This window comes from Streptococcus sp. HMSC076C09, from assembly GCF_001837905.1.
GTDB lineage: Bacteria > Bacillota > Bacilli > Lactobacillales > Streptococcaceae > Streptococcus > Streptococcus parasanguinis_I.
The window spans coordinates 142131-199801 of record NZ_KV834606.1 but is presented as its reverse complement, the minus strand read 5'-3'; the positions used below and the strand labels follow the sequence as shown (position 1 = coordinate 199801).

Sequence of the window (57671 nt, the reverse complement as noted above, 5' to 3'; positions counted from 1 at the left end):
ATGTAGTTAACATCGATACTGCTAACCGTGCAAACCCTGTTGATGGCAAGATCATCATGAGTAACTTGTGTTCAGAGATCCTCCAGGTTCAAGAGCCAAGCTTGATCAACGATGCTCAAGAATTCATTAAAATGGGGACAGACGTCTCCTGTAACCTTGGTTCAACCAACGTAGTTAACATGATGACTTCACCTGATTTTGGTCGTTCGATTCGTGCCATGGTTCGTGCTTTGACCTTCGTCACAGATAGCTCCCACATTGTAGCTGTTCCTACAATCGACCACGGAAACAGCCAAGCGCATACCTTTGGTCTTGGAGCCATGGGACTTCACAGCTACCTTGCCCAACAATTGATCGAATACGGATCACCTGAGTCTGTCGAGTTCACCAGCATCTACTTCATGCTCATGAACTACTGGACCCTCGTAGAATCAAATAACATTGCGCGTGAACGTGGTGTTACCTTCCACAACTTCGAAAAATCAGACTATGCCAACGGTACTTACTTTGATAAGTACACGACCGGAGAATTTGTACCAAAATCTGATCGCGTCAAAGAACTCTTTAAAGATATCTTTATCCCAAGTGCAGAGGATTGGGCAGAACTGCGTGCTAAAGTTCAAGCAGATGGTCTTTACCACCAAAACCGCCTAGCTGTCGCACCAAATGGATCTATCAGCTACATCAATGACGTATCTGCTTCTATCCACCCAATTACACAACGGATTGAAGAACGTCAAGAGAAGAAAATCGGTAAGATCTACTACCCTGCAGCAGGATTGTCAACGGAAACGATTCCTTACTACACTTCTGCCTACGACATGGATATGCGAAAAGTCATCGATGTCTATGCTGCCGCAACTGAACACGTAGACCAAGGTCTTTCACTGACTCTCTTTATGCGTAGCGATATTCCAAAGGGTCTTTACGAATGGAAAACTGAAAACAAACAAACCACTCGTGACTTGTCTATCCTTCGGAACTACGCCTTTAACAAGGGTATCAAGTCTATCTACTACGTCCGTACCTTTACAGATGATGGTGGAGAAGTTGGCGCCAACCAATGTGAAAGCTGTGTCATCTAATCCGCTATCCTAGATAGCTATCAAAAGTCGGTTCGCCGACTTTTTGTGCGGTATTCTATCAATTTATGGTAGAATAGTAACGATTGAATGAATAGAAAAAGAAAGTGATGCAAATGGAAACATACTACAAAGCCATTAACTGGAATGCGATCGAAGATGTCATCGATAAATCGACCTGGGAAAAACTGACAGAGCAATTCTGGTTGGATACACGTATCCCTTTGTCAAACGACTTGGATGACTGGAGAAAGTTATCTAATAAAGAAAAAGACCTAGTTGGTAAAGTCTTTGGGGGATTAACCCTTCTAGATACCATGCAATCTGAAACAGGTGTTCAGGCTCTTCGTGCGGATATTCGTACTCCCCATGAAGAAGCTGTCTTTAACAACATCCAATTTATGGAATCTGTCCATGCTAAGTCTTACTCTTCTATCTTTTCTACTTTGAATACTAAGTCAGAAATCGAAGAGATTTTCGAATGGACCAACACCAATCCTTTCCTTCAAAAGAAGGCAGAAATCATCAACGAAATCTATCTCAATGGGACCCCTCTTGAAAAGAAAGTCGCCAGCGTTTTCCTTGAAACCTTCCTCTTCTACTCTGGTTTCTTCACACCTCTCTACTATCTTGGAAACAACAAATTAGCCAACGTAGCTGAGATCATCAAGTTGATCATTCGGGACGAATCAGTTCACGGAACCTATATCGGCTACAAGTTCCAACTTGGATTTAACGAATTACCAGAAGACGAACAAGAGAAACTCAAAGAATGGATGTATGATCTTCTCTACACCCTCTATGAGAATGAAGAAGGCTACACAGAGAGCCTCTATGATGGTGTTGGCTGGACTGAGGAAGTCAAGACCTTCCTTCGCTACAACGCTAATAAAGCCCTCATGAACTTGGGACAAGATCCGCTCTTCCCAGACTCAGCAGATGACGTTAACCCAATCGTCATGAACGGAATCTCAACCGGTACCTCTAACCACGACTTCTTCTCTCAAGTCGGAAATGGTTACCTTCTCGGTGAAGTAGAAGCCATGCAGGATGACGATTACAACTACGGCCTATAAGACAAAAACCTTTCCATCTGGAAAGGTTTTTAAATATAGACAACCTATTGTTTTACATAAAACAGATAGATGATTTTCAAAAAGTGACTTTTATTTTTTGAAGATTAAAAACTTTCCGCCGTGAGAAAAGTGCTAGAAACACTATTGTTTCTAGCACTCGGGAGTTTTGGAACCTTAGGTCCAAAACTAAGTCATGGAACTTCTTTGATGTTCGCTGACGTCCGTACTCACCTAAGGAAAGTTTTTTAGAAGACTTTATCTTCAATCTGAAACCTTTCCAGACGGAAAGGTTTTTTTGCTGCAATCTTTTTCTAATTGGATCTGCTTCTTTTTTAAAAAAGAGGTTGGACAAACATCCAACCTTTCCATTATTACAATTTACCTGATACGGCATCCAACAATTCTTGGATTTTCGCTTGGTTGCTTCCTCCTGCCATGGCCATGTCTGGTTTACCACCACCACGTCCATCGACGATTGGAGCCAATTCTTTAATCACATTACCTGCATGTACCTCTTTTATCTTGCTGGCTACAAGGACATTCACCCTGCCACCGATTGCTGCGACAAGAACAAGGACATCAGAGTAGTATTTTTGTTTCCAGTTATCCGCAAAGGTACGAAGAGCAGTTGCATCTGAAACTGAAACTTGGCTAGCAATGTAACGGTGACCGTTTGCTTCTTGAACATTCTTGAAGACATCACCTGCTACAGCTGCTGCTGCTTTTTCCTTCAATTCTGCATTTTCTTTTTGCAATTGACGGAGTTGTTCTTGAAGTCCTTCAACCTTATGAGGTACTTCTTTGAGTTGAGGAGCTTTCAAGGTTGCTGCTACTGCTTTCAGAGCGTCTTCTTGTTCACGATAAGCTTCAAAGGCTTCCTTACCGGTCACTGCCAAGATACGACGAGTTCCTGATCCGATCCCTTCTTCTTTGACAATCTTGAAGAGACCAATTTCAGAAGTATTGCCTACGTGGGTACCACCACAGAGTTCAACGGAGTAGTCACCGATCGTGACAACGCGGACTTCCTTTCCGTATTTCTCACCAAAGAGGGCCATGGCTCCCATTTTTTTAGCAGTATCGATATCTGTTTCAATTGTTTCTACTGCGATTGCTTCCCAGATCTTTTCATTGACTTGTTGCTCAATAGCGCGTAATTCTTCAGGAGTTACGGCTTGGAAGTGGGTAAAGTCAAAACGAAGGAATTCTACTTCATTGAGAGATCCAGCTTGGGTTGCGTGGTTACCAAGAATATTGTGAAGAGCCGCATGGAGCAAGTGAGTTGCTGTGTGGTTCTTCATAACACGGTGACGACGATTGGTGTCAATGGCCAAGGTGTATTCTTGGTTCAAGGCAAGAGGAGCAAGAACTTCAACCGTATGGAGTGCTTGTCCATTTGGTGCTTTTTGAACGTCTGTCACAGTCGCTACGACATTTCCTTGAGCATCCAAGATTTGACCATGGTCCGCAACTTGTCCACCCATTTCAGCGTAGAATGGAGTTTCTGCAAAAATCAGTGATGCAGTTCCTTCTGAAACAGCTTCTACTTCAGCATTGTCTGCTACGATAGCCACCAACTTAGAAGGCAATTGACTAGCATTGTAGTTAAAGACACTTTCAACTGTGATGTTTTGAAGGGTTTCATTTTGCATACCCATAGATCCGCCTTTGACAGCTGATGCACGCGCACGCTCTTGTTGTTCCTTCATGGCTGCTTCAAAGCCTTCACGATCGACCGTCATGCCAGCTTCTTCAGCGATTTCTTCCGTCAATTCTACTGGGAATCCGTATGTATCATAGAGTTTAAAGACATCTTGACCAGCAATCACTGTTTGGCCTTTGGCTTTCAAGTCTTCTACGATGGTTTCTGCAAAGTGTTGACCTGAGTTCAAGGTACGAGCAAATGATTCTTCTTCACTCTTGATAATTTTTTCGATAAAGTCTTGTTTTTCAAGTACTTCTGGGTAGTAGCTTTCCATGATCTTCCCAACGGTTGGAACCAATTTATACAAGAAGGTTCCTTCAATCCCCAATTTTTGACCATGCATAGAGGCACGACGGAGGAGACGACGAAGAACGTAACCGCGTCCTTCATTACCAGGAAGAGCCCCATCTCCAATCGCAAATGAAAGCGAACGAATGTGGTCAGCAATCACCTTGAAGCTCATGTTGTCGCCATCTGGATCATAGGTTTTACCAGACATCTTTTCAACTTCACGAATGATTGGCATGAAGAGGTCTGTTTCAAAGTTTGTCTTCGCCCCTTGGATAACCGCCACCAAACGCTCCAAACCTGCACCCGTATCAATGTTTTTGTGTGGCAATTCCTTGTATTCGCTACGAGGAACAGCTGGGTCCGCGTTAAATTGTGACAAGACAATGTTCCAGATTTCGATGTAACGGTCATTTTCTATATCTTCTGCAAGAAGACGAAGACCGATATTTTCAGGGTCAAAGGCTTCTCCACGGTCAAAGAAGATTTCTGTATCTGGTCCAGAAGGCCCTGCACCGATTTCCCAGAAGTTGTCTTCGATTGGGATCAAGTGACTTGGATCTACCCCAACAGCGATCCAACGGTTGTATGAATCCTTGTCGTCAGGATAATAGGTCATGTAAAGTTTGTCTTTGGGGAAGTCAAACCATTCCGGACTTGTCAAAAGTTCATAAGCCCAGGTAATGGCTTCATCTCGGAAGTAATCTCCGATAGAGAAGTTCCCCAACATTTCAAACATGGTATGGTGGCGAGCAGTTTTCCCTACGTTTTCGATATCGTTGGTACGGATGGCTTTTTGAGCATTGGTAATCCGTGGATTTTCAGGTTTGATGGTTCCATCGAAGTATTTCTTAAGAGTGGCAACCCCTGAGTTAATCCATAAAAGTGTAGGGTCGTTTACAGGAACCAAGCTAACAGATGGTTCTACAGAGTGACCTTTGCTTGCCCAGAAATCAAGCCACATTTGACGGACTTGTGCACTAGATAATTGTTTCATATTTGTCTCCTAATTTTTTAAGATTAATTTGCGCCAGCTTCTAACATTTCGACATAATCGATGGCGACACAAAGTGAGATGACTAAATCAGCGTATTCATCCTCATACACCGATACTTGGTAGGTAGAGGTTAGATGAAAGAGTTCCTTGCTAATCTCAGCGACGATTTGATCCCGATCATCAAACAATTTGAATTCTAGGTCCCAGATATTTCCTTGTACCCTCAGTCCCAAATCTTCGATATCGTATTTGTCTCTAAAGAGCGTCAGTTTTTTATGGATAAAAAAGCGGTCCCCATCCTTCAACTCAACCACAAATTTGGGAAGAAAGCTGATTGTTTTTTTAGTAATGTGGCTCACTTCTTGTCCATTCTTATCATAGATGGTAAAAGTCTTGGGAATCTTAAGAAAAGATCCCTCAACCTGGTATTCAACATTTCCCAACTCATCTTTGATATCGAACCGCTCGCCACCCAATCGAAATTTTTGTTTCACTTGATAGGTTCGCATCTTTTGATCTCCTTTAAAAAGCTCCAGACAACTGCCCATAAACAAAAGACAAGCCACTAAACGAAGGGCGAAAAACCGCGGTACCACCTTCATTCAATGAACTTGTCATTCTTCATTTTATATGCAATTGTCTCAGCCGAGTAGCAAAATCATTTCCCTTCCATGGCTCGCACCCCCGCCACTTCTCTGATTCCGAGTAACAATGATTTATTCTCAACTATTTCATTATACAAGTTCCAAAAGGAACCGTCAACTATTTTTTAGATGATGAGCTGCTATCGCTCGTTTGAACACCGATATTTTGCAAATATTGGTTAAATGTTGATTTGAAGGCATCATCTTTGACCTTGATATTGGCATTGGTCATCGCTTTTGCAATAATGCTACGGATGTAGTTGGTATCTTGCTTACGACCATCAACAATGATCTCTTTCAAACGTTTTTCGTATTTCTTCCAGTCAGAGCCTTTTTCTGTCTTCTTATTCAATTTGACAATATAGTAGCTAGCAGAATAGTTTTGACCTGCTGAAACTGTGATCACATCTGAAATCCCATTTTCATCCAACTTAAAGGCAGCTTCTTTGACTTGAGATGGAATATCTGCTGTTCCTGAATCAAACTTGACTTCGCCACCTTTGTCTTTTGTAGCAGTATCTGTTGAATTGTCTTTGGCGATTTGGGCAAAGTCTGCACCTTCCGCTTTAGCTGCTTCCAACACTTCTTTTGCTTTATCTTCTGAATCTAACTTGATAATTTGTGCTGTTACTTCTGGTGTGTAAGATTCAAAAGCCGCCTTGTAGTCAGACTCTTTGATATCTTTCTTAGCAGCTTGGTTGACTGCATATTCCAACAACATATTGCTACGGATTTGTTTCTTCGCTGTTTCTTCCGTCAAGCCTTGTTGCGCCAAGTAAGCATCGAATTGCTTGCCTAATTGTTTCTTTTGTTTAGCCAATTCTTTATCGACTTCTTTATCAGAAACTTTTGATCCATATTCTTTTTCAAAGACTTTATTGATGGTCATTTGGAAAAGAACTTGTTGAGCACCTTGGTTGTTTTTGATTTCATTATAGAAATCAGAAACTGTAATCGTGTCCCCTTTCATGGTCACGATATCTTTGTTTGTGCCATTGGCACACGCTGCTAGTGTTACGACTGATAGCAAGGTCACAGCACCTGCTACAAGTTTTTTCTTCATGAAAATTATTCTCCGTTCCTTTTTAAACTTCTTCTATTTTACCACAAATTAGAGAGAATACCTTAAATTTACCTAAAAAGAGCTAGGATCTGGCAAGGTTACAGTCTCTGTATTTTTCCGAATCATCAAAATACCATCTCCAAGTGGCACCAAACTAGCGGTCAAATCTGGATGATTGAGAGTCGCATGAAAGAGGTTCTGAAGCCCCCGGTAAATGGTTCGTTGCCCACGACGCACTTCCATGATGTCCTTGGCAACATCTCCTCCTTGGAAAATATCATCCAATACCACGACTCCCCCAACCTCTAAGAGTTCGAGAATTCGTGGCAAAAAGACGATGTACTTAGACTTAGCAGAGTCCATAAAGACAAAGTCATAGGTCTCTGTTAAATCCTGCAAGACATCTACTGCATCTCCTTCAAGCAAGGTGATTTGTTTTCTCTGATCGTATTTAGCCAGATTTTCCTTGGCAAAGCCAATCATCTCTTCATTCCGATCAATAGTGGTAATTTGTGCATCGGGAGCATTTTCAGCCATTAAGAGCGCTGAAAATCCAATTGCTGTCCCAATTTCCAGGATTTTCTTTGGTTGTAGGGCTTGCAGGAGTAGTCTAAAGTAAGCTACCGTTTCATGCGGAATAATCGGAATATTTTCCTTGCGGGCGAATGCTTCTAACTCCTCCAAGGCACCTGCTACCGGTTTTTGACGCGTGCGCATAAAGTCAACGATCTCGTCTTTAACCACTGGCCGGCGCATATTGTGGTTGGCATTTTTACTATAAGACTCTACCATCTTATGCGAGTCCTAATTTTTCTACTAGGGCTTCAAATTCATTCAACCGACGTTCAAAGACCGCAAAGGCTGCGTCCAAGTAGTCTTCTTTTTCCATATCCACACCTGCTTTGCGGATGACATTGAGTGGATAATCAGAATTTCCAGCTTTCAAGTAGTCGATATATTTATCACGATCTTCTTGTGTTCCATGAACAATCTTTTCAGCTAAGGCTGAAGCTGCTGCAAAACCTGTTGAATATTGGAAGACATAGTAGTTATAGTAGAAGTGAGGAATCCGAGCCCATTCATATTGGATCTCAGGGTTGTCATCTTTTGAAAGACCGTAGTATTTCTCATTGAGTTCTGCATAGAGGTTATTCAAGAACTCACTAGTCAATACCGTACCTTCTTGGTCTGCTTTATGAATAGCATGCTCAAATTCGGCAAACTGGGTTTGACGGAAGACGGTTCCACGGAAACCATCCAAGAAGTGATTCAAAATAGCAAAACGAGTTGCATCGTCTTCTACTTCTTCTAACAGACGTTCGGTCAGGATATTTTCATTGGTTGTAGAGGCGATTTCGGCAAGGAAGATGGAATAGTCCCCATAGACATAAGGCTGGGTTTCACGGGTATAGCTAGAATGCATACTGTGACCAGTTTCATGCACCAAGGTGAAGAGATTATCCAATGTATCTTGCCAGTTCAACAACATGAAGGCATTGGTATCATAAGAACCACCTGAATAAGCACCTGAGCGTTTTCCTTGGTTGACATGCACATCAATCCACCGTTCGCTGAAGGCACGTTTTACACGAGAAAGGTAGTCCTCACCCAAAACAGCCAAGACTTCTTCTGCTTTGGCCAATGATTCTTCATAGGTAAACTTGTAGTCTGTATCAGATAATGGGGTATACATATCGTACATCTTCAAGTCTGAGATTCCAAGAATTTTTGAGCGCAATTGCACATAGCGTTGCAAGAGTGGCAAATGTTTGTTCACCGCTGCTACCAAGCTATCATAAACACTTTCTGGTACAAAGTTTTCAGAAAGGGCCGCTTCACGAGCAGATGAGAATTTGCGAACTTTGGCATTAAAGTTATGAACTTTCACATTGGTTTGCAAGGTTTTAGCATAGGTATGTTGGTACTGTTCATAGACCTTGTAGAGACCTTCGTAAGCTTCTTTACGAACGGCACGATCTTTTGATTCTACCAAAGAAATATAGTTCCCATGGGTTAATTGAACTTCTTCGCCCTTGTCATCATGTACAGTTGGGAAAACAATATCTGCATTGTCCAAGATTTCAAAAGTTTCTCCACCAGCCGCAAAGATCTCACCAGCTCCTGCAAGTAATTCCTCTTCTTTTTGAGACAAGACATGTTCTTTTTTCTCAAGCAAACGATCAAAATAATGACCATATTGCTCCAAGTCTGGAACCTCACTCACAAAGGCCTTGTATTGCTCATCCGTAATGGCCATGAATTCAGGCTCATAGAAGGCAAAGGTTTCGCCTAACAAGCTATAAAGAGACATCCCTTTTGATTGGTACTCTTGGTATTTAGCTACTCGTGTATCTTGGTCATTTTTCATATGGGCATAGACGTAGACCTTTTCTAAGCGACGGCTCAATTCCAAATATGCATTGGTTGTATCCAAAAGTGTTTGCGCTGAATCCAACAAATGACCAGCATAGTGGCTTGCTGCTTTAATATCTGCAGCTAAGCTTGCTGCTTCTTCTTCCCAAGCTTGATCTGTCGCAAAAATTGTCGACAAATCCCATTGGTATTTTTCATCAATTTCATTACGTTGTTTTACCATTTCGATTAATCCTCCAATGTTACTATTTTAGCATAAAAATGAACATTTCGGGAGGATTTCTATCTTAGAAAGTTAGCTTTTCTGCTGATCATAAAAACGTGGGGGATAGAGGATCTGAACAGGTTGGATCCCTTGCGACTGATAATAGGTCATAAATTGCTGGTAGTAACCTTCTACATCCTCTTCAATTTGAAGCAAGTTCTGTGAAAGGATCGGACGACAAAGAGGATAAAAGAAATCCAGCCCCAGTTCCATCAGATGGTGTCCCTGCAAATAGAGTTCTTCCTGAAGCTTCAGCCACCTTGGGTGACGATAAAAGAGCTGCTGCTGTATATACGTTAAAAATGTACGATCGAGCTCGACTGCCATTTGCTGCATGGGTTGCGAAAGATAAGGGGTTCGTAAGACTTCTAGTAAGGACCTTTGACCAAAAGGGAAAATTTCTGTTTGATAATGCAATCGCCCTCGTAAATCCTCATGGATGAGGTATTGCAGACGTAACTCTTTCTTTGTCAGATCCAATTCCCAAAAATGGAACCCGTGATTCTGACTAAAATAAAGAAAGCCAGCCTGCAGCTTTGTTAGTCTTTTCTTGAGCCACAACTTTTTACCAAGTAACCAATAGACCTGGTAACCATGGGATCGATAAGCATCGCTTCTCTCCTTCAAGCGTTCTAAAGATAGGGAGCTACACTGCACTTCCAAAGCTAAATTCTTGTCTACTACCAAAAGATCGGCAATTTGTTGAAAATCTGCTAAATAACTTTCTACTTCTGTATGAGACTCCTTAGAGGCCCAATCATAAAGACTGGCTTTCAATTCCAGATGTTCAAAACTCTCAGCTTCGTGATGGTAGGGACAATGCTGTAATTTTACATGAGCAAAATGAGCCCGTAGAACCGAGCCATTTTTTAGACGCACTGGACTATGACAAGCTAAGCAATAGAAGGGACCTTCTGTCACAGCTGGGATCTCTTCCATACAGTTCCACCGCTTTTGATTGTTATCCATAGCAATAAACATAGCCCCACCTCCTCATCTATATCATTCGAAAAAAATAAGAAAAAGGCTGGAAATTTCCAACCTTTTTTTGCTATTATTCGTCAGAATCTGAGTCTGAATCGTCACTAGAATCATCAGCAACAGGAGATTTACTCAATTCTTTCTGCATATCTTTCATTTCTTTACGAGTACTTTCCAACTCTTCACGAGCATCTTTCAAGATTTCGATCAAAGCTTCACGGTCTTCTTTAGGAACGACTGTGCTATCTGAACCGATGCTTTCCAAGCCTTCATTAAAGATATCTTTTTGGTTTTCTAATCCTTGCTTTAAGGTACTAATCATTGCATCGTATTGTTCTTTTGCAGAACCTGTCACAGAAGTACCTGCTTCTTCAGTAATAGAAACAGATTGATCCATTAATTTTGCAAACAACTTTTTAAAGTCTCCAACTGTTTTAGCCTTGCTGATTTCAGCGTCTGTTAAGAGGCTAGAAGATGAAGTCTCTTCTGAATCTGTTGAAGTATCCTTGCTTTTTGAAGTGTTGGCAGATTTGCTCGTCACTTTAGTAGTTGATTGACTATTTGAAGTTTCCTTCTTTGTGTCTTGTTTATTTGAACAAGCAGCAAGGGAAACAATCGTCAAAAGAGCAGCTGTCGATAAGATCATTTTTTTCATAAAATGGTCTCCTTTATATTTATTTTACCTCATTCTACCATCGAATACTTTGACTGTCAAATTAATCACTAGTTCTTAATAATAGCAAAAAAGTTGGACAAAACACTGTGAAATCAGTGTTTCTGTCCAACTCCTCGATGATTAGTCATACAATTTTAACAATTTCATTAGTCTACTTTGCCACCAAAAAGTCCGTGAGCTTTCCCTTGGGGCATTTTTAAGGCAAAGCTCAGCAAAAAGACGATCCCTACAACCCCTGCTAAAAAGAAACTCATGACTTGGTAACCACCTCTTTCAATACAGAGGGCTGCGAGGGGTTGTAAAAGAATGGTTCCTAAATAACGGGCTCCTTGGACAATGGCCATGGCAAGAACCAAGTCTTTGCCATTCACCTGTTGGGCAATAAACCGTAAGGAGACCATAATCAAAACCATCCCTGTTGTATGCTTGGCTAAGAGAGTCATTATCACTTTTAAGAAGACAGGACTTGGAAAAGCATAGACAGCATATTGAGCGAAAATAATTCCAATTGGAAGAGCGATCAAAACCCGTAAAGGCCAGTGGTCCATGAATCGATCAGAGAAAAAGATCAAGGGGGCTTCCACTACGACGGAGATAGCCACAACTGTTGAGGCAATATGAACTGGTAGACCACTATCCATGAGTAGCTCAGGAATATAGGTATGACCAATATTTCCAACCCCTGAAGCCAAGCCAATCAACACAATAAAGAAGAGATAAGGTCCATTGTGAAGAAGAGGACGAATAGAGACAGGGTGTTTTTCCTTTTCTACGACTGTCTCTTTTTTCTTCATTCGAACCGCACTTAGACAGAAAATGCTGAGTAAAATGGTGATCAAAACCGTATAATAAACAGCTTGGGGGCTAAACTGATGATAGACCCAGCCGGCTATTTGGACACCGACCGAGTAGCCAATGGTTCCCCAAACGCGAATCTTCCCAAAAGCGTATGGACTTTGCGTTGCAAATACTTCCATCATGGGAGCTGTCCCATTCAAACAGACTAGAACAATTCCGTAAAAAACGGTCAGCCAAAAGAGATTGGGGGCCCAAAGAAAACCGAAGACACCACCAATGATCACACTCAGACTGAGGGTCGTCATTTTTACGATTCCAAATCGCTCATTGATATAACCAAAGAAGGGTTGGGCTACCATGGATAAGAAAAAAGCAACCGATACCAAGGTCGACACTTGGGTTGCACTATAGTGCTTTCCCATCAAATAGACGGAAATGAGGGTCGTAAAGAGAGATGTGGACATAAAATAAAAACTATAGAGCAACATATAAGCCGCATAAGAATTTCGGAATTTTTTCATATGAATCCTTTCTAAAAATATCGGAATGAGACAATGACAAAACCCAACTGACAATCAGTTAGGTTTTATTTTACTCTTTATTATAGCGCTTTTGAGCCTCTTTTTTGCGTCTCTCACGACTTTGTTTTTCAATCGAGAGAATGATGACAAGAATGAGAATTGGAATCAAGATCAGGAAGTGATCCAGCGAAAGCCATTTACTGTGCTTAGCCGTTGTCTTTTTCCCACTTGCTGTTTCTTTGACAAGCTCTGGCTTGGCCCCTTCTTCTACCTTCATATCATCTCGGATACCTTCAGACAAGGTGTAGAGATCATTATCTACTGTCAGATAGCCATTTTTTACCGCAAGGGTCGGTTCTTTAGCACCTTTTTTGACCGTTGCATAGAAGGGTTTTTCAAGTGTATAGGTCTTGCCGTCAATCTTCTGGACACCTGCATCTAGCAATTTTTTATAGCCAAAATCTTTATAGGCTTTTTCGATCAAGGCATTGCCAAACGGGTGACGGTAATATTCCCCATCTTGGTCTGCCCAATCTCCTACGCCCATAATGACAGCAATTAAGCGCTGATTGCCCCGTTTGATGGTCGCGATATAGTTGAAAGCTCCACGAGGGCTTGAACCAGTTTTCAAACCATCCACACCTTTCAAGGCATACTTGGCTCCTGGCAATGAATAATTGTAGGTATCAAAGGTTTCCTCATATGGAGTCCCTTTTTTGACCGTGACTTGTGCTTGATTGGTATAGTTTAAAATATCTGGGTATTGATTGATAAAATGATAGACCAAAATCCCTAAATCACGCGCAGTTGTCTGGTTGGCCGCATCGTTTGGATAATTGTTGACCTGATAGTAGCCTTGCAAGGTGGAGATGGCCGCCCCACTCGGGTTATTCCAGACCGTGTTGGTCATCCCTAATTCCTTAGCCTTGGCATTCATGCGCTCGATAAAGGCATCTGGATCATTGTTGGACATAAGATTGGCCAACATGAGGGTCGATACCTTTGAGGATGGAACCACTGTCATGGTAATCAACTCAGGAATTGTGTAGTCTACTCCAGCAACAATATTATTATTTGAGATTTCATAGATCTTTCCGATCGCTTGGTCTGAAGCGGTCGCCTTGATCACTGTATCCTTACTGATCTTGCCATTTGCCATATCTTCAAACAAGAGATAGAGCGTCATGAGCTTACTCATGCTGGCAGGATCTCTGACTTCATCGATATTGTCTTTCCAAAGAACATTGCCCGTATTTCCGTCAATAACAAGCGAAGAATGTGGACGGTTAATGGCTTGGACATTGTCATTTGGATACATCTTTTGCGCCATATCCACCAATTCATCCGCACTCGCTAGAATTGGCTGGCATAAGAGACTCAGAAGGAGGCAAATATGGATCAAATATTTTTTTATCATAAACTTTTCCTTTATAACAGACTAATCAGCTGGAGGCTAAAATAAGCTTCTAGCCCTCATGCCCTTTCCTCTTGTCTCCCAGTAGATGAAAAGAGCTAATCCCAGCAGATAATTACTTGTATTGTACCATATTTTGAAGCAGAAAAAAACCTATCTGGCCCGAATAAATCGGCGATAGGTCCTGTTTTTTATCGATTTAACAAGCTCAAGGCTTCCTTATCCGCAATAATGGTCACATTTGGATGTCCTTGAAGGGCACTAGCTGGCACTTTTTCTGTCCTTTCACCCTCTACTGTACCTTTGATTGCTTGGGCTTTTGATTCCCCATAAGCAAACAAGACAATTGATTTCGCAGCTAAGATATTGGCAATCCCCATCGAAATGGCTTGGGTTGGTACATCTTCGATCTTATCAAAGAAACGAGAATTAGCTTCAATGGTAGAGGCATCCAACTGAACTAAGTGGGTCTGACTATCAAAGGATGTCCCTGGCTCATTAAAACCGATATGCCCATTGCGTCCGATTCCCAAGATTTGAAGGTCCACTGGATGCTCTTCGAGTATTTTGTTATAACGGATCACTTCTTGATCGGCAGATTCTTCTACACCCGATGGGAGATAGCTTTCTTTGAATGGTTTGGCATCAAAGAGATTTTTCTCCATGAAATACCGATAAGATTGAGGATCATCTCCCGTCAACCCTACGTATTCATCTAAGTTCACACTGATTAGATTAGACAGATCCAAATCACTTTCACGAATTTGTTTATAAAACTCAAGGGGACTGCTTCCAGTCGCAAGACCTAAGGTTTGAGCACCTTCCTTTAAGGTTTCTTTTAATATATCAAAGGCAACTTTTCCACCTTCAATTTGGTCCTTTACTTCAATAATTTTCATTGGATAGACCTCCTATTTCTCTATGCTTTTATTATATGGTATAGACCAATTTTTGTCAAGTGAAACCGCTATCTTTTTCTGGCATTTTTTTCATTTTCAAGTCGATTCGTGATATAATGAAAGGTATGATTGTATCACTATTATTCATCATTTTTTTGATCGGACTCCTTGTCTTTCTCTTATCTTTCTTGATTCATCAAAGAAAGATTCTCAAGGTCCTGATCTTTTTGATGGGAATCAGCCTGATGCTCTTAGCTGTCGGGACTACCATCTATCTACTCACAAATTTATTATAAAAGGAGCGCAAATGAATACTAACGACTTTGACTTTGATTTGCCTGAAGAACTGATTGCCCAAACCCCTCTTGAAAAACGAGATGCCTCTAAACTCCTGATCCTCGATCGAAAAACAGGGCAATTCCAAGACCGTCATTTTGATGCAATTTTGGATGAATTGGAGCCAGGAGATGCTCTTGTCATGAACAATACGCGCGTTCTACCTGCCCGTCTTCATGGGGTCAAACCAGAAACAGGTGGTCACGTCGAATTCCTTCTCCTTAAAAATACGCAAGATGACTGTTGGGAAGTCTTGGCAAAACCCGCAAAACGCTTAAAGGTAGGGGCTACAGTCAGCTTTGGAGATGGTCGTTTGACCGCAACCGTCGAGGAAGAATTGGAACATGGAGGGCGCATCGTTCGCTTCCACTACCAAGGGATCTTTTTAGAAGTCTTGGAAAGCCTTGGTGAAATGCCACTTCCTCCCTATATTCACGAAAAGCTTGCTGATCGCGAACGCTACCAAACCGTTTACGCCAAAGAAAATGGTTCTGCTGCAGCTCCGACGGCAGGTCTTCATTTCACCCAAGAATTGCTCCAGAAAATTGAAGCAAAAGGGGTTCACCTGGTCTATTTGACCCTTCATGTGGGCCTGGGAACCTTCCGTCCAGTATCTGTGGACAATCTTGAAGACCATGAGATGCACTCTGAATTCTACCAACTTTCTGAAGAAGCTGCTGCGACCCTTCGTCAGGTAAAAGCTGCAGGAAAACGCATCGTGGCCGTCGGAACGACTTCTATTCGAACCCTTGAAACGATTGGCAATAAATTTGATGGAGATATCCAAGCCGATTCAGGTTGGACCAATATCTTTATCAAACCAGGTTATGAATGGAAAGTCGTCGATGCCTTTTCAACCAACTTCCACCTTCCAAAATCAACTCTGGTCATGTTGGTTTCTGCCTTTGCTGGCCGTGAATTAACCCTCGAAGCATACCACCATGCTATTCAAGAACGCTACCGTTTCTTCAGCTTTGGGGATGCCATGTTCATCAAGTAAAGGAGTCTCTCATGAATAAAATTGAAAGTCGCCACCGCTTGATCCGCTCGATCATTTCTGAGCGTAGGATTCATACCCAACAAGAACTCCAAGAAGCCTTAGAAGCCAATGGCGTTCTCGTTACCCAGTCCACCCTTTCACGGGATGTCAAATCCTTGAATTTGGTAAAAATTAACGAGGGGGATAGTTCCTACTATGCCATGAACACCATCGCTCCTTCCCGTTGGGAAAAGCGCCTGCGGATGTATATGGAAGATGCCTTAGTCATGTTACGGCCCGTTCAAAACCAGGTCGTTGTAAAAACTCTTCCAGGTCTTGCCCAATCCTTTGGAGCTATCTTAGATGCATTGGAACTCCAAGAAATTGTAGCCACCATCTGTGGAGATGATGTCTGTTTGGTTATCTGCGAAGACAACCAAGGAGCTTTGGATTGCTTTGAAAAATTAAAAGAATTCACCCCACCCTTCTTCTTTAGTAAATAAAAAGTTTGGAAACCAAGTTTCCAAACTTTTTATGTTGTAGCTAAGCGTTGAATGGCTTCTCGATAGATTTCCATCGCAGCATAGAGATCGTCAATTTTTGCTCGTTCATTGGCTTGGTGCTCGGTCTGTTCTGCACCTGGGAAAAGAGCCCCAAAAGCGACACAATTTCCCATTGTCCGCGCAAATGTCGCACCACCAGAAGACATAGCTGGTGTCTTATCACCAGTTTCTTCCTGATAGACGGCCATCAAAGAGCTGACTAAAGGACTATCCAAAGGAACATATAAAGGAGCCAGATAATCAAACTCTTCATATTCCAACTGATAGCTAGCTGCAATTTCTTGCAAACGAGCTACCAAGGCATCCTTATCTGCTAAGACGGGGATCCGGATATCAATCCCGATTTCCGATTGTTCTTGATCGATCACAAGGGTCGCAAGATTAAAGGAAAGATCGCCACTTGGTTCATCTGAAATAGGGCCAAATAGAGCCTCACCAGTTGCATCCTCACCAACTGCATCTGCGATAAAGAGCAAAGCTGGATGGGGTTGGATGAGGGATAAACTTTCCGCTAAACCGACAATAGCATTCACTCCTTCAGCTGCATCTTTAGAGTGCTTAGAAACACCCAAAACCGTTACAGAATCTTCTGTTTGGCTATACTGAACCTCACTTTGATCCAAAACAGGAAGCAACTCTTCCAAACGATGACCAGCATAGGTCGCCTTGTCTGGAACAACATTGAGGGCTTGACCAGCCTGCAAGGGAAGATCCTCCCAACCTGGACCATGCAATTTCACTTGTAATAAGCCTTTTTCAGCATAGGTTAATGGGAAAGAAGAATCCGGTGCAAATCCAAGATCTGCTTGCTCTTCGATTTGGTTGTAGCGGTTCATACAGCGCCACAAGGTTTCTTCATCCGTCCCAAAAATAAAGCGGATTCGTTTGGTAAACTGGATGCCATCATCCAGCAAACTCTTAACTGCATAGAGGGCAGCGAGTGACGGCCCCTTATCATCCTGCACACCACGACCTACTAGATAGTCACCGACAATGGTCGCTTCAAAAGGTGGCGTTTGCCAATCTTTTAGATCACCGGCTGGAACAACATCCAAGTGACAAAGAACGGCCAGGAGTTCTTCCCCCTGACCGATCTCTGCATATCCATAGTATCCTTCAGGATCTATATATGTTTGAAAACCTAATTCTCGAGCAAGCTCTAAGGTTTTTTCTAGGACATCTTGGATAGCTTGTCCAAACGGTGTTCCATTTTCCCCTTCGTTTAATACTGAGGGGTAAGAAATGATGGTTTGAAGCGAGTTTAAATACTGCTCTTTTACATCGTTCTTTATTCTATTTTTCATGAAACACCTACTTTATTCTATTGCAAGAATGGAACCACAGTTCCTAGTAGAAGAAGGGCAATGGTGATCACAACAATCGCTACGACCAATTTACCCATGAATTTCCACCATGCACTCAAGTCAACACGTCCAAGAGCAAGAGCTCCCATTACGATACCTGAAGTTGGTGCGATCAAGTTCAAGACACCAGATGCAGATTGGTAAGCTGTGACAATCAAGCTACCTGGTACATTGACGAATTTACCAAGAGGTGCCATGATACCCATTGTTGCACTGGCAAGACCAGATGATGATGGGATCAAGAATGACATTGGCAAGTAGAAAATGTAAGTCAAGACAATGAACAATTGAGATGAAAGACCTTTCAGTCCTTCTTCACCCCAGTGAAGAATTGTCGCAGTGATCATACCGTCGTTCATGATGACTTGGATACCACGTGCTACTGCTACGATAAGAGCAACACTCAAGAGGTCAGCTGCACCATTCATGAAGGATGAAATGATTTTATCTTCTTTCAAGCCATAAATGATACCAACGAGGATTCCCATGAAGGCAAAGAGCATAGCTGTTTGTGGGAAATACCATGTACCAAGAGCATCTGTGTTACCGATCAATTGACCAAGTACTGGAATTTTATGGAGAGATTCGTTAAAGTTGTTAAAGAATGTAATACCCAAATCTTTGAATGGGATAAATCCAGCAACCATGATAACGAATGTTGAGATGAAGACGACCAAGACACGTTTTTGTTTCTTGTTCATTTGTGAAGGAATTTCTTCGCCACTATCAACATTGAAGTGTTTCAAATCTTCTTCACGAGTTGCATAGGTGAGAGATTTGGTTGGGTCTTTTTGAACCTTATCTGCATAACGGTATACATAGTATGTGCTAAGTCCTGTCAATACGATCCAGAAGATCACACGAAGTAAGAGACCTGAAGCACTTGAGATACCTGCAGTATCAGATGCGATAACTGTCGCAAATGGGTTCAATGTTGACGCCAAACATCCGATTTGGGATCCTAAAAGGATAATGGCTACCCCTGTCAAGCTGTCAAAACCAACGGACATCATAACAGGTACAAGAAGTGGATAGAAGGCCATGGTTTCTTCACCCATACCATAAGTGGTACCACCAAGGGCAAACAATGGCATCAAGATCAAAATCAACATTTTTTCGCGGCCTTTGTATTTACGAACGATAGAAGCAATCCCTACATCAAGGGTACCTGTTTCGTTCACAACTCCAAGGAAACCACCGACCATCAAGATAAAGAAGGCTACGTCAATCGCTGCACTAGTTGGTGCTTTACCAAGCATGGCATTGATTGGGGCCATCAAAACATCCCAAATTCCTTGAGGATGTGCTTTTACAGATTCATAACTACCTGCAATGATAGCACCTGCATCGTCAACCTTGTATTGACCAGCTGGAATAATCCAAGTTAACACTGCCATAATAGCAATGATAATTAACAATACGGAAAAAGATGAAGGCATCTTAAATCCTTTTTTCGTTTTTTCACTCATTTGTCTTCCTCCTAACGCAACAAAGTGTGAGTGATGTTTTACAAGAGCATCTTGTAAAACGCTTACCTATAGATTTATTCTATCACAATAAGCTTTAAAATACTAGTTTTTTCCTAATTTTTCATTAGTCTTTTTGGATGATTGTTCCACTTTCAGACTCAATCAAAGCTCCAAGGTTTTCAAGTGATGTAATAACTGCTTTTCCTTCTGGGCGACCATTTACAAAGGCAATCGCAGCTTCCACTTTAGGAAGCATGCTTCCTGGTGCAAATTGGTCTTGTTTGATATATTCTTCCAATTGAGCCACATTAACATGTTCCAATTTTGCTTGGTCTGGTTTGTTGTAGTTCACAAAGACATAATCGACACCAGTCAAGACGATGAAGAGGTCTGCTTCTACTAATTCAGCCAAACGTTGAGAGGCAAAGTCTTTATCGATAACAGCTTCAACACCAGATAAGCTACCATCTGCTTCTTTCACAACTGGGATACCGCCACCACCAGCAGCTACAACAACTTGACCGTCGTTCAACAAAGTACGAATGGTATTGATTTCTTTGATATCCACTGGTTTTGGTGAAGCCACAACTTTACGCCAGCCACGACCAGCATCTTCTTTGAAAGTTGCTCCTGATTTTTCAGCTTCTGCTTTTGCTTCTTCTTCTGAGTAGAATGGACCGATTGGTTTACTGAGGTTGACAAAAGCTGGGTCATTCTTATCCACAACGACTTGTGTTACAACAGAGGCCACATCTTTTTCAATTCCTTCTTCAAGAAGAGCATTTTGAAGAGCATTTTGAAGCCAGTAACCAATGCTTCCTTCGGTCATAGCAACTAATGAATCAAGTGGGAAAGCAGGGTTCTTTTCAGAGTTTGCTGCCAAGTGTTGGAGCAAAAGGTTCCCTACTTGAGGACCATTACCGTGAGTGATGATCAAGTCATCCCCGTTTTTGATTAATTTGACTAAGTGTTTTGCTGTTTCTACAAGTGCTTCTTGTTGAGCTTGAGCAGAAGGATCAGATGAGAGAATAGCATTTCCTCCCAAAGCAACGACGATTTTTCTTGACATAAGTTTTCCCTTTCTATAAAAAATAGGGGCAGGACTAAAGCTAGCAGTCCAGCCCCTATAGCTGTTGGTATACGGTTATAAAGTCTTAAACTTTTGGAATGTACAAGTTACCAAGAGTCGCTGCCATAACCGCTTTGATTGTGTGCATACGGTTTTCAGCTTGGTCAAAGTGACGAGCATATTTGCTGCGGAACACTTCGTCAGTAACTTCCATTTCTTCTACGCCGAATTTTTCAGCAACATCTTTACCGTAAACAGTATTTGTATCGTGGAAGGCTGGCAAGCAGTGCAAGAAGATCAAGTCTTCGTTATCAGCTTTCTTAATCAAATCCATGTTTACTTGGTAAGGTTTCAAAAGGGCAACACGTTCTGCAAATTTGTCTTCTTCACCCATAGATACCCAAACGTCAGTGTAAAGTACGTCTGCACCTTTCACTGCTTCGTCAGCATCTTCAGTGATCAAGATATGAGCGCCACTTTCTTTTGCGAATCCTTCTGCCAATTCAACAATTTCTTGTTCTGGGAAGAGTTCTTTTGGTGAGAAGATGTGTACGTTCACACCAAGGATAGCACCTGTTACAAGAAGGCTGTTTGCAACGTTGTTACGTCCGTCACCACAGTACACAAGTGTCAAACCTTCAAGGCGTCCAAAGTTTTCTTGAACAGTCAAGTAGTCTGCAAGCATTTGAGTTGGGTGCCATTCGTCAGTCAAACCATTCCATACTGGAACACCTGAGAATTCAGCCAATTCTTCAACCATACGTTGGCTGAAACCACGGAATTCAATACCGTCAAACATACGTCCAAGAACTTTAGCAGTATCTTCTGTAGATTCTTTTTTACCAAGTTGGATGTCGTTTGCACCTAGGTATTCTGGGTGAGCACCAAGGTCGATAGCTGCTGTTGTGAAGGCAGCACGAGTACGAGTTGAAGTTTTTTCAAACAAAAGCGCAATGTTTTTACCAGCAAGATAGTGGTGTTCAATGTTGCGTTTTTTAAGGTCTTTCAAGTGAGCTGAAAGTCCGATAAGGTATTCTAACTCTGCACGTGTAAAGTCTTTTTCTGCCAAGAAGCTACGTCCTTGGAATACTGAATCTGTCATTTCTAATTGTCTCCTATTTTCTTTCTAGTATTGATCAGTCAGAAGAAAGAGCTGATCCCCAAAGACCAGCTCTCAGTCTTCTCTATTAGATTTCTTCACGTTCGAATGGCATTGACATACAACGAGGTCCACCACGACCGCGAACTAATTCACTTCCGCGGATCTTAATCAAACGAAGTCCGTATTCTTCTAATTTCTTGTTGGTAACAGTGTTACGGTCGTATACTACTACCACACCTGGTGCGATTGTAAGAGTATTTGATCCGTCGTTCCATTGTTCACGTGCAGCAGCAACGACGTTGCCACCTCCACATGGAATCAATGTAACTTTTTCAACACCAAGGTTTTCAGCAAGCAATTCAGCCAAATCACCTTTTTCTTCAACGATCTTCAATTGTTCGTTTTCATAAGTTACAGAGAAGACGCGAAGGTTACCTTGGATTTCTGGGTGGATGGTAAATTTATCGTAGTCCACCATTGTGAATACTGTATCCAAATGCATGAATTTACGGCTGTTCGCAAATTCGAAGGCCAATACCTTCTTGAAGCCAACGTTCTTCTTGAAGATGTTTACCAACAATTTTTCGATTGATGCAGCATCTGTACGTTGTGAGATACCAACTGCCAAGACATCTTTAGAAAGGACCAATTCGTCCCCACCTTCGATACGAGTATCTTCTTCACGGTTGTAGACAAGTTCAACTTTTCCACCGTAAACTGGATGGTATTTGAAGATGTATTTACCATACAAAGTTTCACGGTTACGTGTATCTGCGTACATGTGGTTCAATGATACTGCATTACCAATTGTAGCAAATGGGTCACGTGTGAAGTACAAGTTTGGCATTGGATCAATCGCAAATGGATAGTCAGATTCAACAAGGTCTGTCAAGCCTTTGTCAGCTTCAGGAATTTCTGGAAGTTCAGCTTTTTGTACCCCTGCCATTGTTTTTTCAACCAATTCTTGGTTGTCTTCAATGCTGTGAAGCAATTCACGGATCGCAACTTTTGTTTGGCGTCCACGAATGTTCGCTTCTTCAAGGTATTCTTCGATGAATTGATCGCGAATTTCTGGTGAAGTCAATGACTCAGCAGCCAACTGTTCAAGATAAAGTACTTCGATACCTTCGTTACGAAGCGCTTGAGCGAAATTGTCGTGTTCTTTTTGTGCATCTTCCAAAAATGGAATATCATCAAAAAGAAGACGTTCAAGATAGTCCGGCATCAAGTTTTCCAACTCTTTACCTGGACGATGCAACATTACTTTTTTCAGTTTTCCAATTTCTGAGAAAACATGAATTGGGTGTGTAGACATCTATAGTCCTCCTTTTTTTCTTTGAGCTTGTTCACAAGCTTATTACAATTGTTATTATATTCTTTATTAGTACCGCTTTCACAAAGGATTCTACTTTTTGAATGCAAAGAATTTGGCGTTTTTTTGAATCCTTCCTATTTTTTAGTTAATATGAAGCGTTTTCTTTGCATATTTTGCCTTTTATATTATTTTTATGAATATATATTTTTTTGTAAAAAATAAAAAAAGATCAACGAATTAGTTGATCTCTTCAAAACTTTTTAAAAAGTAGGCTGTATCTAGAAAAGTTAGTTGTTTTCTCTCATACTGGATCTTATGAGAATCAATGAGTTTCTTTAAAACTTGATTGACAGTTTCTCGGGTTGTGGCTGCTAATTTGGCCATTTCCTTCATACTAATTGGAAATGGAAGCTGATTTCCTAGACCTTCATAGTCCTTGCACAGAATGGCTAAGGATTGAATCACGCGCTCACTGGCACTAGCTGTCACGACATTGCGCAAGCGCAACTCTTGAAATTCTAGGATGGAGGAGAGCTTTCTCATAATAAAGAGCAACTGCTCCTTACTCTCTTGGGCATATAATTCATAGAGGTTGACGGGAATCACGAAACAACGCAAATCCGTCACCGCACTAGCTGTATAGTGGTAACGCTCATCCTGGAACATCCCACCATAAGGGAACAGAGCCCCCTTCTTAATATAATCCATATAGGAGAATTGGTCAGACGAATCAAATTGCTCAATACGAGCAAAGCCTTTTGTCAGAAGAAAAATGCGCTCCCGCCTATCTCCTGCATAAAATAAAATTTGTCCTTTAGGGATATCCCTGGCATGAATTTCAACAGCTAATTTATCAAATAGCTCCACTGGTAGCGCAGAAAAGGCTGGATGCGAGCGGAGCAACTGGTAATCTTCCTTTGTAATCATGTCTATACTTCCTCTTATTACTATTAGTAGTATAACATACTTTTTATAGAAAAGGGAAAGAAGTCTCTTTAGAACAGAAAAGTAATTAGAAACACCAAGTGAATTTCATCCTACTTTGATAGAATAAAAGGTCTGAGCAAAACTCAGACCTTTTGTCGATTATTCATTCATATTGACACGATGCCATTCATTGATAACATAAGCCAATTGTCCCAATTGATAAAGACCAACGCCACTGATTTCAGAACTTTCTGGAGTCGTCCCTCCAAGTCCTGCAGTGTAGATAGCAACCAAATAAGGAGTCGATTCATGGACAATCGCATCCACATTAAGTGCTTCAGCAACATACCCTGGTTTTTGTTGAATCACCAAATCTGGCAAGAATTTTTTATAGTACTCACCTGGGAAAGACTCCCCGATCAGTTCTAGTAAATCTGCATATTTTTCTTGATGATTCCAAAGATATTCCAAGACATGGATGTAATAATCCGTTGTCGTTTTATTATCTTCGCTAAAGGTTTTAACCTCTGGTGAACGAGATTGACCATAGCGACTGAACAACTTACGCGCTTGCTCCATGCCTCCTAAACGATCTGCCAAAGCATAGGCTGGGGTATTTTCAGAGTAAACCAATGAATAGCGCTGCATATCAGGGATAGACATAGCTCCATCAAAGGCAGCAACGTAATTGTCATGCTCCCCTACATATTCATAGTAGGTATTGGTAATGTCAAATCGGTCTGTTAAATTCAGTTTGCCCTTTGCAACTTCATCCACCACCAACATGTTCAAGGGTAGCTTATAGGTACTACCTGCCGTCATTGGTTGAAGATCATTCATGGCAAATTGCTCTCCAGTAATGGCATTGCGATACGTGAAGGCAACTTGTGACGGATCAATCCCACTTTCCGCTAGGAAATCCTGAACAACCTCTACCAAACCCTTATTAGCATAATCATAGACAAGGCCATAAGCACTCATCGTTTCCATGTCTGCATCTACTACTGCTTGCTTAGCTTCAGGAGATTTGACACGTGGTTTTTTCGTCTCAGGGGTAGACTTTTCGATATCTTGTTCTTTTGCTTCTTTTGTTTTCTTTGCTTTTTTTTCAATTGCTGATGCTGTTGGTTGCGTAACATGCAAGTAGCCCAGTGCGCTTGTTCCCACTAAGCACAATAAAATACTGACCGCAATCATGATCGAGCGTAGATTAAAATATTTTTTCATACGAGATTAATTATAAAAGATTCTACTGAAAATAACAAGAATTATCAGAAAGAGAAAACGGTTTCTTTTTAAAAAGTTTTTTTCTTTTCATAAAAGGGTTATTTCCGTTTAAAGGAGCCCATAATTAGCTTAGCGATCTCACGCGCAATCGTCCGGAATAAGGAACTCAAGAAGGAATCCTTGGCTTTTTCAAGACTGGATTTTCTTGGACGACCTGGACTACGTTTTTGAGCCGCCTTATCTGCTGCAGCTCGTTCTTTTTCTGCTTCTTTTTGCTCTTCTTCTTGTGCTTCCTTGCTTGCTTTAGCTGCTAATTTTTCATAGGCAGATTCTCGATCAATCGTCGTCGCATACTTTTGATGGAAAGGCGATGTCGTGATCAAGGCCAATTGTTCACTCTCATTTAAGAGGTCAAAACTCGATTGAGGAGAGAGAATGTAAGCACGCTCAACCACACTAGGTTGCCCCTTTTCATTGAGGAAAGAAACCAAGGCTTCCCCTGTCCCTAATTCTGTGATCACTGTTTCTGTATCAAAGTCTGGATTCGGACGAAAACTTTGGGCAGCAACCTTAATCGCCTTCATTTCTTTGGGTGTATAAGCCCGAAGAGCATGCTGAACACGATTTCCAAGCTGTGCCAAAACAGATTCTGGAAGGTCTTGAGGATTTTGGGTAATAAAATAAATCCCTACACCCTTCGAACGAATCAGGCGTACCACTTGCTCGACCTTCTCAAGAAAGAGCTTGCTTGCATCCTTGAAGAGAATATGCGCTTCATCAAAGAAAAAGACCAATTTTGGCTTTTCAGGATCCCCAACCTCTGGAAGTGTTTCAAAGAGACGAGACAGCATCCAAATCAAAAAGGTTGAGTACAATTTTGGTGAATGAAAGAGCTTTGTAGCCGAAAGAATATTGATATACCCACGACCAGATGCATCGAGTTGCATAAAGTCATTTAAATCAAGTGCGGGCTCTCCGAAAAATTGGTCTGCTCCTTCTTCTTCAAGAACCAAGAGACTTCTTTGGATCGCTCCGACAGATTGTTTGGTGATATTGCCATATTGGGCCGAATAGTCTGAGCTGTGTTCATAGACTTCCTTTAAAAGGCTTTGCAGGTCCTTCAAATCAATCAATGGCCAATCTTTCTCTTGGGCCACTTTAAAGACAATTGCGAGAATTCCTGATTGGGTTTCATTCAAATCAAGTAGACGAGAAAGAAGCAATGACCCCATCCCTTCGACAGTCGCACGAACAGGATGACCAGCTTGGCCAAAGACGTCCCACAATCGAACAGGGAAAGCTTGTGGCTCAAACGGATCTGTGATCCCAAGAAGCTTGTAGCGTTCTTCCAGTTTTGGCGTCCATTGCCCGGCTTTGGCTAAGCCAGATAAATCTCCCTTGATATCGGCTAGAAAGACCGGAATGCCTTCTTTGCTTAATTTTTCTGTTAGAACCTTGAGCGTAACCGTTTTTCCTGTTCCAGTTGCACCTGCAATCAAGCCATGACGATTCAACATCCGCAAATAGATAGGCGTCTCAACGGCTCCTTTAGTAATGGTAATACTAGTCATTTCATTTCTCCCTGAATGTTTCAGTTTTCATTTTAAGGTTTATCTTTTCCTTGCCTAGGCCCTTCAAACCAGGCTTCAGACAAGTAAGACACACTCCTACTAGTGTATCATTTTCCTGACCAAACGCAAGAAATTATACTCCGATTTTCCGGATGCACATAAAAAAATCTATAAGAGCCAATACTAGCTCCTATAGATTTCTTCATTTTATTATTTTGCTGCTGCAAACAATTCATTAACTTTATTCCAGTTGATCACTGAGAAGAAAGCTTTGATGTAGTCAGGGCGTACGTTACGGTATTTCACGTAGTAGGCATGTTCCCAAACATCCAAACCAAGGATTGGTGTTTTACCTTCAGAGATTGGTGTATCTTGGTTTGCTGTTGAAGTCACTTCGAGTTTGCCTTCTTTGTTAACAACCAACCATGCCCAGCCAGAACCAAAACGTGTCGTTGCTGCTGCTGTGAAGGCTGCTTTGAAGTCTTCAAATGAACCAAATGTAGCATCAATCGCTGCAGCAAGTTCTGCTGAAGGAGCTGTTTGTTCTGGAGTCATCAATTCCCAGAAAAGAGCGTGGTTCAAATGACCACCACCATTGTTGATCACAGCTTGGCGAATGTCAGCTGGAATGGATTCAACATCAGCTAACAAGCTTTCAAGGTCTTCTCCAATTTCAGGATGTTTTTCAAGAGCTGCATTCACATTGTTTACATATGTTTGATGGTGTTTATCATGGTGCAAATGCATGGTTTCTTCATCGATATAAGGTTCCAATGCATCATAAGCATATGGTAATTCTGGTAAAATGATAGCCATTTTATGGTCCTCTTTTCTTTATTACTGACTTGATGATAACGCAAACAGCTAAATTATTCAACTAATCTGCTTGCGATTTCATTCATCGTTAGACGCTATTCGCTACTTTCAACAGGGCCAAATCAAATAAGTAGTCTTTTTCATATGTTCCACTTTTAATCGCATAATCCGTCTCGATGAAGGTCATCATAGCTTGCTTCAAAAAGGACAGGGAAAGCCTGCGGCTATCCCGTAGGGCGAACTTCACCTGGTAAGGATTGACCTTGCGTCCTGACAAGTCCGACAAGTTCGCTACAATTTGGCTTTCAGTTTGGCCTTCTTCTGAGAAAATTTTAACTTGAGAAAACATTCGGAATTGACCCAACAAAATAGCGATCAATTTTATTTCATCTTCTCCTTGTAAGCGGAGATCCTTAACCAAATTCCGGGCTTGATCGATTTGGCGTTTGAGAATCATTTGTGTCAGATCAAAAATATTATCTTGCAAGGACTTTGGAACAACCTCCTCGATATCTTGGAGGGTAATCTGACCATCTTCTTTATAAGCCTGCAAAAGAGCAAGATTCTTCTGTGATTCTCCAAAATCATAGCCAGATTTTAAAAGTAGCTGGTCCAAGGAATCGCCCACAAAGTGTAAACCCAATTCTTGGGCCTGACTTGCAAAATAACGCTTTAAATCTTGCTCTTTAGGAGTAGTCGCTTCAATGATTTGGGCATCCCGTTTTAGGAGTTTGACCAAGCGGCGCTTACTATCTAATTTTCCTTCTGCAAATATCACCAAACGGGTCGATTCAGAAGGATTTTCCAGATAATTTTCAAATTGCTTCAGATCTTCATCGGTTAAATTGCGCTTTTTGGCAGTGGTTAGATCCAATAAGTGATCTAAAATCACGATTTTTTCATCTGCAAAAAAGGGAAGACTGACCAAATCCAGCTCGACCTCAGCATAGGAGGCTTCCTTCATATCAAAATAAGAATAATTCAAATCTGAAGGATCATAGCCTATTTTTTTTAAAATGTCTTTTTTTAACCATTCAAATTGACCTACATCCTCACCCGTCAAGACAAGAATAGGAGGCAGAGTTTGAACCGTCAGATGTTTAGTGTCGGTAATTGCTTGCATGAAACTCTCTTATTTCTATCAGTCTAGTGTATTTCGTGTTCAGCAGCTATTTTTTGTTCCAATGGTGGTTTTTCATCAGACAAATCAGGTGCTGCTACAAAATTAGGGATTTGCTCAAAGGAGTTGCCTCCAAAGCTCCCCCCTGTCGCTGTGACCTGTGGTTCAGAAGCCACTCCCATAGGAGTTTCTACTGGTTGTGGGAAGGTGTTTTTCCCTGGAAGCATCATGAGAATCAAGAGGGAAATAACTGTAATTACCCAGAGAAATAGGAAAATATCTAGACCCGTCAACAAATAGAGCAGAACCGGACCAAGGTTCAAAAAAATCCAAGACCAATGAATCCCAGCATCCCGCAAGCGACGCACACAAATGGCTTGACTGGGTACCAAAATGAGGAAGTAAAAGAACGCTAAGAAAGCGAGCGCCCATAAACCTGTCTTAGAATGAACAGTTGAAAAATTGAGCGTTTCTTGAGCATTTTGATGGGATAAAGAGGTCACGATGTAAAAAACCCAAAGAGGCAACGAAATCAGGGAATTCCAGAAAAAAGCTAGCCAAAAATGGGCCCGACTGGTCTTACTTGAAAAATCTGCATACTGTATCCAAAATTGCTTAAATGCGTTCATACGATTCTACCTTTACATTGATTTCACTTTCTATAATAGCAATTTTCAGCATAGAAAGCAAACCTCTCCTCGTCTCTAGCGGACCGTTTCTACCCTCCAATGGTCCCACCCAATCAAGCGAATTGATCCCCTTTCATCGGTACGAAGATAAGAAATAGAGCGTTCCTCTAGACGATCGAGCAATTCTTTATGGGGATGTTGGTAGCGATTTTTCTTTCCAACAGAGATCAAGGCCAACTGAGGATGTAACTGATCTAAAAACATATCACTAGAGGAACCTTTAGAACCGTGGTGGCCTACTTTCAAGACATCTACTTGTAATTGTGGATCGTTTTTCAATAGTTTTTTCTCTCCAGCTTCTTCCAAATCACCCGTGAACAAAAATCGTTTCTGAAAGAACTGCCCATAGAGGACAATCGAATCATCATTTTTACCATCCCCCACTTCATCAGGGGATAAGACTTCTAGATGATGATCAAAAATAGGTAGTTGATCTCCTCTCTGGACTACTTTAATCGGACTATGAAGCTGTTTCAATTTCTCTCGAAATTGAGAATTAGTTAGACTACCTGGACTGACATACACTTTTTTAACTGGGATTTGTTTGGCAACCTCCACCATATCGCCCATATGGTCCTGGTCTGTATGAGTCAAGACCAAAGCATCGAGTTTTCCAACACCTCGACTCTTGAGATAGGGAATCAAGGTTTGATCCGCATTGGCAGATTGACTGCGTTCTTGCCACTTTTCTCCACTTTTAAAAGTGACACGTCCTCCGACATCAATCAATATGGTTCTTCCTTTCCAATCGCGTAAAAAGATACTATCTCCTTGACCGATATCCACCATGGTGATCTCATTTTCTAAAGGATGCTTGGTCCAACAAAAGATGAGTAGAATCATGCCTATTAACAGGAAACGACGTTTTTTTTGCTTTCGAAGATCATACAAGATCCCTAAGAGAAGGAAGAGAGCGATCAGAGCTGGTCCCGTCGGCTGACCAAATACCAAAGGTAGCGACGTGAGCTTTGAAATCCAACGAATACACTCCTCTATGAGAAGAAAGAAACTGTTAAAAATTGTAAGGGGCTTTAGAATCGATAAGATAAATAGCACCGTTAAACCTGGAAGAAGGACAAGGTCAAATAAGAAAGAAAAGAGGAAGGTTAAAGGGAGTGACCAGGGTTGAAAGACGCTAAAGTAATAGGTCAAAAGGGGCAAAATCCCCAGGCTAATCCAAAAACTTTCCACTAGTATCTTTTTAAGTCCTGAATAAGAACTGGTATCTACCAAGGTCAAAATAAAGGCATAGGCACAACTCAAGACCCCTCCAGCTGTCAGGAGAAAATTGGGCATGAGCAACATTAAGATCATCAAGGTCATCGCCATATTCTCCATCCCTCGGACCCCCTTTTGAGAGAGGATCTTCTGCAAGAGGCTGCGAACCACTGAAACAGAAAAACCTGTCAAGCCAGCATAGACCAAAGAGATTGGAACCATCAAAACATCAACTGTCTCTTGCAAGATTCCTAGACGTAAGAGACCTTTTCGGATCCCATTGATGAAAAAGCCGACCTGCATACCAGATAAGGCGAATAAATGGATGATTCCTAAACTCGTGTAAAGCTGGTCCATCTCTTCAAAATCCGTATCTAAATAGCCAAAAAGAAGGCCGGTCATATACTGGTTCATCGGTTGCGGAAAGTTCTCCTTGCTCCAAACAATGGCTTGGCGCCTCCATTGAGATAGCCAGTCAAAAACATTCCAAGTTTGGATGGGAAGCGCGGATTGGATCGCTTCAATTTTTATTTGATAGTGAATCCCCTGTGTTTGCAAATAAGACCTGTAGTCGAATCCTCTAAAATTTCGCTGCCCTTCTGGTTCTTCTATAACACCTTTATATGTCAACTCCAGCAAGTGGGTTTGACTTTGCCACTGCTGTTTTTCTTTTTCTGATTTTAAAGTGTAGAAGACTTGATAGGTTCTTCCCTGATTTTTAGCACGAAAAGACAGGGCGTCCCCATTGATCTTGATGGTATCTGGAATCAGGCGTAAGTGGGATGGGGGCTGACTTTCTGCTTGTACTGGATGATCCTGTAGTCGCTGAAAGACAAAGAAGGCCGCAAAACAAAGGGTTGCTAAAGCAAGCCCTAGCAAACTTGAGCGCTCCCCTTTATAGTGATGAACCGCTAAAACTCCCACTACTACTAGACCGCTGATCGAAAGCCAAGATGGTTGATAGATACTAAAATACAGCCATAGGAGCACAAAGGCGAGATGGACAAGCGAAAAAGGGAGGTCTTTAATCCACCGTGAAAGCATCTCTTAGTTTCTCCAGTGTTTTCTCTCCGATTCCTGAAACATTCTTCAGATCATCCACTGATCGAAAAGGACCATTTGCCTCGCGATAGGCGATAATGTCCTGGGCACGTTTCTGTCCAATGCCTGATACTGTCTGGAGCTCTGATTCGGTCGCTCGATTTAAATGGACCTTGCCTGTTTTTTCTGCTGGTGCTGACGAAGTTGCAGGACTTTCTGAACTCCCAAGTGCTGGAACATCCTCCCCTTCTTTAGCAACATAGATCACTGCTTCATCGGTGAGTTTTTGCGCCAAGTTGACCGATTGGCTATTGGCATCTGCTGTCATCCCGCCTGCCTTATAAATAGCATCGTGGACTCTGCTATTGGAGCGCAACTCATAGACACCTGGTTGTTTGACGGCTCCTTTGACATCGACCGTAATGATCTCGGGTGCATCAGACACAGAAGTCGTCGTCTTTTCTTCTTTGGAACTAGTGGTCTGCACCTTTTCTTTGCTCGAAGTTGAACTCGAAGCCTGATAAAGATCCGGTATGGTGGATGCACTTGACTGAGGTCGATGAAAAAGAAAATACCCTCCAAGTAAGAGTCCGATAGCTGTAAGAGCCAAAAAGAGCTTATATTCTTTGATTTTTTCGATGATATCCTCCATAAGAAACCTCCTCTCACTTTTATTATTCGTAAAAATAAAAAAAACTGAGAAAGACTCTCAGTTTTTTTACTTGTTTTTCCGATGTTTGTCTGGATCCCATACAAAGCTTGCCAGGTAACTAAAGAGCAAGGTCAAGATGCCCACTACTAAGACAAGAGGAATCAAAAGGATTTTTAACAAACGAATCAAGATAAAAGGTTTTGTTGGGGTGTTGATCGCTTGTGCTTCCGCATCCAAGCGATCAAATTCCTCCTGGATACGGCGGGCAACTTCTGCCACTCCTTCGTCATTCATCTTTTTAATATCCGAAATATCAATGGGATGTCCAAAGTTCATATCAATGCGTTCACCCGATGACAACCCTTTCAAGTCTCTTGGACCAGTATAAGTCACTGGCATGATACGGACCTTCGCCATTTTGGCAATGATGGCAACACCGCCTTTGACGTCTTGAGAATGACGGCTTCCACTTGGGAACATAATCAAAGAACGGTTGCTCTTTTTCAGCATATTGACAGGATACTTAATGGCTTCTGCTCCCGGATTTTCACGGTCGATCGGAAATGCCCCACACATGCGAATCCACCAGCCAAAAATACGATTGGTAAAGAGCTCTTTTTTTGCCATAAAGATAAACTGCTTTGGCTTGGTTGCAAAGGCCATATAGACCGGATCCCACCAAGTCCGGTGAGGGGATACCAAGATGTAGTTCTCTTCCCGATCTGGAATATTGTCCTTATGATGGTAATGGGCATTCCCATTTAAAACCCACAGAATAAAGGCAACAAGGCCACGTAAATAGGTATAAAACATAGTTGTTCCTCAAATCCATTTCATTCGTCTCTCTACAAGATATTCCATCCTGTAAAAGGTTCTTTCTTATTATACCGTATCCTGATTTTGACCGCAAACCTTTTTTAGATAAAAATTGTCTCAGCGGACCGATTCTAGATAGTCTTTTTCTCAAAAAAATGATATCATATTGTCTATGGAAACTATTGATTTAAAGGGCTTGTCCCTCAGTGAAGTCCGTAAGAAAATGGATCGCGGACAAACCAATGATTTTACAACGAATACAAGTACCAGTACCTGGCAAATTATCAAGCGCAACGTCTTCACCTTGTTTAATACCTTAAACTTTGTGATTGCTGTGGCCTTAGCTGCTGTACAGGCCTGGAGCAATATGATCTTTTTCGCAGTCATTTGCTTCAATGCCATCACAGGGATCATGACCGAGATGCGCGCCAAGCGGATGATTGATAAACTTAATCTCATGAGTCGTGAGCTAGTGACTGTCATTCGTGACGGGGAAAAAGATGCGATTCCACCAGAAAAGCTTGTTCTAGGTGATTTAATGCTCTTGTCTTCGGGTGAGCAGATCCCTAGTGATGCCGAAGTCATGTCTGGTATCGCTGAAGCCAATGAGGCTATGCTGACTGGTGAGAGTGATCTGGTCTTAAAAGAAGTTGGTGATGAACTGCTTTCTGGTAGTTATATTGCCAGTGGTCAAGTCTATGCCCGTGTCAAGCGAGTTGGAGCAAACAACTATGCCAACAAACTGATGATGGAAGCCAAGACCTTGAAACCTATCAATTCGCGTATTCTTTATAACTTAGCGAAAATTTCAAGCTTCACTGGTAAAATTATCATTCCATTTGGCCTTGCCCTCTTCTTTGAAGCATTGTTGATCAAGATGCTGCCAATCAAGGATTCTGTCGTGAATTCTTCCACAGCTCTCTTGGGAATGTTGCCAAAAGGAATTGCCCTACTGACGGTTACGTCTCTTTTGACGGCAGTTATTAAGCTCGGTATGCGCAAGGTTCTTGTCCAAGAAATGTACTCAGTAGAAACCCTGGCGCGTGTGGATACCTTGTGTCTTGATAAGACCGGTACCATCACCCAAGGGAAGATGACAGTCGAAGCTCTCCATAGTTTATCTGATCATTTTTCTGAACAAACGATCCAGGTCATCCTCTCTGCTTACATGCAATATAGCGAGGACACCAATCCTACTGCTCAAGCTATTCGCAAGGCTTATGGGGAGTTGGAGCATGCTTATACTGCGGAAAACATTATTCCTTTCTCAAGTGATCGGAAATGGGGAGCCATGCACCTATCCAACCTTGGAACCGTCTTTCTCGGTGCTCCTGAAATGCTCCTTAAAGAAAATCCAGCTCCTGTCGTCGAAGCACAAGCTCGTGGATCGCGCGTGCTCGTCTTGGCTCACAGTTCAGAACTGATCAGCATGCAGGAATTGAAACTGCCTAAAAATCTTGAAGGGATTGCGGTTATTGAGATTACAGACCCCATTCGTGAAGGGGCTTCAGATACTCTTGAGTATTTGCGCTCACAAGGAGTGGATCTCAAAATCATCTCTGGTGACAACCCTGTGACGGTCTCTTATATCGCTCAACAAGCTGGCTTCAAAAATTATGAGAACTACATCGATTGTTCAAAAATTTCTGATGATCAATTAGTGGATCACGCAGAAGAAACAGCTATCTTTGGGCGCGTGTCCCCTCACCAGAAAAAACTGCTTATCCAAACCCTGAAAGCAGCTGGTCGGACGACTGCTATGACAGGAGATGGGATCAATGATATCCTTGCTCTTCGCGAAGCAGACTGCTCCATCGTGATGGCTGAGGGAGATCCAGCAACCCGTCAGATTGCCAATATTGTTCTTTTGAACTCTGACTTTAATGACGTTCCAGAAATTCTTTTTGAAGGCCGTCGTGTGGTGAACAACATTGGACGAATCGCTCCAATCTTCTTTATCAAAACGATCTATTCCTTCCTCTTGGCTATCATCTGTATTGCCAGTGCTCTCTTCTTTAACGTCAACTATTTGCTGATTTTCCCTTTCATTCCTATTCAAATCACCCTGATCGACCAATTCGTCGAAGGATTCCCACCATTTGTGTTGACCTTTGAACGCAATATCAAACCGGTTGAAAAACACTTCTTGAGACGTTCCCTTCTGTTAGCCTTACCAAGCGCCTTGATGGTCATCTTTAGTGTCTTGTTTATTCGCCTTTGGGGAGCAAGCCATGGTTGGTCTGCAGCCGATATGTCTACTGTATCCTACTACTTACTTGGATCCATCGGTTTCCTATCCGTTATCCGTGCTTGCCTGCCACTAAATATCTGGCGGGCCCTCCTCATCATCTTCTCTGTAGTAGGATTCTACGCATCTGCGGTCGTGCTGAAAAACTTAATCGAGATTTCCCTCCTTACAGCCACTACTTTCCCAGTTTATCTGGCATTGATGGCTATCTTTACAGGAATCTTTATCCTCACTACGATTCTCCAAAAATATGAATTTGATTAAAAAAAGTTGAGAGTAAAAACTCTCAACTTTTTTTTACGGTGCATCAAAAGCAACAATCGCAGGTTTTTCATTAAATGCAGCAAATGGTTTTATTTCAAGTTCTAATTTGCCATTCCCTTTTACACCAAAATGTTGTACAGCACCTTCCATTGATCGACCCGGTGAAATTGACCCCATTGTATTTGTATTAGGATAAGTCTCCATTTTATTTCCACCAACAAATAGATCAATGTCAACCCCAACTGCTAGATCGCTATCTGATAGATTTTTCACATTATAGGTTACTTTTAATACTTTATCGGGATTTGTTTCATCAAAATCATTCCGTTCATCAGTCCATTCAACATTTGTAATAGTATACTCAGCTTGTTTATCAAAAACAATCTTATCACCAATAGCATAGGTTGATTTCTTTTCACTACTCTTTTCAGTAGATGCCTTTTTCTCTGTTTTAGCTTCTTTTGAAGTATCATCAGACTTACTACTAGAATTTCCACAGGCTACTAGTATACTTGCTGAAAGCAATGTTACCCCCAAGCCAAACCATTTTTTCGTTTTGTTCATTTACAAAACCTCCCATTTTTTTAATATATAGTAACATATTTAAACAAGAAAAGAAAGCGTTTTTATAAAAATATATCATTTTAATATATTGAAAATTATCATCTTTTCCCAAGCCTCTTTTCATGCTATAATAGAGCCATGACAGATATCGAATTAAAAGACGGCGAGCGCGTCAATCAACTCTTTTCAAGTGATGTGAAAATTATACAAAATCGGGAAGTCTTTAGTTATTCCGTGGATAGCGTCCTGCTCTCGCGCTTTCCAAAATTGCCCAAGCGGGGCTTGATCGTAGATCTCTGCGCTGGAAATGGGGCCGTGGGACTTTTTGCGAGTACTCGTACAGAGGCCCAGATCATTGGTGTCGAAATACAGGAACGTCTAGCGGATATGGCAACCCGCTCCATTGCTCTCAATGGCTTGAACCAGCAAATGTCCATGATCACAGATGACCTCAAGCATTTACCCCAACATATCAAGGGCAGTAAGGTGGATATCATCCTCTGCAATCCTCCTTATTTCAAGGTGGATGAGCATTCCAATCTCAATGAGAGTGAACACTACCTCTTAGCTCGGCATGAAATTACCACCAATTTAGATGAGATTTGCCATGTGGCTCAGCGGGTTCTCAAATCAAATGGTCGCTTAGCGATGGTCCATCGTCCAGATCGCTTTTTAGATATCATCGAAACTATGAAACGATACAATCTTGCACCTAAACGGATCCAGTTTGTCTATCCAAAAGTGACCAAAGAGGCGAATATGTTGTTGATTGAGGCGATCAAGGATGGCTCACTAGATGGTTTAACAATTCTGCCTCCTCTCTTTATTCACAATGAAGACGGCAGCTATACAGACGAGATTCATGAGATCTACTATGGAAACTAAGGCTTACATGTATGTCCTAGAGTGTGCGGATGGCTCCCTCTACACTGGCTACACCACAGATGTCGAAAAACGCCTAAAGACTCACAATGCTGGAAAAGGCGCCAAATACACACGGGCTCGCCTCCCCGTTAAACTTCTTTACCAAGAATCCTATCCAGATAAACCCTCTGCTATGTCTGCCGAGTCTCTCTTTAAAAAGAAATCGCGCCAAGCAAAGCTAAACTATATCAAAAAGAACCGTCGGACTCCATAGTCCAACGGTTTTTCATTTACAAAATGGTGATACGGTACTGGTGACTCCGTGTTTCTTGAGGAGCCAACTGGATCACACCTTTTTTATCTTCGAAGAAATCGCCCTCTTCTGCAGATGTGGAAATACCCGTCCAAGGCTCCAAGGCAATGAAAGGCCCCTTGTTATTGGTAGACCAAAGGACGAGATTCTCAAAATCTGCAAAGGCAAATTCCAAACCTTTACCAGATTTTTTAGAGAGGAGCTGCACAGATTTAGAGGCTAACTGATCTAAAATAATGGCGTCTTTTTCAAACAGTTCATGGCGCAAAGGTAAGCTACGACTATGGTCTAAAAATGGCGTCCGCTGCAGGCGATCAACCAAACCGGTTTCTGTGAACAAGAGAGGAACGCTACAGCTTTCTTCTTTTTCAAAAATCAACTCGTAGTCTTCATAGTCTTCATCTGCTAAAAGGGGACAACGAAAGGCTGGATGCCCTCCAATGAAATAAGGCATGACTTGATCTGACTCTAGATTTTGCACGCGATAGGTGATGGTAATTTCTTTCCCTTTCAATTCATATGCGATTTCCACTCGAAAATGGTAGGGATAATTTTGTAAGCTCTCGTCGTTAGAGGTGATTTCAAAGACAAGACGATGGTCTGTTTGTTCTTTGAGTTCAAACTCTCTCTTGCGAATAAGACCGTGTCTTGGAAGCTGGCCTGTCTTCACTCCATCTTTTAGATGATACTGCACTTGGCCATTACGAACGCTCCCGCAAATCGGAAACAGTACGGGCGCTTGTCCTGACCAATACTCTGGATCCCCTTGCCAGAGATATTCTATGCCTTCTTTACTTCGAATGGAGCTCAATTCCCCTCCAAATGTCTTACATTGTACTTCTAGATCATCATTTTTTAATGAAATCACCATAGGCGACACCTCTTTGTAATTAGTATAGTTATTATATTCATTATAAACTTTTAGAAGAGATTGTCAATTTTTATTTTTCTAGTCAAAAATTTTAAAAAAATAAGAAAAAATTCTTGACAAGGCTTAGAAATAATTGTAGACTTAATATGTTAACAGAAATATTCCATTTTAGGAATTCATTCTTTCTGTTGTCTGACTTTTTTGGATGCTCCTTATCATGATACATTTTTCTAAAAGAGTCAGTTATCATTTAGGTCTCCTTATAAATATACAAGGGTTAACAGCTGGTTAACCCTTGTATTTTTGATTTTCATATAAAAAACGGCCTATTGCTAGACCGTCCTTAGGGCTTATTTATCCCCTTTGTTGCGGATGACAAAGCCATTTTTCTTTTCATTGGAAGTACGATGAGGACGTTTGTTGCCTTTGCCTTCAAAGTCTCGGCTATTTTTATTGGACTTGCGTTTGAAATCACGGCGTCCACCTTCACGGTCATCTCTGCGATTGCGGTCACGACGTTGGTCTCCACGACGGCCATTTCCACGGCCCCCTTTGCCTTTTCCACCGAAGCCACCACCGGATGGTTTAAATGGCAATGGTTTTTCACGCGCAATTTCAACTTCTGGAAGGCTGTCTGGATCTTGAACGGTCAAGCTCAAAATATACATAGCCAATTCTTCAGGAGTAAATTCTGCAGCCAATTTGCGAGCATCCTTGCCAAACTTCTCAAAGTTGGTCCGGATTTTTTCATCTTCAAAGTCTCGCTCAATTTTCTTCAGTGCTACTTGTTTTTTCGCTTGGAAGGCTTCTTCTGCTGTTGCAGGTTTCATTCCCTTCATCCGCTTTTTGGTCAAGTTCTCAATGATTTGCAAATAGCCCATTTCATTTGGCGATACAAAGGTAATGGATTGACCTGTTTTCCCAGCACGACCTGTCCGTCCGATCCGGTGAACATAGCTTTCTGGATCTTGTGGAATATCGTAGTTGTAGACATGGGTCACACCTGAAATATCCAAGCCACGTGCCGCAACGTCTGTTGCTACCAAGACGTCCAAGTTCCCATTTTTAAAATCACGGAGGACACGAAGACGTTTGTTTTGATCCAAATCACCGTGAATCCCTTCTGCTCGGAAACCACGAATCTTCAGGCCACGAGTCAATTCATCAACCCGGCGTTTGGTCCGACCAAAGACGATGGCAAGTTCTGGTTGCTCCACGTCCATGAGACGAGTCATGGTATCAAATTTTTCGCCCTCTTTGACACGAATATAATATTGATCGACCAAATCGGTTGTCAATTCTTTGGCCGCAATCTTAACGTGTTCTGGCTCTTTCATAAACTGAACACCGATGCGTTTGATAGCTTCTGGCATCGTTGCTGAAAAGAGCAAGGTTTGGCGTGTTTCTGGAACACGGCTAATGATGGCTTCGATATCTTCCAAAAAGCCCATGTTGAGCATTTCATCTGCTTCATCCAGGATCAAGGTTTCAATATGATCGAGTTTCAAGGCCTTGCGCTTGATCAAATCTAGCAAGCGTCCAGGGGTTCCCACAACGATATGAGCACCTGACTTCAAGGCTTTGATTTGCTTTTCAATGCTTGATCCACCATAGACAGAGCGGACTTTGACACCCTTACTGCGTCCAAAGCGGAAGAGTTCTTCCTGACTTTGAACCGCCAATTCACGAGTTGGGGCAATGACAAGTGCTTGAATCACTGTGTTATCGACATCGATCTTCTCCAACGTTGGAAGACCGAAAGCGGCTGTTTTACCAGTCCCTGTTTGCGCTTGACCGATGACATCTTTTCCTTCAAGAGCCAACGGAATGGTTTGTTCCTGGATGGGGCTCGCTTCTACAAAGCCAGCTTTTTCAATTTCTGCTAATAATTCAGCAGATAAGTTAAATTCATTGAATTTCAATTCTTTCTTCTTTCTAAAAAGTGGTGCGAAGCCACTTTATCACACTTCTTTTCAATGCGAAAACGCACTGATTGCATAGGAAGTCTCCTTCCCGGTTACCTGTCGCAAGACTCATCTAAAGGAAAACCCAATCGTTTTTTTATGGAATTCCCTTCTGCGAAAAATGTTTTCGCACTAGCGGATTTGGTTGATTAAAGTCGTTTTCCAAACGAAAAGACACCAAGATCCTCCTTGTGGGAGATTGACCAACATTCCTTTTCTAATTGTTCCATCTCACCAGCATTTCTCTCATACAAGTTTGCAACTTATCTAGTATAACACAATGGACGACCAAATGATAGTCAAAGGAGAATAATTTTATTTTTTAGGAAAAATTTTTAAAAACTTGAAAATAGTCAAGAGGGCAGTTTCCCCTAGATTTAGCTGACTTTCTTCTGACACCGTTCAAGAATCCCTTTAAATAGGAGTATAAAAACTTCGGAAAAACTTTTTTTGGTAGTTCTTGCGTTTTTACAAATAAATATGTATAATACAGTTAGTATCTAAAATATTTCTGTATAAAGAAATAGGATCATTTTATCTGATTCAACGATTTATTCTAAGTTCTGATTTATTTAGAACCACTCAGTACTATTAAATCTACTCCTACTATTTCCAAGAAGATTTTGTACAGTCAATGAACTATTCACACTGCCCCTTCTTTGGAGAGGAGGGCAGGTGTCTAGATGGTTCCTATTTCTCAGATTATTCTAGATACGAAGAGGCTCGGATTTCTCCAAGCCTCTTTTTTATCTTTGTTTCACAATCCACCGCATAACCTTTCCCAAAATGAGCCATAATATAAAGCTACATACGGATACATAAATCCAAGCATTGGGATCCTTTGTCATCGGAAGAGGGATATTCATTCCAAAGAAACCGGTGATAACGGCTAAAACCGCCAACAAGGCTTCAAAGATGGTTAGGGTTGTCAAATTGTCATTCAAGTTGTTGTTTAGGATATTGTTGTAAGATCCTGACAACTGTTGCAAGACATTGGAAATCAACTCAGTCATCGAAGCCAACTGACGCGCTTCGATCATGGCATCATCAAACTGCTCTTTTTCAACATCATTCATCCTGCGATAAATGGCATGCGCTTTAATATGTTCTAGCAACATCCGATTTTGCTTGGCTGCTGCGACCAGATACACCATACCGGTCTCAAGGTCAGACAGGGCATAAAGATTCTTGGTCGTCGTTGTCTTTCGAAGCAAACGATTGAGTTCATCCTTGTGCTTATCTAAGCGATCAATAATCGGATAATAAGCATTACTGATCATTTCAAGACCTGCAAAAAGCAACTTATAGATCGACAACTCCCCATGGCTTTCCAAATAGCGAACCATTTGTTCAATGATATAGGCATTGTCCTGGTTACTGATGGTCACGAGTCGCGTATCTTGAACGATAAAGGTCATAGGGATGGTTTCGTAGTATTCCTTGTCCTTTTCTAAATCCAATACATTGTAGATAAATGTGATCGTACCGTTTTCTCGATTATAATCCATATGGGCACGTTCGTTCTTATCCATCGCGTACTCAATGGTTTCTTTGTCAATCTCGTATTTTTTATAAAGATATGAGTTTTCAGCAATCATATCCGAGTCGATATTGATCCATTTCCGATCTTGACCCAATTGTTTTTCGATAAACATTCCGTCTCCTTTCTCAACTGTTCTCTATCAAAATGATATTTTTATTTAAAAACTGCACTGGCTAATGCTTGCTGGATTTCAATGACGCTGCTGTCACTCTTGAATTGTAAAACTTCTGAAGGCTCGACTGCAGAAGAGACCCAGATTTTTAATTCGGCATCCAAATCAAAATGACCGGAAGTTTCGACTGAAAATCGAGAGATCGAGCGATAAGGAAGGGATTTGTAGGACGTTTTCTTTCCTGTTACTCCTTGCTTATCCACCAAGATCAAACGAAACTCTGTAAAGACGATTAAATCACGAATCAAGCTAAAAGCAAGTGTGACTTGCTCTCCCGGCACCAAGATATCTTCCAGATCTCTTTCTACTTTATCAACATTCTTTTGAGAGGCATTGCCCATCAAACCACTTAATAATCCCATCATTTCTCCTTTATAAGCGAAAACGGATAGATTTTCGTTTTCTTATTCTATTATTATGGATCGATTTTGAATCGTTCCTTACCCCATCTTTTCTTCCAGCTCAACATCTGGATACTTATCCGCAAACCAGCGGAGGGCAAAGTCGTTTTCAAAGAGGAAGACAGGTTGGTCAAAGCGGTCCTTCGCCAAGATATTCCGGCTTGAAGACATGCGCTCATCTAAGTCTTCTGGTTTGATCCAGCGAACGGTCTTTTTACCCATTGGGCTCATGACCACTTCGGCATTGTATTCATTTTCCATCCGGTGCTTAAAGACTTCAAACTGAAGTTGACCAACGGCACCTAACATGTATTCACCTGTTTGGTAGTTGGTATAGAGCTGAATAGCTCCTTCTTGCACCAATTGCTCAATCCCTTTGTGGAAGGATTTTTGCTTCATGACGTTCTTAGCTGACACTTTCATGAAGATTTCAGGCGTAAAGGTTGGCAGTGGTTCAAATTCAAACTTGTTTTTGCCCACTGTCAAAGTATCTCCAACCTGATAAGTACCGGTATCGTAAACCCCGATGATGTCTCCTGCTACAGCATTGCTGACATTTTCACGGCTTTCGGCCATAAATTGAGTCACGTTAGATAACTTAGCGCCCTTACCAGTACGAGGCAGGTTGACGCTCATCCCACGCTCAAATTCGCCAGATACGATCCGCACAAAGGCGATCCGGTCGCGGTGACGAGGGTCCATATTGGCTTGGATTTTAAAGACAAAGCCTGAGAAATCCTTATCATAAGGATCGACAAGTTCGCCATCTGTCTTCTTGTGGCCGTGTGGCTCCGGAGCAAACTTGAGGAAGGTTTCCAAGAAAGTCTGTACTCCAAAATTGGTTAAGGCTGAGCCGAAGAAGACGGGAGTCAATTCACCCGCAAGGATGGCTTCTTTTGAAAAGTCATTTCCTGCTTCTTGCAAGAGTTCGATATCGTCTTTTACTTGCTCGTAGAAAGGGTTGTTGGCAAAAAGCTTGTCTCCGTCTTCTAGACTAGCAAAACGCTCGTCTCCTTTATAGAGTTCCAAACGTTGGTTATAAAGGTCATAGAGTCCCTCAAAGGCTTTCCCCATCCCAATCGGCCAGTTCATTGGGTAACTGGCGATTCCCAAGACTTCTTCTAATTCTTGTAAGAGGTCCAGTGGCTCACGACCGTCACGGTCCAGCTTATTCATAAAGGTAAAGACGGGAATGCCACGGTGTTTCACAACCTCAAACAATTTCTTGGTTTGAGCTTCAATCCCTTTGGCAGAGTCTACCACCATGACGGCAGCGTCCACCGCCATCAAGGTCCGATAAGTATCTTCTGAGAAGTCCTCGTGCCCTGGCGTATCAAGGATATTGACCCGTTTGCCATCATAGTCGAACTGCATAACAGATGAGGTTACCGAAATCCCACGTTGCTTCTCGATATCCATCCAGTCAGATTTAGCAAAGTTTCCTGTTTTCTTCCCTTTGACAGTACCGGCTTCCCGAATCTCTCCCCCAAAGTAGAGCAACTGCTCTGTAATCGTCGTTTTACCAGCATCCGGGTGGGAGATAATGGCAAAGGTACGGCGTTTTTTAATTTCTTCTTGTACGTTCATATTCCTAATTCTTTCTCTTTTTATTTTTCTGATAAATTTACAAATTCATCTCTACATCGGATTTCTCCTCAATTTCTCTATCTGTCCTATTATAGCGAAAATAGGCACTTTTTTCAACGATGATTCTTCTTTGAAAGCAAAAAGAAAGACCAAAATCCGTAGATTCTAGTCTTCTTTTCACGGCTATCAAAAGGCACCAAATCCTCCGCCACCGCCACCATCAGAGAAGCCACCGCCGTCAAAGCCGCCACTGCCATCTGAAGAGTTAATAGAGAAGCTTGAAACACTATAGGAATCATCTGCATAGTTCATCAAGGTAGAGCCGTCTAGGAAGGTATTTGGGGAGGTTGTTAGCCAAAGAACGGTGTCCCAGTCTTCATATGGTAAGGGAATCTGATGATTTTGGAGTACCTGGCTCACTTTTTTTGCTTGGCCATACATGGTTGCATAGACTAAGATGCGATTCCATAGGATGACACTCTCAAGTTCTGCTTGGTTGAAATTTGGAATACTTTCGATCATATTTCGAAAGGCCATCCATTGGAATTGTGAATCCAAGTTCTCTAAGGATTGTAGATGATCTTCACGGATTTTCACAACAATATAAAATGGAATGAATAACAAAACCAAAAGTAAAATAATCCAAAAATAGAATGAAGATAGGTGTGATCCAAATCCAAGAGATAAGAAACACATGCTCACAAATAAGATAAGTAAGAGCCAAAAGTGTAGGGCACAGCCTGTTTTAGAAAAAGCTTCTTCTTTTTCAGATAAGTCTCTAAAATAAGAAGGCAATCCTAATTTTGCAATTTCCTTTTCTACCCCTTTTGACAATTGCTGGGCATCCTTTTTTAAAAGCGATTGAACGGCACTTCCGACTTTTCGAATACGGTCTCGTTGTGTGTCTGATTTAGCAGCTCGAAAATCTTTTTTTAAGGCTGCTTTGTCGATTTTATACCTTGAAAATACTTCACTGATATTGATTTCAGATTCTTGATCAAAGATCATTTCAATAAACTTCAATTCAAAATCAGCCAAGCCTTCATAATGGAGACAGGTCAAGGTTTCCCCATTTTCATTCCTAGTCAAACGAAGATTTCCTCGATCAATGAGATCCAATATAGTTGCTTGGATGAGATGATTGAATTTTAATGGTCCTTTCTCTCTAGATATCACCATCCGTTCAAAATCAAGTTGATACAGTGCCTTAGCTAGGACAAGAGGAGGTAAATTCTGTGGTGGTTCGTATAATCGTACTCCTTTTGCAATCCGACGAGTTCTGGTACTGATAAAATACCGGATCCATGGAATGAAAGCGAGGATAAATAAAAGAATCGATACAATTGGTACAACCTTAAGTAGTAGTGTCCGATAGAGGAACGTTTTTTGTTCAATGGATTTCTCTTTTTTGAGAAATTTCTCTTTTCCATTTCCCTTGTTAATCTCATTTGCTTGGTCTCGACGCAGGGCTTCTGTCATTGGCCAATAGGCATGCAGTTCGAGCTTTCCATTTTTTGGAAAATCCTTTGTCCAAATATGATAACCAGTTTCAGTCCGTTCGACTTGGGCTGGTGGATTAAAGTAACCAGTATGGGCATACAGTTTTCCCTGCTTAGCATCCAAGCCATCCACATAAAAATCTAATTTCGCGACTTTCTCATCTCCATCTGAAATAGGAAACCAATTCAGTTCTGCAATATCCTTGTAGAAAGTCAAGAGATGATCAATCTTCCATTTCACTTTGATCTTGACCGTGCCACCGACGATACGGGCATTGTATATTTTTAATTGACGGCCATCTTCCAGGTCTGTTTCCTCTACACGAATCTCTCGTTTTTCCCCATCCACATAGGCTTCCACCTCAGGATTACGATGAATCTTAAACCCTTTTGGAAGAGGATCAGCGCTTCCTAAGGTCACATATTGACCATGATAGCCTGTCTGAAACTGATAGGTGATCTCTTGTGTAAATGTTGCCTGGCTATCTTCCCGCAATTGGAGGTGTCCTACATAGGATTCAATCGAATAGCGAACTTCTTCATCCGCATATGCTGTCGTTATTGTACAAAACAAACTCCAAACGAGGGAGATCATTAGCAAGAAACGCTTCATATATTCTCCTTTGATATAAAACAGGGTTGAGACAGAGATGCCCAACCTTTATACTGGTTATTTTCTCACTTTCACCCGCTCACTTCTGCGACTGAAGATCTGATTAAAGAGTAATAAAGCAAGGGCTAAAATACTAGATACAACCAAGTAGTTGAGCCACACTTTATCCCCTCTCATAATCGGAGGGCGGGCCATCAAACCATAATTACCTCCCGTCAATTGATTGACTCCAACCAGGAATAAATCTAAAACAAAGGTATAGAGAACAATCTGACTATTTTTTAAGAGGTTTCGATCATACCATCTCAAGAGATAAATCAAGGAATTGATCAGGAGACAGTAATGTCCGAGGAGGAAAGAAAAGCTCGTAATATGAGGGAAAGTGTAGGGGTCAAAGACTGGATAGCCCAAAGCAAAGATGGCTCCACTCACTCCCATCAAGGCAAAGAACTGTTTGCTTTTCCATCTGTCTGGCAAAAACAAGACCGCAAACATGGCCAAGCGGCAATGATAAAATGGTAAACTGTTGGACCAAGGAATGTGGTAGGCAAAATACCAAAGATACAAGCAAATTAACTGGAAGCCTTGTAAGTATTGAAAGCATTTGCGAAATTGCTCATTCTGATAATAGCGAAGTGACATCATGATCGCTGTCACAATTAACAAGACCATCACACTATACCAAAGTGCTGAGATTGCTGGTGGTTCTGTTGATTCTGTAGTGAAAAATTGATGCATAAAACCCTCCTTATTTAAACAGATTCAGGTATTCTTCTTTTCTTACTGTACTGAACGATAGTATTGATGAGGATCAGTGTCCCCGTCATTAGGACTGTCACGATGAAATAGTTGAGAACAAGGCCATGGTCTCCTAGCACAGGTGGTCGACGCAGAAAGCCATAGTTTCCGCCCGTTACAAGGTTGGCTAGAACAATAATGGCATTGACCCCAAACGTCATCTGACAGATCTTCCAAACGGCCCCTTCTTCCACCTGGTAGGATTGAACCAGATAGATTAGGCAGTTGGCCAAGAGGGCCCAGTGACCAAAGACATTGTTGATCGAGGAAACGTGAGGAAAAGGGTAGGGATAAAAAACAGGATGAACCAAGGCCATAATGGAGCCAAAGACTCCCACGAGGGCAAAATATTGCTTGAAGCTTCCCTTGGGGGCCAAAAGAATAATCCACATGGCCATCCGGCTATGATAGAAGGGAAGACTCTCTGAAAAAGGCAAGCGAGCTGCTAAATACCAAGAGTTGATGATGAGCAACTGGATCAACTGTCCCCAATACCAAAAGGTTTGGTAGCTTTTGGAGTGAGCAAATCGAACGGACAGAACTCCCACCACTACCAAAGAAGTCGGCAATAAGAAATACCAGACCCCCAATCGAGGAGGGGATGTTGGTTGACTGGTAAAAAATAAGTCCCAAAGTGCCATGATTTCTTTCCCTCATCTACTCTTTTTTCTATTCCGAACGCGAAACAATACTCTCTTCAACCATCTTGTATTTGTAGCGCTGGTTGACCAAGCAAATACCAGCCACCATCACGATGCTGACCAAGAGGTAGTTCAAAAGAGCACCGTGGTCTCCAATGATTGGTGGACGTCGTAAGAAGCCGTAATCTCCTCTGGTCAAAAGATTGACCAAAAAGATGACTGCATTCATACCAAAGGTGATCTTAACAATCCGTAAGTTGTCCTGTTTTTCCGACTGATAAAAATCCTGTAGGTAAATCAAACTATTGGCAAACAAGGCCCAGTGACTAAAAATCAGATTGAGTACAGTAATATGAGGGAATGGGAAGGGATCAAAGGCCGGATAAACCAAAGCCGCAATGGATCCTAGAACTCCCAACAAGGCAAAGTATTGCTTGATATAGGTCCCTCTAGGTGCAAAGAGGATCGCAAGCATAGCCAAGCGACAATGATAAAAGGGCAAATTGTCTGTCAAAGGCATGTGGGCGAGAATATACCAAGCATTGATGGTCAAAACTTGAATCAATTGTGCCCAATACCAAAAGCGTTGGTAGCTTTTAGACTGTGCATATTTGATAGAAAAGTAGCCAACCACCAACAAGGAAGCTGGTAGGAAAACATACCAGAGCCCAAACTCAGGCGGGGCTGATTTTTGGTTCGTAATCAATAAATCCCAAAATGTCATTTTTTTATTCCTTTAGTTTATAGTAGCCTATTTTTGTATAACTTCCTTCACATTTGCTAGGCTTTTTCCAATTCCTCTACCAATTTGGCTAAATGCATGGAATTGCTTCCCTTGATGAGGATTTGGTCCTGCTCTTTTAAGCTTTCCTTGACTTGTTTGACCATGTCCTCAAACTGGTCTTCCTCAGCTGTTTTTTTGAAATAATAGACATGTCCAAGTGGGAACATCTGACTCGCTAACTGAGCCAATCCCGCAATGTCTTGGCCATAAAAAATAACCGTATCCAAAACATCTGGCGAGAGGCTGAGAATCATTTGGTTGTGCAGATCAATAGATTGCTCCCCTAGTTCTTTCATATCTGCCAGGACGGCTAATTTTCGACCATTTGGATTAGCAGGAATAGTCGAGAAAGTTTCTAAGATTAGGCGCATAGCCGTTGGGTTAGCATTGTAGACATCGGATAGGATATCCGCCCCATTACCTGCTTTCTTCCATTCTGTCCGGTTGCGTGTTAATTGCAAGGTTTCAAAACTATCACGAATCGCAGCCTCACTCACTCCTTCTTGCAGGGCAACATAAGCTGCGATCATAGCATTGGTCGCATTGTATTTTCCTGTTACCGGAAGATCAATCGCTTCTTCTAAGAAATTCGCTCGGAAGGTTAGGCTGTCCTTTCGTTCGATTAACTCGGTAATAAAAATCTCCTCATCTGGCCCAAAGCGAACCACTTTTTGTTTTTCAGGGAGGTAGGCATTGACGATCGGATCAGCTGGAACCACCAGAAGGCCACCTTCTGGCATGCCATCCGCAATCTGGAGTTTTCCTTTTGCGATCTCACTTCGATCTTTAAAGAATTCCAAATGGGCTTCTCCAATCAAGGTGACAATAGCAGCTTTTGGATGCGCCAGTTCTGACAAGAGATGGATATCTCCTAGATGGTCTTGCCCCATTTCAAGGACGAGTTTGTCCGTCCCTTCTGGCATATGCAAAACCGTATAAGGAAGACCAATTTCATTATTATAGTTTCCCTGTGTTTTATAGGTCAGGTAGGTGGTGGACAAAAGCTGTGCCAACATATCTTTTGTAGTTGTTTTACCATTTGACCCTGTCACAGCAAAAACATCCACTTTTGTCTTTTGAAGATAGGCTGCAGCCAATGTTTGAAATGCGCTCAATACATTTTCCACCAAAATATAAGGGTGGCCTTCGATCACTTTCTCTGAAAAAGTGGCTACGGCTCCGTTTTCAAAAGCAGTCTCAATAAAGTCATGACCATCACGCGCTCCCTTTAAAGGAACAAACAAGTCTCCAGGCCCAATCAAACGACTGTCAAATTCCGGCTTGACGAGGGCCACATCTTCAAATTGACTGATATCATTTTTTGCATGTACTAGATGAGCAACTTCATGTAATGTGAGATTCATATCCGACTCCTCAGTTCTCCGTAACGTCCTCAAAGATTTGGACGCTCCTATCAAATTCTTCTCATTATACCATATTCTAGACCACAAAAAAAGTGGCTGGGACAGAAGTCCTAGCCTCTTGATTTTCTTTGGATTGTCGAGCAAGACGCAGTGGTTGAGTGGGCTCTACTACGCTGATTTCATCAGCTTTTACAGCCCTACTCAACTGTGCGGAGGTGGGACAGAAATCGAATTCTAACAAATTACCGATTTCTGTCCCACTCTCTCTTTTCTTACAACAAATGCGCTTCGTGTTTTTGGAAGACTTCTTTTCCAAGCTCTACTAACTTGGTGATCAAATCTGTATAGTTGAGTCCCATATTGTCCCAAAGCAAGGGATACATAGACCATTGGGTAAATCCTGGCATGGTATTGAGTTCGTTTAAGAAGATGTCTCCTTTATCGGTATAGAAGAAATCACAGCGCGCTAAACCTAGACCACCGATTGCACGAAAGGCTTTTTCTGCATTGGTCCTCATGGTTTTCACAACCTCAGGGTCCAATTGAGCTGGAATCGCCATGGTAATTTTGTTGTCGATGTATTTGGCATCATAATCATAGAAGGCCACATCTTTCACAACTTCACCTGGCAAGGTACTCTTGACATCATAGTTTCCAAGCAGTCCAACTTCGATCTCACGCGCATTAACCCCTTGCTCTACTAAGACACGGCTATCGTATTTGAAGGCCAATTCGAGAGCAGCCCGAAGTTCTGTTTGGTTTTCAGATTTTGAAATCCCTACGCTTGAACCCATATTGGATGGTTTGGTAAAGACAGGATAAGAGAGAGTCGCTTCAATTGCAGCAATTTTCTCATCCACGTCATCGCCTTCCACTACAGCTACATAAGGAACTTGCGGAATTCCTGCAGACTCTAAGACCCGTTTGGTCGTGATCTTGTCCATCGCAACACTAGAAGCTAGGATACCACAGCCAACATAAGGCATCTTCAAGACTTCTAAGAAGCCTTGAATGGAACCATCTTCTCCCATCGGTCCATGAAGAACTGGAAAGACCACTGCTCCTTCCTTGTAAATCGCAGATGGAGCCACTTTTTTAGACCAGTCCACTGTCTCATTGGTCATCAATTTCTCATCATCCGCTGGTTTCTCTTCAAAAGCTTGCGTCTGGATGAAGTCTCCTGACTGCGTAATAAAGTAGGTTTGAACCGAAAATGCTTGGTAATCAATCGCGCGCATCACGCTTTCTGCTGAAAGAACAGATACTTCACGCTCTGCACTACGTCCACCATACAACAGGATTAAGTCTTGTTTACTCATAGTTTCTCCCTAATTGTTCCCTTGATTTCTTACTTGATAGTATACCACAATGATAGCCCTTTCGAAAGAACTTCTCTTATAATTCTGTCCGATTTTCGATCGCACGAAGCAAGGTCACTTCGTCCGCATACTCGATATCGGCTCCAACTGCCAGACCACGTGCCAAACGGGTTACTTTGATCCCTGCAGGTTTGAGCACGCGCGAGATATACATAGATGTCGCTTCCCCGTCTGCTGTCGCATTGGTCGCAACAATGACCTCTGTGACTGTTCCATCCATCAAGCGACCAATCAAAGTCTTGAGATTGATGTCATCGGGTCCCACGCCATTCATGGGCGAGATCAAGCCATGCAAGACATGATAGCGACCATGGTATTCCTGGATATTTTCCATAGCAGATACATCCCGGCTATCTTCTACAACCAGAATGAGGGATGGATCCCGCGTTTCATCTCGACAAATCTCGCAGGTTTCTTCATCGGTTAAATTGCCACAAATACTGCAATACCCTAGCTCACGCTTGGCATTCAGTAAGTTCTTGGCAAATTCATTGACATCATCATCTGACATACCAATGGTGTAAAAAGCCAGACGAGTCGCTGTTTTGATCCCAATTCCTGGCAACTTCGAATAGCTGTCAATTAATTTTGCAATAGGTGCTGGATAAAGCATAGTTTCCTCTCTAATTCATGGGGTGTTTCTGATTGTATAAGTTAATAATGTCACGTGTAATGGAATGACTGACTGTCGCTTGTAGATTGGTATTATGTGGAAAGACCACCGCTACCGCAATCTTTGGATTGTTTGACGGTGCATAAGCCACCACATTGGTATTAATGGCTTGTTTGCCTCCATCGACTGTGGTTTCGGCCGTACCTGTCTTGGCACTAATGGAGACACTGGCACCTTGACCAACAGTTTTCCCTGTCGTCAACCCACTCGTACCATTCGCAACCTGATAGAACCCTTGCTTGATCAAAGCCATGTCCTCCGCTGAGATATGGACCTGATTGAGCTCCTTGGTTTCGATCGCTTTTTTCAACTGACCAAGGCCCCCTTGATCATTATTGTCATAGATGCCTTCGACGACATGAGGACTCACCCTCTTCCCATCATTTGCAACGGTTGCCGCATACTGAGCCAATTGCATAGGCGTATAGTTGTCAAACTGACCAAAGGCATTGGTCAAATAATTACCGACTGTGTAGTCTTTTGGAATAAAACCGGTCGATTCATTGGGAAGGTCAATCCCCGTTGATGTCCCAAGACCATACTCTGCAAAAGTAGAGCGCAGTTTTTTCATAGCCGGTTCAACCTGATCCACTTGTAAGGTCATATTTGGAGTGTAAGGTTGCCCCATCATCTTAAGGGCAATTTGGACCATATAGGTATTGGAAGAGTATTCCAATGCTTCCACCGCATTGATGGAACGGCTACCGTATTGGGTAAACCAAGAATTGATCGGAGCTGATCCTGCAAAAACAATCGGCTGATCGGTCAGAACCTGATTGCCGGAAATGGCTCCATTTTCCCATCCAGAAGTCAAGGTTGCCCCTTTGACCACGGATCCTGGGACAAAGACGTTGGTCACTGTTCCCAAAGCATCGGTTGATAAATCTTGACTACCAGCCTGGTGTTTGATCCCTGCCATGGCAAGGACTTTCCCTGTATCAGGCTCAAGGGCTACAGCATAGACACCTTCGGAGTAGGTCGCGTTTCCAGCTTGCAACTCTGCGCTAAAGGCAGAGCGGAGAATATCTTCCACCCCTTTTTGGAAATCCAAGTCAATCGAGAGCTTGAGGTTTTCCCCCTTAGCTCCTTTTGAAATGTCTACCACTTTCTCCATGTTACCATTTTTATCCAGGAGAATTTCTTTTTCACTGCGTTTTCCTTGAAGGACATTTTCGTATTCCTTTTCGAGATAAGAGGTACCAACCCGGTCATTGAGAGCATAGCCTTTTTTGACATAATCTTCAACCTCTTCTGCTGGAAGTCCCGCCTGCTCAGTCGATACATTTCCAATAATAGAAGCTAAAGGAGTGTCCAAAACCTTGCGGTCCCAGCTAGTCGTGATGGCAATTCCCGGAAGGTCCTGACTGTCCGCAGCGATGGTCGCAATCTGCTCAGCTCCTAATGCCTGCGTCGTAATGATTCCCGTCGCAAAATTCTCTACCGCATTCATCTGGCTATAGAGATAAATAATCTTTTTCTCATCATCTGTATAGCCTAGTTTTGAAGGATCAATACTATCCACTGCCGCTTGATAAATCTTGGCTTCCGGCAGGCGGTTTCCATCGGTATCAAATTTCTTTTTCTCAGGCAGGTGTTCCACGACCTCTTGATAGACCTTGGTATTGGCTAGATAGTAATCCACTTCTTGCCGTTCGGTCACTTGAGGATTTTCTACGTCGACATACTGCAGGAGTTTCCCAGCTGTCTCTCGCATTTCTTGGGCTGTCATTTTACGATCACGTGTAAAGGTAAGGACTTGTTTTCCCACATTTTCCACCAAGGGCTTACCAGAAGCATCATAGATTTGCCCTCGCACACTCCCTTGTTTGACCGTCTTTTTCGTAGCTTTTGCCAATTTATCCGTATAGTAGGCTTGGTGAGTGATCTGCATATAGCCAAGTCGGGCAATCAGCACCAAAAAAAGAAGGCAAATCAAACTAAACAGCAGGTAGAGTCTGCGTGTAATCGAATGATTCTCAAACTTCCGTATTTTCTTCTTCATGAAATTTTCTATCCTTCTTTTCTAATGAACACTTACCTTCCATTTTACTATTTTTCCCAGAGTATCTCAAGAAAAGGAAGAGCCCTTTCCTGGAATTTTATAAAGAAAAAAGATTGGACAGGCTCGTCCAATCTTGAAATTAACACAAACTTTTTTACATGTACAACCCTAGGTAAGGTGGTTGAAAAAAATATTGATTTTTAATTTTTAGGCTTATTCAAGCATATGTCGAAACTTTCCGCCGTGAGAAAAGTTCCTGAAACACAATTGTTTCAGGAACTCGGGAGTTTTGAAACTTTAGGTTCAAAACTAAGTCATGGAACTTCGTAGATGTTCGCTGACGTCCGTACTCACCTAAGGAAAGTTTTTAAGACTATTTTGTCTTCAATTTGAGATTGGACATGCTCGCCCAATCTCTTCTTCTAATAAGTCACAACATTGATTTTTCCTTTGTCATACTCGGCAATGAAAATATCCAGAACATTGTCATAGCCTTCTTTTTCCAATTCAGCCAGCAACCACTCTTCGCTTTTCCCAATTGTTTCCAAAATTTCAAGCTGAACCACACCATCAGTAATGATCGGGTATTTAGGATTTTCATCCCCCGCACGGACAACGATAATTTGACCGTTTTGTTCAATGACAGCTCGTTTCACTCCCTTTAATTGGAAAATTCCTTGTGAACGCAATTTCAAGGCAACGTCTGAAGCAGAAAGTCCCTTGGATCGACAAGCTTCCGGATCAAGCTTCCCATTTTTGATAATGACAGTTGGTTTGCCATCGATCAAGTGCTTCATAAAACGGACATTGGTATTGAGCCATTTTAAGAGCAAGATCAAAATAGTCCACATCAAGAGAATCACTATGTATTGAAGAATGGTAATGGAGCTATTGTAAATCACCCCACCAATAATTCCCCCCAGAACAAAGTTCTGTATCTGGTCTACTGCAGAACTTGGTGCTAAGTTTCCTTTCCCGGTCACATTGATCACAAATACCAAGGAAATCAAGCCAAGAGCTAATTTAATCAAAATGGTTATAAAATTTACTGTCATTTGTTCACCTCCACAAGTTCTACGTCTGTTTTATATAGATCCATCTTTTCTAATAGATAGCGATCCGGGTCAGAGCCTGCGATAGCTCGGTAATAAACCTCTCCAACTTTCAGAATCGCCCCATCTGTGGCCGCTGAAGTATTGACATAGACATCTTCTTTTTTGATATCCAACTCCTTTGAGATGACTTCAATAAAATGGAGTGAGCGTTGGAACTGGTCATTATTACTTTGGCTATTTTGAAAATTGCTGATACTGATCAAGACCACTACCACCAGAGTTAAAATGGAGATAATAGACAATTCGCGGAATTTGCTATCGTGCTTATTCCGATAGGCTTTCGCCGCAAAAAAACCAGTCAGAAGAATGAGCAAGCCAGATATCCCAATGGTCACCCAGTTTTGCTGGCTGATCTGACTCAATACATAGTCATAAGAGTAAAATTTCATAAACAACTCCCTTTCTCCAAATGAATTCAAGCTATTATAATGGATTTTATAAGAATTTTCAAGGCATTGTGATCAGGAAATCATTAAAATTTTGTTATAATAAAACTATCAATTATGTCAAGAAAAGGAAACACAATGAAACTCATTTCATGGAATATCGACTCGCTAAACGCTGCATTGACTAGCGACTCAGCACGCGCCAAACTCTCTCAAGAAGTCCTTCAAACCTTGGTCGCTGAGGATGCAGATATCATCGCCATTCAAGAAACCAAGTTATCCTCCAAAGGACCTACTAAAAAACACCTCGAAATTCTTGAGGAACTCTTCCCTGGCTACGAAAATACCTGGCGCTCTTCTCAAGAACCAGCTCGCAAAGGCTATGCTGGAACCATGTTCCTCTATAAAAAAGAGCTTACTCCCGTTGTGACTTTCCCAGAGATCGGTGCTCCTTCGACCATGGACTTGGAAGGTCGGATCATTACACTAGAATTTGATCACTTTTTCGTGACTCAGGTCTACACACCAAACGCTGGTGATGGACTCAAACGTTTGGAAGAACGTCAAGTCTGGGATGTCAAATATGCGGAATACTTGACTGAACTAGACAAGCAAAAGCCTGTTCTTGCTACAGGTGACTACAATGTCGCTCACAAGGAAATCGACCTCGCCAACCCTGCCAGCAACCGCCGTTCACCAGGTTTCACAGACGAAGAACGTGAAGGATTTACAAATCTTTTGGCCAAAGGATTTACAGATACCTTCCGCCATGTCCATGGTGATGTCCCAGAACGCTACACTTGGTGGGCACAACGAAGTAAAACCTCAAAAATCAACAACACAGGCTGGAGAATCGACTATTGGTTGACCTCAAACCGCATTGCTGACAAGGTCACTAAATCAGATATGATTGACTCAGGCGCTCGTCAAGATCATACACCAATTGTGATGGAGATTGAACTCTAAGGAGAAAGCTAATGGACTATCAAGCTGTCATCCCCGAATTTGTGGTATCCAACATCGAAAAATCGCGCTACTTCTACTGCAACTTGCTGGGCTTCTCTGTCGAATACGAACGCCCCGAGGAGAAATTTCTCTTCCTCTCCCTTGAAGACTGCCAACTCATGTTAGAAGAAGGCGACGCAGAAGAATTAGCTCAGCTGACTTATCCTTTCGGGCGTGGTGTCAATATTTCCTTTGGCATTGAGGATGTTCCTCAGCTCCACCAAAAGCTACTGGAAGCTGACTATCCCATCCATCGCCCCTTGACCAAAAGAGAATTTCGTGTTGGCGACCATTATATCTATCCTCATGAATTTGCAGTTTTAGACCCAGATGGCTATTTTTTAAGATTTAGTGAATAAAAAAAGTGGGCTGTTGGCCTCTTTTCAGTAGATAAATATAAATTGACAGATCTGTAAATCCAGTGGCGCCAATGCTAAGGAAATCATGAGAGCTGTCGTTGATTACTGTAAGGACTATTACGAGAATATTCGCATCGATTCGCATGCGGATATTCTCGTGATGCAAAAACAGATTCTAAAAAATGAATTTGTGTAGTGCAGTATCATTTTCCGAGAAATCGATGCGCTCGAACATATTGGTATAACGATTGGGCGTGGCAATGTGTAATGATGGCGTTGCTGAGAAATTGGGGTCCTAAAAGAAGGAAAAATTTGGAAATCCGCTACTACCAAGGTCAGTACTCTGACAGTGTGAAATATGGAATATTACGCGAAGAGTGGTCCACAAGAGTATAGGGATAAAGAAAGAGACTGATTAATCGAATCAGTCTCTTTTAGTATATTAATGATTATTTACCAGGAGTATTTGGATCTAAGCCCCAAGATTGTTCTAGCATAGGTCTGAAGGTTGAAATATTTTCCTCTGTACCTTCAAGGGAAAATACGTATACAGTCGCACCTTTTTGGAAAAACCATATATAATAAAGATACTTGCCATTTTTTTCTTGTGCTTTAAGGACGTAGGCGTTCTCTCCAGCTACCTTTGTCCATTCGCCGTCTATATTATTGGTCACATGTTCATTACTTTTGAGGGTATTATAAAAAGTAGTAGCAACGTACTTTAACCGGTCCTGTAGAGGTACTTCATTTTCAGTATAAGCATTTAGTGTGCCGGTGGGGAATTTATGTTTTGAAGAGTATTCTAATGCAGATTCCGCACCTGGGCTTTTAGTGATTATCCAATCTTTTGGAACATTAACATACCCAATATCATCACGTCCAATACGTTGGGTGTCCGTATATGAGACTGATTTTTCCTCAGAAGAAGTGTCAGCAGTTGTTGTTACTTCTGTTGTTGCTGCTGTAGTTTTGTTTGTTTTCTTTTCTCCATTTCCGCATGCTGATAGTATAAATGCAGATAGGAGCGTCATAGAACCTAATAAGATTTTGTTTTTCACAATGCTTAACCTCCTTAAGTGGTTGACTTACAAATATTTTATCATTTTTTAGAGTTTATTTAAATAGGAAACGTTTTCGCTAAAAAGCATAGGGTACAACAAAAGAGAATTTCTTGTTGGCGACCATTATATCTATCCTCATGAATTT

The 57671-nt window shown here is 41.8% G+C and carries 50 protein-coding genes (1 of these 50 only partly in view); 9 read left to right on the top strand and 41 right to left on the bottom strand.

Annotated elements, in window-relative coordinates:
• A protein-coding gene (nrdE, locus tag HMPREF2704_RS00980) for a class 1b ribonucleoside-diphosphate reductase subunit alpha (RefSeq protein WP_070845432.1) crosses the window boundary here: on the top strand, nucleotides 1-1085 show its 3' portion. It extends 1075 nt beyond the left edge of the window; only the last 1085 of its 2160 coding nucleotides appear in the window; its start codon lies off the left edge, out of view; it ends in the stop codon at nucleotides 1083-1085.
• 113 nt (nucleotides 1086-1198) lie between these two features.
• The gene (gene nrdF / locus HMPREF2704_RS00975) at nucleotides 1199-2158 is read left to right on the top strand and encodes a class 1b ribonucleoside-diphosphate reductase subunit beta (RefSeq protein WP_037608336.1); all 960 of its coding nucleotides are present in this window, start codon (nucleotides 1199-1201) and stop codon (nucleotides 2156-2158) included.
• A gap of 371 nt (nucleotides 2159-2529) precedes the next feature.
• On the opposite strand, the gene alaS is transcribed toward nrdF, so the two are convergent.
• The 10 genes from alaS to HMPREF2704_RS00920 all read right to left on the bottom strand — a co-directional run bounded on the left by alaS (nucleotide 2530) and on the right by HMPREF2704_RS00920 (nucleotide 14782).
• Entirely contained in the window at nucleotides 2530-5148 is a 2619-nt protein-coding gene (gene alaS / locus HMPREF2704_RS00965) for an alanine--tRNA ligase (RefSeq protein ID WP_070845430.1), read from the bottom strand.
• A gap of 23 nt (nucleotides 5149-5171) precedes the next feature.
• Complete coding sequence (locus tag HMPREF2704_RS00960; protein WP_003012021.1) at nucleotides 5172-5657, bottom strand: LURP-one-related/scramblase family protein; 486 nt, start codon at nucleotides 5655-5657, stop codon at nucleotides 5172-5174.
• Between the two features lie 253 nt (nucleotides 5658-5910).
• On the bottom strand, nucleotides 5911-6855 hold the full coding sequence (gene prsA, locus HMPREF2704_RS00955) for a peptidylprolyl isomerase PrsA (RefSeq protein WP_049496749.1): 945 nt from the start codon (nucleotides 6853-6855) through the stop codon (nucleotides 5911-5913).
• Between the two features lie 72 nt (nucleotides 6856-6927).
• On the bottom strand, nucleotides 6928-7647 hold the full coding sequence (locus HMPREF2704_RS00950) for an O-methyltransferase (RefSeq protein ID WP_049496750.1): 720 nt from the start codon (nucleotides 7645-7647) through the stop codon (nucleotides 6928-6930).
• 1 nt (nucleotide 7648) lies between these two features.
• Nucleotides 7649-9451 carry an oligoendopeptidase F gene (pepF, locus tag HMPREF2704_RS00945; protein ID WP_070845429.1) on the bottom strand — a complete coding sequence of 601 codons (1803 nt, stop codon included), beginning with the start codon at nucleotides 9449-9451 and terminating at the stop codon, nucleotides 7649-7651.
• A 72-nt stretch (nucleotides 9452-9523) separates the two neighbouring features.
• Complete coding sequence (locus tag HMPREF2704_RS00940; RefSeq protein ID WP_070845428.1) at nucleotides 9524-10474, bottom strand: competence protein CoiA family protein; 951 nt, start codon at nucleotides 10472-10474, stop codon at nucleotides 9524-9526.
• Nucleotides 10475-10547: 73 nt separating this feature from the next.
• Nucleotides 10548-11129, bottom strand: coding sequence for an LptM family lipoprotein (locus tag HMPREF2704_RS00935; RefSeq protein WP_070586536.1), 582 nt, complete (start codon nucleotides 11127-11129; stop codon nucleotides 10548-10550).
• A 167-nt stretch (nucleotides 11130-11296) separates the two neighbouring features.
• A complete protein-coding gene (locus HMPREF2704_RS00930; protein WP_070845427.1) occupies nucleotides 11297-12469 on the bottom strand; it encodes an MFS transporter in 1173 nt (390 codons plus the stop codon).
• 70 nt (nucleotides 12470-12539) lie between these two features.
• A complete protein-coding gene (locus HMPREF2704_RS00925) occupies nucleotides 12540-13886 on the bottom strand; it encodes a DUF1958 domain-containing protein (protein ID WP_070845426.1) in 1347 nt (448 codons plus the stop codon).
• 188 nt (nucleotides 13887-14074) lie between these two features.
• Nucleotides 14075-14782: a glucosamine-6-phosphate deaminase gene (locus HMPREF2704_RS00920; RefSeq protein ID WP_049499268.1), complete on the bottom strand. Its 708-nt coding sequence runs from the start codon at nucleotides 14780-14782 to the stop codon at nucleotides 14075-14077.
• Between the two features lie 307 nt (nucleotides 14783-15089).
• On the opposite strand from HMPREF2704_RS00920, the gene queA reads away from it, so the two are divergent.
• Entirely contained in the window at nucleotides 15090-16118 is a 1029-nt protein-coding gene (gene queA / locus HMPREF2704_RS00910; protein WP_003006367.1) for a tRNA preQ1(34) S-adenosylmethionine ribosyltransferase-isomerase QueA, read from the top strand.
• A gap of 11 nt (nucleotides 16119-16129) precedes the next feature.
• Entirely contained in the window at nucleotides 16130-16600 is a 471-nt protein-coding gene (locus tag HMPREF2704_RS00905; protein ID WP_003006364.1) for an arginine repressor, read from the top strand.
• A 29-nt stretch (nucleotides 16601-16629) separates the two neighbouring features.
• On the opposite strand, the gene HMPREF2704_RS00900 is transcribed toward HMPREF2704_RS00905, so the two are convergent.
• The 14 genes from HMPREF2704_RS00900 to HMPREF2704_RS00835 all read right to left on the bottom strand — a co-directional run bounded on the left by HMPREF2704_RS00900 (nucleotide 16630) and on the right by HMPREF2704_RS00835 (nucleotide 33053).
• Complete coding sequence (locus HMPREF2704_RS00900) at nucleotides 16630-17964, bottom strand: dipeptidase (RefSeq protein ID WP_070845425.1); 1335 nt, start codon at nucleotides 17962-17964, stop codon at nucleotides 16630-16632.
• A 17-nt stretch (nucleotides 17965-17981) separates the two neighbouring features.
• Nucleotides 17982-19493, bottom strand: coding sequence for a YfcC family protein (locus HMPREF2704_RS00895; protein WP_049486413.1), 1512 nt, complete (start codon nucleotides 19491-19493; stop codon nucleotides 17982-17984).
• A gap of 124 nt (nucleotides 19494-19617) precedes the next feature.
• Nucleotides 19618-20562 carry a carbamate kinase gene (gene arcC / locus HMPREF2704_RS00890; protein WP_003011576.1) on the bottom strand — a complete coding sequence of 315 codons (945 nt, stop codon included), beginning with the start codon at nucleotides 20560-20562 and terminating at the stop codon, nucleotides 19618-19620.
• Between the two features lie 85 nt (nucleotides 20563-20647).
• Nucleotides 20648-21664: an ornithine carbamoyltransferase gene (argF, locus tag HMPREF2704_RS00885; RefSeq protein ID WP_070845423.1), complete on the bottom strand. Its 1017-nt coding sequence runs from the start codon at nucleotides 21662-21664 to the stop codon at nucleotides 20648-20650.
• A gap of 85 nt (nucleotides 21665-21749) precedes the next feature.
• Complete coding sequence (gene arcA / locus HMPREF2704_RS00880; RefSeq protein ID WP_070845421.1) at nucleotides 21750-22979, bottom strand: arginine deiminase; 1230 nt, start codon at nucleotides 22977-22979, stop codon at nucleotides 21750-21752.
• A gap of 237 nt (nucleotides 22980-23216) precedes the next feature.
• Nucleotides 23217-23906 carry a Crp/Fnr family transcriptional regulator gene (locus HMPREF2704_RS00875; RefSeq protein WP_024056304.1) on the bottom strand — a complete coding sequence of 230 codons (690 nt, stop codon included), beginning with the start codon at nucleotides 23904-23906 and terminating at the stop codon, nucleotides 23217-23219.
• A gap of 159 nt (nucleotides 23907-24065) precedes the next feature.
• Nucleotides 24066-25133: a serine hydrolase gene (locus HMPREF2704_RS00870; RefSeq protein ID WP_042760211.1), complete on the bottom strand. Its 1068-nt coding sequence runs from the start codon at nucleotides 25131-25133 to the stop codon at nucleotides 24066-24068.
• A 98-nt stretch (nucleotides 25134-25231) separates the two neighbouring features.
• Nucleotides 25232-26704 (bottom strand): helicase HerA-like domain-containing protein, encoded by a 1473-nt coding sequence (locus tag HMPREF2704_RS00865; RefSeq protein WP_070845419.1) that lies wholly within the window; start codon nucleotides 26702-26704, stop codon nucleotides 25232-25234.
• Between the two features lie 210 nt (nucleotides 26705-26914).
• Nucleotides 26915-27520, bottom strand: coding sequence for a superoxide dismutase SodA (sodA, locus tag HMPREF2704_RS00860; protein ID WP_003006336.1), 606 nt, complete (start codon nucleotides 27518-27520; stop codon nucleotides 26915-26917).
• An 88-nt stretch (nucleotides 27521-27608) separates the two neighbouring features.
• On the bottom strand, nucleotides 27609-28643 hold the full coding sequence (holA, locus tag HMPREF2704_RS00855) for a DNA polymerase III subunit delta (RefSeq protein ID WP_070845417.1): 1035 nt from the start codon (nucleotides 28641-28643) through the stop codon (nucleotides 27609-27611).
• Nucleotides 28644-28666: 23 nt separating this feature from the next.
• Nucleotides 28667-29269 carry a DUF805 domain-containing protein gene (locus HMPREF2704_RS00850; protein WP_070845415.1) on the bottom strand — a complete coding sequence of 201 codons (603 nt, stop codon included), beginning with the start codon at nucleotides 29267-29269 and terminating at the stop codon, nucleotides 28667-28669.
• 75 nt (nucleotides 29270-29344) lie between these two features.
• On the bottom strand, nucleotides 29345-31591 hold the full coding sequence (locus HMPREF2704_RS00845; protein ID WP_070845413.1) for a DNA internalization-related competence protein ComEC/Rec2: 2247 nt from the start codon (nucleotides 31589-31591) through the stop codon (nucleotides 29345-29347).
• Nucleotides 31572-32240, bottom strand: a complete 669-nt coding sequence (locus tag HMPREF2704_RS00840) for a helix-hairpin-helix domain-containing protein (protein WP_070505808.1) — start codon at nucleotides 32238-32240, stop codon at nucleotides 31572-31574. Before HMPREF2704_RS00840 ends, HMPREF2704_RS00845 begins: the two co-directional genes overlap by 20 nt.
• A gap of 66 nt (nucleotides 32241-32306) precedes the next feature.
• Nucleotides 32307-33053, bottom strand: coding sequence for a lysophospholipid acyltransferase family protein (locus HMPREF2704_RS00835; RefSeq protein ID WP_070845411.1), 747 nt, complete (start codon nucleotides 33051-33053; stop codon nucleotides 32307-32309).
• A 175-nt stretch (nucleotides 33054-33228) separates the two neighbouring features.
• Here HMPREF2704_RS00835 and HMPREF2704_RS00830 point away from each other — a divergent pair, with 175 nt between their 5' ends.
• Nucleotides 33229-35568, top strand: coding sequence for a cation-translocating P-type ATPase (locus HMPREF2704_RS00830; protein WP_070845409.1), 2340 nt, complete (start codon nucleotides 33229-33231; stop codon nucleotides 35566-35568).
• A 33-nt stretch (nucleotides 35569-35601) separates the two neighbouring features.
• On the opposite strand, the gene HMPREF2704_RS00825 is transcribed toward HMPREF2704_RS00830, so the two are convergent.
• A complete protein-coding gene (locus HMPREF2704_RS00825) occupies nucleotides 35602-36132 on the bottom strand; it encodes a DUF4352 domain-containing protein (RefSeq protein WP_049486404.1) in 531 nt (176 codons plus the stop codon).
• 138 nt (nucleotides 36133-36270) lie between these two features.
• Here HMPREF2704_RS00825 and HMPREF2704_RS00820 point away from each other — a divergent pair, with 138 nt between their 5' ends.
• Together HMPREF2704_RS00820 and HMPREF2704_RS00815 are read left to right on the top strand one after the other, a co-directional pair.
• Complete coding sequence (locus HMPREF2704_RS00820; protein ID WP_049483665.1) at nucleotides 36271-37017, top strand: tRNA1(Val) (adenine(37)-N6)-methyltransferase; 747 nt, start codon at nucleotides 36271-36273, stop codon at nucleotides 37015-37017.
• On the top strand, nucleotides 37007-37270 hold the full coding sequence (locus tag HMPREF2704_RS00815; RefSeq protein ID WP_045759230.1) for a GIY-YIG nuclease family protein: 264 nt from the start codon (nucleotides 37007-37009) through the stop codon (nucleotides 37268-37270). The genes HMPREF2704_RS00820 and HMPREF2704_RS00815 overlap by 11 nt, the downstream gene beginning before the upstream one ends.
• Nucleotides 37271-37286: 16 nt before the next feature.
• Here HMPREF2704_RS00815 and HMPREF2704_RS00810 read toward each other — a convergent pair whose 3' ends face one another.
• From HMPREF2704_RS00810 to HMPREF2704_RS00740, 15 genes are all read right to left on the bottom strand, one after another.
• Nucleotides 37287-38180, bottom strand: a complete 894-nt coding sequence (locus tag HMPREF2704_RS00810) for an aldose 1-epimerase family protein (protein WP_031577127.1) — start codon at nucleotides 38178-38180, stop codon at nucleotides 37287-37289.
• A 350-nt stretch (nucleotides 38181-38530) separates the two neighbouring features.
• Complete coding sequence (locus tag HMPREF2704_RS00805; RefSeq protein WP_049486402.1) at nucleotides 38531-40102, bottom strand: degradosome RNA helicase CshA; 1572 nt, start codon at nucleotides 40100-40102, stop codon at nucleotides 38531-38533.
• A 788-nt stretch (nucleotides 40103-40890) separates the two neighbouring features.
• Entirely contained in the window at nucleotides 40891-41799 is a 909-nt protein-coding gene (locus tag HMPREF2704_RS00800; protein ID WP_003006305.1) for a magnesium transporter CorA family protein, read from the bottom strand.
• 41 nt (nucleotides 41800-41840) lie between these two features.
• Complete coding sequence (locus HMPREF2704_RS00795) at nucleotides 41841-42221, bottom strand: PH domain-containing protein (RefSeq protein ID WP_004219989.1); 381 nt, start codon at nucleotides 42219-42221, stop codon at nucleotides 41841-41843.
• 78 nt (nucleotides 42222-42299) lie between these two features.
• Nucleotides 42300-43847, bottom strand: coding sequence for a peptide chain release factor 3 (locus HMPREF2704_RS00790; RefSeq protein WP_049483662.1), 1548 nt, complete (start codon nucleotides 43845-43847; stop codon nucleotides 42300-42302).
• A gap of 186 nt (nucleotides 43848-44033) precedes the next feature.
• On the bottom strand, nucleotides 44034-45959 hold the full coding sequence (locus HMPREF2704_RS00785; protein ID WP_045759226.1) for a DUF2207 domain-containing protein: 1926 nt from the start codon (nucleotides 45957-45959) through the stop codon (nucleotides 44034-44036).
• Between the two features lie 57 nt (nucleotides 45960-46016).
• The gene (locus HMPREF2704_RS00780; RefSeq protein WP_049506635.1) at nucleotides 46017-46697 is read right to left on the bottom strand and encodes a YwaF family protein; all 681 of its coding nucleotides are present in this window, start codon (nucleotides 46695-46697) and stop codon (nucleotides 46017-46019) included.
• Nucleotides 46698-46711: 14 nt separating this feature from the next.
• Nucleotides 46712-47398: a YwaF family protein gene (locus HMPREF2704_RS00775; protein ID WP_045759224.1), complete on the bottom strand. Its 687-nt coding sequence runs from the start codon at nucleotides 47396-47398 to the stop codon at nucleotides 46712-46714.
• 28 nt (nucleotides 47399-47426) lie between these two features.
• Complete coding sequence (locus tag HMPREF2704_RS00770) at nucleotides 47427-48122, bottom strand: YwaF family protein (RefSeq protein ID WP_045759223.1); 696 nt, start codon at nucleotides 48120-48122, stop codon at nucleotides 47427-47429.
• Between the two features lie 56 nt (nucleotides 48123-48178).
• Nucleotides 48179-49546 (bottom strand): UDP-N-acetylmuramoyl-tripeptide--D-alanyl-D-alanine ligase, encoded by a 1368-nt coding sequence (murF, locus tag HMPREF2704_RS00765; RefSeq protein WP_070845406.1) that lies wholly within the window; start codon nucleotides 49544-49546, stop codon nucleotides 48179-48181.
• 272 nt (nucleotides 49547-49818) lie between these two features.
• Nucleotides 49819-50865, bottom strand: coding sequence for a D-alanine--D-alanine ligase (locus tag HMPREF2704_RS00760; protein ID WP_070845404.1), 1047 nt, complete (start codon nucleotides 50863-50865; stop codon nucleotides 49819-49821).
• Between the two features lie 76 nt (nucleotides 50866-50941).
• Nucleotides 50942-51538, bottom strand: a complete 597-nt coding sequence (recR, locus tag HMPREF2704_RS00755; RefSeq protein ID WP_070845403.1) for a recombination mediator RecR — start codon at nucleotides 51536-51538, stop codon at nucleotides 50942-50944.
• Nucleotides 51539-51548: 10 nt separating this feature from the next.
• Complete coding sequence (gene pbp2b, locus HMPREF2704_RS00750; protein WP_070845401.1) at nucleotides 51549-53600, bottom strand: penicillin-binding protein PBP2B; 2052 nt, start codon at nucleotides 53598-53600, stop codon at nucleotides 51549-51551.
• Nucleotides 53601-54022: 422 nt separating this feature from the next.
• Nucleotides 54023-54655, bottom strand: a complete 633-nt coding sequence (locus tag HMPREF2704_RS00745; RefSeq protein ID WP_070845399.1) for a DUF421 domain-containing protein — start codon at nucleotides 54653-54655, stop codon at nucleotides 54023-54025.
• A complete protein-coding gene (locus HMPREF2704_RS00740; protein ID WP_070845397.1) occupies nucleotides 54652-55104 on the bottom strand; it encodes a DUF3290 family protein in 453 nt (150 codons plus the stop codon). Before HMPREF2704_RS00740 ends, HMPREF2704_RS00745 begins: the two co-directional genes overlap by 4 nt.
• Nucleotides 55105-55239: 135 nt before the next feature.
• Between HMPREF2704_RS00740 and HMPREF2704_RS00735 the strand changes: the two genes are divergently transcribed.
• Nucleotides 55240-56067: an exodeoxyribonuclease III gene (locus HMPREF2704_RS00735; RefSeq protein WP_070845395.1), complete on the top strand. Its 828-nt coding sequence runs from the start codon at nucleotides 55240-55242 to the stop codon at nucleotides 56065-56067.
• Between the two features lie 11 nt (nucleotides 56068-56078).
• A complete protein-coding gene (locus HMPREF2704_RS00730; RefSeq protein WP_070845393.1) occupies nucleotides 56079-56465 on the top strand; it encodes a bleomycin resistance protein in 387 nt (128 codons plus the stop codon).
• A 449-nt stretch (nucleotides 56466-56914) separates the two neighbouring features.
• Here HMPREF2704_RS00730 and HMPREF2704_RS00725 read toward each other — a convergent pair whose 3' ends face one another.
• On the bottom strand, nucleotides 56915-57523 hold the full coding sequence (locus HMPREF2704_RS00725) for a hypothetical protein (protein ID WP_024056147.1): 609 nt from the start codon (nucleotides 57521-57523) through the stop codon (nucleotides 56915-56917).
• Between the last annotated feature and the right edge of the window lie 148 nt (nucleotides 57524-57671).

What these genes read in the sequence shown, in the direction of transcription:
- nrdF (WP_037608336.1), top strand. Translation starts at nt 1,199, where the DNA reads ATGGAAACATACTACAAAGCCATTAACTGGAATGCGATCGAAGATGTC.
- HMPREF2704_RS00770 (WP_045759223.1), bottom strand. Translation starts at nt 48,122, where the DNA reads ATGACATTTTGGGATTTATTGATTACGAACCAAAAATCAGCCCCGCCT.
- HMPREF2704_RS00810 (WP_031577127.1), bottom strand. Translation starts at nt 38,180, where the DNA reads ATGGTGATTTCATTAAAAAATGATGATCTAGAAGTACAATGTAAGACA.
- HMPREF2704_RS00865 (WP_070845419.1), bottom strand. Translation starts at nt 26,704, where the DNA reads ATGACTAGTATTACCATTACTAAAGGAGCCGTTGAGACGCCTATCTAT.
- HMPREF2704_RS00745 (WP_070845399.1), bottom strand. Translation starts at nt 54,655, where the DNA reads ATGACAGTAAATTTTATAACCATTTTGATTAAATTAGCTCTTGGCTTG.
- HMPREF2704_RS00820 (WP_049483665.1), top strand. Translation starts at nt 36,271, where the DNA reads ATGACAGATATCGAATTAAAAGACGGCGAGCGCGTCAATCAACTCTTT.
- HMPREF2704_RS00845 (WP_070845413.1), bottom strand. Translation starts at nt 31,591, where the DNA reads ATGCTTTCACGGTGGATTAAAGACCTCCCTTTTTCGCTTGTCCATCTC.
- HMPREF2704_RS00835 (WP_070845411.1), bottom strand. Translation starts at nt 33,053, where the DNA reads ATGTTTTATACCTATTTACGTGGCCTTGTTGCCTTTATTCTGTGGGTT.
- HMPREF2704_RS00815 (WP_045759230.1), top strand. Translation starts at nt 37,007, where the DNA reads ATGGAAACTAAGGCTTACATGTATGTCCTAGAGTGTGCGGATGGCTCC.
- HMPREF2704_RS00960 (WP_003012021.1), bottom strand. Translation starts at nt 5,657, where the DNA reads ATGCGAACCTATCAAGTGAAACAAAAATTTCGATTGGGTGGCGAGCGG.
- HMPREF2704_RS00900 (WP_070845425.1), bottom strand. Translation starts at nt 17,964, where the DNA reads ATGAAAAATAGAATAAAGAACGATGTAAAAGAGCAGTATTTAAACTCG.
- alaS (WP_070845430.1), bottom strand. Translation starts at nt 5,148, where the DNA reads ATGAAACAATTATCTAGTGCACAAGTCCGTCAAATGTGGCTTGATTTC.
- HMPREF2704_RS00950 (WP_049496750.1), bottom strand. Translation starts at nt 7,647, where the DNA reads ATGGTAGAGTCTTATAGTAAAAATGCCAACCACAATATGCGCCGGCCA.
- HMPREF2704_RS00760 (WP_070845404.1), bottom strand. Translation starts at nt 50,865, where the DNA reads ATGAGTAAACAAGACTTAATCCTGTTGTATGGTGGACGTAGTGCAGAG.
- murF (WP_070845406.1), bottom strand. Translation starts at nt 49,546, where the DNA reads ATGAATCTCACATTACATGAAGTTGCTCATCTAGTACATGCAAAAAAT.
- HMPREF2704_RS00920 (WP_049499268.1), bottom strand. Translation starts at nt 14,782, where the DNA reads ATGAAAATTATTGAAGTAAAGGACCAAATTGAAGGTGGAAAAGTTGCC.
- HMPREF2704_RS00740 (WP_070845397.1), bottom strand. Translation starts at nt 55,104, where the DNA reads ATGAAATTTTACTCTTATGACTATGTATTGAGTCAGATCAGCCAGCAA.
- HMPREF2704_RS00930 (WP_070845427.1), bottom strand. Translation starts at nt 12,469, where the DNA reads ATGAAAAAATTCCGAAATTCTTATGCGGCTTATATGTTGCTCTATAGT.
- HMPREF2704_RS00785 (WP_045759226.1), bottom strand. Translation starts at nt 45,959, where the DNA reads ATGAAGCGTTTCTTGCTAATGATCTCCCTCGTTTGGAGTTTGTTTTGT.
- HMPREF2704_RS00840 (WP_070505808.1), bottom strand. Translation starts at nt 32,240, where the DNA reads ATGGAGGATATCATCGAAAAAATCAAAGAATATAAGCTCTTTTTGGCT.
- HMPREF2704_RS00795 (WP_004219989.1), bottom strand. Translation starts at nt 42,221, where the DNA reads ATGGGATTATTAAGTGGTTTGATGGGCAATGCCTCTCAAAAGAATGTT.
- HMPREF2704_RS00830 (WP_070845409.1), top strand. Translation starts at nt 33,229, where the DNA reads ATGGAAACTATTGATTTAAAGGGCTTGTCCCTCAGTGAAGTCCGTAAG.
- HMPREF2704_RS00800 (WP_003006305.1), bottom strand. Translation starts at nt 41,799, where the DNA reads ATGTTTATCGAAAAACAATTGGGTCAAGATCGGAAATGGATCAATATC.
- recR (WP_070845403.1), bottom strand. Translation starts at nt 51,538, where the DNA reads ATGCTTTATCCAGCACCTATTGCAAAATTAATTGACAGCTATTCGAAG.
- HMPREF2704_RS00925 (WP_070845426.1), bottom strand. Translation starts at nt 13,886, where the DNA reads ATGATAAAAAAATATTTGATCCATATTTGCCTCCTTCTGAGTCTCTTA.
- argF (WP_070845423.1), bottom strand. Translation starts at nt 21,664, where the DNA reads ATGACAGATTCAGTATTCCAAGGACGTAGCTTCTTGGCAGAAAAAGAC.
- HMPREF2704_RS00735 (WP_070845395.1), top strand. Translation starts at nt 55,240, where the DNA reads ATGAAACTCATTTCATGGAATATCGACTCGCTAAACGCTGCATTGACT.
- HMPREF2704_RS00875 (WP_024056304.1), bottom strand. Translation starts at nt 23,906, where the DNA reads ATGATTACAAAGGAAGATTACCAGTTGCTCCGCTCGCATCCAGCCTTT.
- HMPREF2704_RS00895 (WP_049486413.1), bottom strand. Translation starts at nt 19,493, where the DNA reads ATGAGTGAAAAAACGAAAAAAGGATTTAAGATGCCTTCATCTTTTTCC.
- HMPREF2704_RS00905 (WP_003006364.1), top strand. Translation starts at nt 16,130, where the DNA reads ATGAATAAAATTGAAAGTCGCCACCGCTTGATCCGCTCGATCATTTCT.
- HMPREF2704_RS00730 (WP_070845393.1), top strand. Translation starts at nt 56,079, where the DNA reads ATGGACTATCAAGCTGTCATCCCCGAATTTGTGGTATCCAACATCGAA.
- holA (WP_070845417.1), bottom strand. Translation starts at nt 28,643, where the DNA reads ATGCAAGCAATTACCGACACTAAACATCTGACGGTTCAAACTCTGCCT.
- arcA (WP_070845421.1), bottom strand. Translation starts at nt 22,979, where the DNA reads ATGTCTACACACCCAATTCATGTTTTCTCAGAAATTGGAAAACTGAAA.
- HMPREF2704_RS00850 (WP_070845415.1), bottom strand. Translation starts at nt 29,269, where the DNA reads ATGAACGCATTTAAGCAATTTTGGATACAGTATGCAGATTTTTCAAGT.
- queA (WP_003006367.1), top strand. Translation starts at nt 15,090, where the DNA reads ATGAATACTAACGACTTTGACTTTGATTTGCCTGAAGAACTGATTGCC.
- HMPREF2704_RS00780 (WP_049506635.1), bottom strand. Translation starts at nt 46,697, where the DNA reads ATGCATCAATTTTTCACTACAGAATCAACAGAACCACCAGCAATCTCA.
- HMPREF2704_RS00940 (WP_070845428.1), bottom strand. Translation starts at nt 10,474, where the DNA reads ATGTTTATTGCTATGGATAACAATCAAAAGCGGTGGAACTGTATGGAA.
- HMPREF2704_RS00870 (WP_042760211.1), bottom strand. Translation starts at nt 25,133, where the DNA reads ATGAAAAAATATTTTAATCTACGCTCGATCATGATTGCGGTCAGTATT.
- pepF (WP_070845429.1), bottom strand. Translation starts at nt 9,451, where the DNA reads ATGGTAAAACAACGTAATGAAATTGATGAAAAATACCAATGGGATTTG.
- HMPREF2704_RS00775 (WP_045759224.1), bottom strand. Translation starts at nt 47,398, where the DNA reads ATGGCACTTTGGGACTTATTTTTTACCAGTCAACCAACATCCCCTCCT.
- HMPREF2704_RS00790 (WP_049483662.1), bottom strand. Translation starts at nt 43,847, where the DNA reads ATGAACGTACAAGAAGAAATTAAAAAACGCCGTACCTTTGCCATTATC.
- pbp2b (WP_070845401.1), bottom strand. Translation starts at nt 53,600, where the DNA reads ATGAAGAAGAAAATACGGAAGTTTGAGAATCATTCGATTACACGCAGA.
- sodA (WP_003006336.1), bottom strand. Translation starts at nt 27,520, where the DNA reads ATGGCTATCATTTTACCAGAATTACCATATGCTTATGATGCATTGGAA.
- HMPREF2704_RS00935 (WP_070586536.1), bottom strand. Translation starts at nt 11,129, where the DNA reads ATGAAAAAAATGATCTTATCGACAGCTGCTCTTTTGACGATTGTTTCC.
- HMPREF2704_RS00825 (WP_049486404.1), bottom strand. Translation starts at nt 36,132, where the DNA reads ATGAACAAAACGAAAAAATGGTTTGGCTTGGGGGTAACATTGCTTTCA.
- arcC (WP_003011576.1), bottom strand. Translation starts at nt 20,562, where the DNA reads ATGTCAAGAAAAATCGTCGTTGCTTTGGGAGGAAATGCTATTCTCTCA.
- prsA (WP_049496749.1), bottom strand. Translation starts at nt 6,855, where the DNA reads ATGAAGAAAAAACTTGTAGCAGGTGCTGTGACCTTGCTATCAGTCGTA.